This is a genomic window from Streptomyces sp. NPDC055013 (genome assembly GCF_053608645.1).
The window spans coordinates 1-44,186 of the sequence record NZ_JBSGVW010000046.1; the positions used below are offsets into that span (position 1 = coordinate 1).

44 protein-coding genes are annotated in these 44,186 nt (G+C 69.9%); 29 read left to right on the plus strand and 15 right to left on the minus strand.

Annotated features, from left to right (window positions below):
- Window positions 1–115 precede the first annotated feature (115 nt).
- The 7 genes from ACWGDB_RS37055 to ACWGDB_RS37085 all read left to right on the plus strand — a co-directional run bounded on the left by ACWGDB_RS37055 (window position 116) and on the right by ACWGDB_RS37085 (window position 7,211).
- Complete coding sequence (locus tag ACWGDB_RS37055; RefSeq protein ID WP_453826488.1) at window positions 116–1,327, plus strand: phosphoglycerate kinase; 1,212 nt, start codon at window positions 116–118, stop codon at window positions 1,325–1,327.
- Window positions 1,328–1,333: 6 nt separating this feature from the next.
- Window positions 1,334–2,110 carry a triose-phosphate isomerase gene (gene tpiA / locus ACWGDB_RS37060; RefSeq protein ID WP_453826489.1) on the plus strand — a complete coding sequence of 259 codons (777 nt, stop codon included), beginning with the start codon at window positions 1,334–1,336 and terminating at the stop codon, window positions 2,108–2,110.
- A 102-nt stretch (window positions 2,111–2,212) separates the two neighbouring features.
- Window positions 2,213–2,443 carry a preprotein translocase subunit SecG gene (gene secG, locus ACWGDB_RS37065; protein WP_328430621.1) on the plus strand — a complete coding sequence of 77 codons (231 nt, stop codon included), beginning with the start codon at window positions 2,213–2,215 and terminating at the stop codon, window positions 2,441–2,443.
- A gap of 201 nt (window positions 2,444–2,644) precedes the next feature.
- Entirely contained in the window at window positions 2,645–2,980 is a 336-nt protein-coding gene (locus ACWGDB_RS37070) for an RNA polymerase-binding protein RbpA (RefSeq protein WP_003957010.1), read from the plus strand.
- Between the two features lie 144 nt (window positions 2,981–3,124).
- Window positions 3,125–4,393 (plus strand): MFS transporter, encoded by a 1,269-nt coding sequence (locus tag ACWGDB_RS37075; protein WP_453826490.1) that lies wholly within the window; start codon window positions 3,125–3,127, stop codon window positions 4,391–4,393.
- A gap of 52 nt (window positions 4,394–4,445) precedes the next feature.
- Window positions 4,446–6,101 carry a glucose-6-phosphate isomerase gene (pgi, locus tag ACWGDB_RS37080; protein ID WP_453826491.1) on the plus strand — a complete coding sequence of 552 codons (1,656 nt, stop codon included), beginning with the start codon at window positions 4,446–4,448 and terminating at the stop codon, window positions 6,099–6,101.
- 108 nt (window positions 6,102–6,209) lie between these two features.
- Window positions 6,210–7,211: a hypothetical protein gene (locus ACWGDB_RS37085; protein ID WP_453826492.1), complete on the plus strand. Its 1,002-nt coding sequence runs from the start codon at window positions 6,210–6,212 to the stop codon at window positions 7,209–7,211.
- Between the two features lie 32 nt (window positions 7,212–7,243).
- On the opposite strand, the gene ACWGDB_RS37090 is transcribed toward ACWGDB_RS37085, so the two are convergent.
- From ACWGDB_RS37090 to ACWGDB_RS37100, 3 genes are all read right to left on the minus strand, one after another.
- Entirely contained in the window at window positions 7,244–9,532 is a 2,289-nt protein-coding gene (locus ACWGDB_RS37090) for an ABC transporter permease (protein ID WP_453826493.1), read from the minus strand.
- 69 nt (window positions 9,533–9,601) lie between these two features.
- Window positions 9,602–10,336, minus strand: a complete 735-nt coding sequence (locus ACWGDB_RS37095) for an ABC transporter ATP-binding protein (RefSeq protein WP_453826532.1) — start codon at window positions 10,334–10,336, stop codon at window positions 9,602–9,604.
- A gap of 104 nt (window positions 10,337–10,440) precedes the next feature.
- Entirely contained in the window at window positions 10,441–10,956 is a 516-nt protein-coding gene (locus ACWGDB_RS37100; protein ID WP_369270303.1) for a PadR family transcriptional regulator, read from the minus strand.
- A gap of 125 nt (window positions 10,957–11,081) precedes the next feature.
- On the opposite strand from ACWGDB_RS37100, the gene ACWGDB_RS37105 reads away from it, so the two are divergent.
- The 5 genes from ACWGDB_RS37105 to ACWGDB_RS37125 all read left to right on the plus strand — a co-directional run bounded on the left by ACWGDB_RS37105 (window position 11,082) and on the right by ACWGDB_RS37125 (window position 17,742).
- A complete protein-coding gene (locus ACWGDB_RS37105) occupies window positions 11,082–12,353 on the plus strand; it encodes an ABC transporter substrate-binding protein (RefSeq protein WP_453826494.1) in 1,272 nt (423 codons plus the stop codon).
- A gap of 135 nt (window positions 12,354–12,488) precedes the next feature.
- A complete protein-coding gene (locus tag ACWGDB_RS37110) occupies window positions 12,489–14,132 on the plus strand; it encodes a glycoside hydrolase family 13 protein (RefSeq protein ID WP_453826495.1) in 1,644 nt (547 codons plus the stop codon).
- Window positions 14,133–14,171: 39 nt separating this feature from the next.
- Window positions 14,172–15,503, plus strand: a complete 1,332-nt coding sequence (locus ACWGDB_RS37115) for an ABC transporter substrate-binding protein (protein ID WP_453826496.1) — start codon at window positions 14,172–14,174, stop codon at window positions 15,501–15,503.
- A 38-nt stretch (window positions 15,504–15,541) separates the two neighbouring features.
- Window positions 15,542–16,906, plus strand: a complete 1,365-nt coding sequence (locus tag ACWGDB_RS37120) for an ABC transporter permease subunit (RefSeq protein WP_453826497.1) — start codon at window positions 15,542–15,544, stop codon at window positions 16,904–16,906.
- Complete coding sequence (locus tag ACWGDB_RS37125) at window positions 16,903–17,742, plus strand: carbohydrate ABC transporter permease (RefSeq protein WP_453826498.1); 840 nt, start codon at window positions 16,903–16,905, stop codon at window positions 17,740–17,742. Before ACWGDB_RS37120 ends, ACWGDB_RS37125 begins: the two co-directional genes overlap by 4 nt.
- A 65-nt stretch (window positions 17,743–17,807) precedes the next feature.
- On the opposite strand, the gene pgl is transcribed toward ACWGDB_RS37125, so the two are convergent.
- Genes pgl through tkt form a run of 5 tightly spaced genes read right to left on the minus strand, consistent with a single transcriptional unit; the run spans window position 17,808 to window position 24,587 of the window.
- Window positions 17,808–18,590, minus strand: a complete 783-nt coding sequence (pgl, locus tag ACWGDB_RS37130) for a 6-phosphogluconolactonase (RefSeq protein WP_383597096.1) — start codon at window positions 18,588–18,590, stop codon at window positions 17,808–17,810.
- Window positions 18,587–19,807: a glucose-6-phosphate dehydrogenase assembly protein OpcA gene (opcA, locus tag ACWGDB_RS37135; RefSeq protein ID WP_453826499.1), complete on the minus strand. Its 1,221-nt coding sequence runs from the start codon at window positions 19,805–19,807 to the stop codon at window positions 18,587–18,589. The genes pgl and opcA overlap by 4 nt, the downstream gene beginning before the upstream one ends.
- The gene (gene zwf, locus ACWGDB_RS37140; protein WP_453826500.1) at window positions 19,804–21,342 is read right to left on the minus strand and encodes a glucose-6-phosphate dehydrogenase; all 1,539 of its coding nucleotides are present in this window, start codon (window positions 21,340–21,342) and stop codon (window positions 19,804–19,806) included. The genes opcA and zwf overlap by 4 nt, the downstream gene beginning before the upstream one ends.
- 4 nt (window positions 21,343–21,346) lie before the next feature.
- Window positions 21,347–22,465 (minus strand): transaldolase, encoded by a 1,119-nt coding sequence (gene tal, locus ACWGDB_RS37145; RefSeq protein ID WP_453826501.1) that lies wholly within the window; start codon window positions 22,463–22,465, stop codon window positions 21,347–21,349.
- A 34-nt stretch (window positions 22,466–22,499) separates the two neighbouring features.
- The gene (gene tkt, locus ACWGDB_RS37150; protein WP_453826502.1) at window positions 22,500–24,587 is read right to left on the minus strand and encodes a transketolase; all 2,088 of its coding nucleotides are present in this window, start codon (window positions 24,585–24,587) and stop codon (window positions 22,500–22,502) included.
- Between the two features lie 377 nt (window positions 24,588–24,964).
- Between tkt and ACWGDB_RS37155 the strand changes: the two genes are divergently transcribed.
- The 4 genes from ACWGDB_RS37155 (at window position 24,965) to ACWGDB_RS37170 (ending at window position 28,271) form a co-directional block, all read left to right on the plus strand.
- A complete protein-coding gene (locus tag ACWGDB_RS37155) occupies window positions 24,965–25,918 on the plus strand; it encodes a heme o synthase (protein WP_453826533.1) in 954 nt (317 codons plus the stop codon).
- Between the two features lie 58 nt (window positions 25,919–25,976).
- On the plus strand, window positions 25,977–26,297 hold the full coding sequence (locus ACWGDB_RS37160; RefSeq protein WP_369270292.1) for a hypothetical protein: 321 nt from the start codon (window positions 25,977–25,979) through the stop codon (window positions 26,295–26,297).
- Between the two features lie 93 nt (window positions 26,298–26,390).
- Window positions 26,391–27,497 carry an amidohydrolase family protein gene (locus ACWGDB_RS37165; protein WP_427841614.1) on the plus strand — a complete coding sequence of 369 codons (1,107 nt, stop codon included), beginning with the start codon at window positions 26,391–26,393 and terminating at the stop codon, window positions 27,495–27,497.
- An 18-nt stretch (window positions 27,498–27,515) separates the two neighbouring features.
- The gene (locus ACWGDB_RS37170; RefSeq protein ID WP_453826503.1) at window positions 27,516–28,271 is read left to right on the plus strand and encodes a nucleotidyltransferase; all 756 of its coding nucleotides are present in this window, start codon (window positions 27,516–27,518) and stop codon (window positions 28,269–28,271) included.
- A gap of 1 nt (window position 28,272) precedes the next feature.
- Here ACWGDB_RS37170 and ACWGDB_RS37175 read toward each other — a convergent pair whose 3' ends face one another.
- The 4 genes from ACWGDB_RS37175 to ACWGDB_RS37190 all read right to left on the minus strand — a co-directional run bounded on the left by ACWGDB_RS37175 (window position 28,273) and on the right by ACWGDB_RS37190 (window position 31,880).
- Window positions 28,273–29,265: a COX15/CtaA family protein gene (locus ACWGDB_RS37175; protein WP_453826534.1), complete on the minus strand. Its 993-nt coding sequence runs from the start codon at window positions 29,263–29,265 to the stop codon at window positions 28,273–28,275.
- Between the two features lie 75 nt (window positions 29,266–29,340).
- Window positions 29,341–30,057: an ABC transporter permease gene (locus ACWGDB_RS37180; protein ID WP_453826535.1), complete on the minus strand. Its 717-nt coding sequence runs from the start codon at window positions 30,055–30,057 to the stop codon at window positions 29,341–29,343.
- Between the two features lie 56 nt (window positions 30,058–30,113).
- Window positions 30,114–31,037, minus strand: a complete 924-nt coding sequence (locus tag ACWGDB_RS37185) for an ABC transporter ATP-binding protein (protein ID WP_453826504.1) — start codon at window positions 31,035–31,037, stop codon at window positions 30,114–30,116.
- 45 nt (window positions 31,038–31,082) lie between these two features.
- A complete protein-coding gene (locus ACWGDB_RS37190) occupies window positions 31,083–31,880 on the minus strand; it encodes an aminoglycoside N(3)-acetyltransferase (RefSeq protein ID WP_453826505.1) in 798 nt (265 codons plus the stop codon).
- 161 nt (window positions 31,881–32,041) lie between these two features.
- Between ACWGDB_RS37190 and ACWGDB_RS37195 the strand changes: the two genes are divergently transcribed.
- The 8 genes from ACWGDB_RS37195 to ACWGDB_RS37230 all read left to right on the plus strand — a co-directional run bounded on the left by ACWGDB_RS37195 (window position 32,042) and on the right by ACWGDB_RS37230 (window position 38,614).
- Complete coding sequence (locus ACWGDB_RS37195) at window positions 32,042–32,794, plus strand: helix-turn-helix transcriptional regulator (RefSeq protein WP_453826506.1); 753 nt, start codon at window positions 32,042–32,044, stop codon at window positions 32,792–32,794.
- Window positions 32,791–34,215, plus strand: a complete 1,425-nt coding sequence (gene sufB / locus ACWGDB_RS37200) for a Fe-S cluster assembly protein SufB (protein WP_062719203.1) — start codon at window positions 32,791–32,793, stop codon at window positions 34,213–34,215. Before ACWGDB_RS37195 ends, sufB begins: the two co-directional genes overlap by 4 nt.
- Window positions 34,216–34,277: 62 nt before the next feature.
- Window positions 34,278–35,459, plus strand: coding sequence for a Fe-S cluster assembly protein SufD (gene sufD, locus ACWGDB_RS37205; protein WP_453826507.1), 1,182 nt, complete (start codon window positions 34,278–34,280; stop codon window positions 35,457–35,459).
- Window positions 35,459–35,776: a non-heme iron oxygenase ferredoxin subunit gene (locus ACWGDB_RS37210; RefSeq protein ID WP_383823764.1), complete on the plus strand. Its 318-nt coding sequence runs from the start codon at window positions 35,459–35,461 to the stop codon at window positions 35,774–35,776. Before sufD ends, ACWGDB_RS37210 begins: the two co-directional genes overlap by 1 nt.
- A 7-nt stretch (window positions 35,777–35,783) precedes the next feature.
- Window positions 35,784–36,548, plus strand: coding sequence for a Fe-S cluster assembly ATPase SufC (gene sufC / locus ACWGDB_RS37215; protein WP_453826508.1), 765 nt, complete (start codon window positions 35,784–35,786; stop codon window positions 36,546–36,548).
- Window positions 36,545–37,801, plus strand: a complete 1,257-nt coding sequence (locus tag ACWGDB_RS37220) for a cysteine desulfurase (protein ID WP_383597139.1) — start codon at window positions 36,545–36,547, stop codon at window positions 37,799–37,801. The genes sufC and ACWGDB_RS37220 overlap by 4 nt, the downstream gene beginning before the upstream one ends.
- Before the next feature lie 16 nt (window positions 37,802–37,817).
- Window positions 37,818–38,285, plus strand: coding sequence for a Fe-S cluster assembly sulfur transfer protein SufU (gene sufU / locus ACWGDB_RS37225; protein ID WP_328882426.1), 468 nt, complete (start codon window positions 37,818–37,820; stop codon window positions 38,283–38,285).
- The gene (locus ACWGDB_RS37230) at window positions 38,282–38,614 is read left to right on the plus strand and encodes a metal-sulfur cluster assembly factor (protein WP_328428541.1); all 333 of its coding nucleotides are present in this window, start codon (window positions 38,282–38,284) and stop codon (window positions 38,612–38,614) included. The genes sufU and ACWGDB_RS37230 overlap by 4 nt, the downstream gene beginning before the upstream one ends.
- Window positions 38,615–38,702: 88 nt before the next feature.
- On the opposite strand, the gene ACWGDB_RS37235 is transcribed toward ACWGDB_RS37230, so the two are convergent.
- Entirely contained in the window at window positions 38,703–39,524 is an 822-nt protein-coding gene (locus ACWGDB_RS37235; protein WP_453826509.1) for an AbfB domain-containing protein, read from the minus strand.
- Window positions 39,525–39,845: 321 nt separating this feature from the next.
- Between ACWGDB_RS37235 and ACWGDB_RS37240 the strand changes: the two genes are divergently transcribed.
- Window positions 39,846–40,730 carry an endo alpha-1,4 polygalactosaminidase gene (locus ACWGDB_RS37240; protein WP_453826510.1) on the plus strand — a complete coding sequence of 295 codons (885 nt, stop codon included), beginning with the start codon at window positions 39,846–39,848 and terminating at the stop codon, window positions 40,728–40,730.
- Window positions 40,731–40,781: 51 nt separating this feature from the next.
- Here ACWGDB_RS37240 and ACWGDB_RS37245 read toward each other — a convergent pair whose 3' ends face one another.
- The gene (locus ACWGDB_RS37245; protein ID WP_383597149.1) at window positions 40,782–41,186 is read right to left on the minus strand and encodes a RidA family protein; all 405 of its coding nucleotides are present in this window, start codon (window positions 41,184–41,186) and stop codon (window positions 40,782–40,784) included.
- A gap of 104 nt (window positions 41,187–41,290) precedes the next feature.
- On the opposite strand from ACWGDB_RS37245, the gene ACWGDB_RS37250 reads away from it, so the two are divergent.
- The 4 genes from ACWGDB_RS37250 to dapD all read left to right on the plus strand — a co-directional run bounded on the left by ACWGDB_RS37250 (window position 41,291) and on the right by dapD (window position 43,840).
- Window positions 41,291–41,680 (plus strand): winged helix-turn-helix transcriptional regulator, encoded by a 390-nt coding sequence (locus tag ACWGDB_RS37250; protein ID WP_453826511.1) that lies wholly within the window; start codon window positions 41,291–41,293, stop codon window positions 41,678–41,680.
- Window positions 41,681–41,744: 64 nt separating this feature from the next.
- Entirely contained in the window at window positions 41,745–42,065 is a 321-nt protein-coding gene (locus ACWGDB_RS37255; protein WP_453826512.1) for a DMT family transporter, read from the plus strand.
- Window positions 42,065–42,613: a TetR/AcrR family transcriptional regulator gene (locus ACWGDB_RS37260; RefSeq protein ID WP_453826513.1), complete on the plus strand. Its 549-nt coding sequence runs from the start codon at window positions 42,065–42,067 to the stop codon at window positions 42,611–42,613. Before ACWGDB_RS37255 ends, ACWGDB_RS37260 begins: the two co-directional genes overlap by 1 nt.
- Window positions 42,614–42,850: 237 nt before the next feature.
- Complete coding sequence (dapD, locus tag ACWGDB_RS37265) at window positions 42,851–43,840, plus strand: 2,3,4,5-tetrahydropyridine-2,6-dicarboxylate N-succinyltransferase (protein ID WP_383597157.1); 990 nt, start codon at window positions 42,851–42,853, stop codon at window positions 43,838–43,840.
- A gap of 109 nt (window positions 43,841–43,949) precedes the next feature.
- On the opposite strand, the gene ACWGDB_RS37270 is transcribed toward dapD, so the two are convergent.
- On the minus strand, window positions 43,950–44,186 hold a 237-nt coding region (locus tag ACWGDB_RS37270), incomplete at its 5' end, for a hypothetical protein (RefSeq protein WP_453826514.1).

Genomic DNA, 44,186 nt, shown 5'->3' on the forward strand with positions numbered 1-44,186 from the left:
CAGGCGCAGGGACGCGCCGCCCGAGCCCTGACTCACGTGCAGATCAGACCTGTTGGATCACGAGTGCTTCCGAGCACTTACGAGCGATCACGAGCCCTTCTCAGGAGTCCCCTTCATGAAGACGATCGACGAACTTCTCTCCGAAGGCGTCGCCGGTAAGCGGGTCTTCGTCCGCGCCGACCTGAACGTGCCGCTGGACGGCACCACGATCACCGACGACGGCCGTATCCGCGCCGTCCTGCCCACCGTCAAGGCGCTGGCCGAGGCGGGCGCCCGCGTGGTCGTCGCCTCGCACCTGGGTCGCCCCAAGGGTGCCCCGGACCCCGCGTTCTCCCTGGCCTCCGCCGCCGCGCGCCTCGGTGAACTGCTCGGCGCGGACGTCGCGTTCGCGACCGACACGGTCGGCGAGTCCGCCCAGGCCGTGGTCGCCGGCCTCGCCGACGGTCAGGTCGCGGTCGTCGAGAACCTCCGCTTCAACGCCGGTGAGACGAGCAAGGACGACGCCGAGCGCGGCGCCTTCGCCGACCGGCTGGCCGCCCTCGCGGACGTCTACGTCGGCGACGGCTTCGGTGCGGTGCACCGCAAGCACGCCTCCGTGTACGACCTCCCGGCCAAACTGCCGCACTACGCCGGCTACCTCATCGCGAACGAGGTCGGCGTCCTGAAGAAGCTCACCGAGGACGTCAAGCGGCCGTACGTCGTCGCGCTCGGCGGCGCCAAGGTGTCCGACAAGCTCGCCGTCATCGACCAGCTGCTCGCCAAGGCCGACCGGCTGCTCATCGGCGGCGGCATGGCGTACACCTTCCTCAAGGCCAAGGGCTACGAGGTCGGCATCTCCCTCCTCCAGGCGGACCAGATCCCGGCCGTCACCGAGTACATGGAGCGCGCCGAGAAGAACGGCGTCGAGATCGTCCTGCCGGTCGACGTCCTGGTCTCCACCGAGTTCCCGGACCTGAAGACCAAGGCCCCGAGCAACCCCACGACCGTCGCCGCGGACGCCATCCCGGCCGACCAGGAGGGCCTGGACATCGGTCCGGAGACCCGCAAGCTGTACGCCTCGAAGCTCGCCGACGCCGCCACCGTCTTCTGGAACGGCCCCATGGGCGTCTTCGAGCACCCCGACTACGCCGAGGGCACCAAGGCGGTCGCCCAGGCCCTCGTCGAATCCAAGGGCTTCACCGTGGTCGGCGGTGGCGACTCCGCCGCGGCCGTCCGCACCCTGGGCTTCGACGAGACTGCATTCGGCCACATCTCGACCGGTGGCGGCGCCTCCCTCGAATACCTCGAGGGCAAGACGCTCCCCGGCCTCGCCGCACTGGAGGACTGACCCCTTATGAGCACGCGCACGCCGCTGATGGCGGGCAACTGGAAGATGAACCTCAACCACCTCGAGGCCATCGCGCACGTCCAGAAGCTCGCCTTCGCCCTGGCCGACAAGGACTACGAGGCCGTCGAGGTCGCCGTCCTGCCGCCCTTCACCGACCTGCGCTCCGTGCAGACCCTGGTCGACGGCGACAAGCTGAAGATCAAGTACGGCGCACAGGACATCTCGGCCCAGGACTCCGGCGCCTACACCGGCGAGATCTCCGGCCCGATGCTGGCCAAGCTGAAGTGCACGTACGTGGCGATCGGCCACTCCGAGCGCCGCCAGTACCACGCCGAGACCGACGAGATCGTCAACGCCAAGGTCAAGGCCGCCTACAAGCACGGCCTGACCCCGATCCTGTGCGTCGGCGAGGAGCTGGACGTCCGCGAGGCGGGCAACCACGTCACCCACACCCTCACCCAGGTCGAGGGCGGTCTGAAGGACCTCCCGGCCGAGCAGGCCGAGACCGTCGTGATCGCCTACGAGCCCGTCTGGGCCATCGGCACCGGCAAGGTCTGCGGCGCCGAGGACGCCCAGGAGGTCTGCGCCGCGATCCGCGCCAAGATCGCCGAGCTGTACTCGCAGGAGCTGGCCGACCAGGTCCGCATCCAGTACGGCGGCTCCGTGAAGTCGGGCAACGTCGCGGAGATCATGGCTCAGGCCGACATCGACGGCGCCCTGGTCGGCGGTGCCTCACTGGACGCCGACGAGTTCGTCAAGATCGTGCGGTTCCGCGACCAGTGAGTTCCTGGTAAGCGGGATCCGTCGTACCCTTGCGGGGGCACAGCTCAGTGGCTGTGCCCCTGTCGTCCATCCAGATCCGAGGAAGTTGGTCCAGCCGTGGTTATGGGGTTCTCGATCGCCCTGATCGTCTTCAGCGGGCTGCTGATGCTGCTGGTGCTGATGCACAAGGGCAAGGGCGGCGGCCTCTCCGACATGTTCGGTGGCGGCATGCAGTCGTCCGTCGGTGGCTCCTCGGTCGCCGAGCGCAACCTCGACCGGATCACCGTTGTGGTCGGTTTGCTGTGGTTCGCGTGCATCGTCGTGCTCGGTGTCCTGATGAAGGTGAACAACTGACCGGCACGCACAATCCACACGTAAGGCCCCATGTTCGGTACGCGCAGCTGAGCGCGGCCTATCATGGGGCTTGCGTCTAGGTGTGAGGGCTGTGTAACTCCAATCACTGGACGCGCGTTGGGCCTTACGTAGACTGAGGCGCTCGCAGCGAAGCGAAACGCCGACTCGCTTCGCGGCACCATCACGCAGGGAGTTACGACCGTGGCAAGTGGCAACGCGATCCGAGGAAGCCGGGTCGGGGCGGGGCCGATGGGCGAGGCCGAGCGGGGCGAGTCCGCGCCCCGGCTGCGCATCTCCTTCTGGTGCTCCAACGGGCATGAGACCCAGCCCAGCTTCGCCAGCGACGCGCAGGTTCCCGACACCTGGGACTGCCCGCGCTGCGGCTTTCCCGCCGGACAGGACCGGGACAACCCGCCGGACCCGCCGCGCACCGAGCCCTACAAGACGCACCTCGCGTATGTACGGGAACGGCGCAGTGACGCGGACGGCGAGGCGATCCTCGCCGAGGCGCTCGCCAAACTGCGGGGCGAGATCTAGGAATTGAGGCCGGCCGGACACCCTCGGGTGCCCGGCCGGACCTGTACGACGCACCGGCGCCCAGCCGCTCGCGGACCGATTGTCAGTGGCGCCCTCTACGGTTTGTGCATCGATCTTCTGTATCGATGGACCGGGGGGTGAGTGGTGGCGACGGCTGAGACGGTGGGCGTTGGTGCGCCCGCGTGGCGCGGAGGATTCGGGCGGCTGTGGAGCGCCGCCGTGCTCTCCAGCTTCGGCGACTCCCTGCGTACGGCGGCCCTGCCGCTCCTCGCCGTGACCCTCACCGACCGGCCGCTGCTGATCGCCGCGGTCACCGCCTGCGGCTATCTGCCGTGGATCATGTTCGGGCTGCTCGGCGGCGCCGTCGCCGACCGGGTGGACCAGCGGCGCGCGATGTGGACGGTCGATGCGTTACGAGGCCTCCTGGTCGGCGCTTTCGCGGTGGCCGTGGCGTTCGGCCACGCTTCGATCGGCCTGCTCATCGCACTGGCTTTCACTCTGACCGCGCTCCAGACACTGTTCGACAACGCCGCCACGGCCCTGCTCCCCGCCCTGGTCGACCGTGACGCGCTGAGCAGTGCGAATGCCCGCCTCATGACCGGGCAGCGCATCGCCGGCGGACTGGTGGGCGGGCCGGTCGTGCCGGTGCTGCTGGCGGCGGGAGCGGCCGTGCCCTTCGCGGCCGACGCCGGCACCTATCTGGTGGCGGCCGTGCTGGTGGCCTCACTGCGGGTCGAGGCGCCCGAGCAGGGGCCGGCACCGGCGGGCAGCACCCTGCGCCGGGAGATCGCGGAGGGACTGCGCACCCTGTGGCGCGACCGGGCCCTGCGAGGACTGTGCGCGGCCACGGCGCTGTGCAACATCGGCATGGGAGCCCAGCTCGCCACCCTCGTCCTCCTGGTGACCGGGTGGCTGGACGCCGGCCCCGTGGGGTACGCCGCGGCGGGCGCCGCCTTCACCGTCGGCGGCCTGGCCGGGGGAGTGCTGAACGGCCGGATCGTGAAGCGCCTGGGCGGAATCCGGGCCGTGCTGCTCGCCGGCACGGTGCAGAGTGCGGCCCTCGTCGTCATGGGCACCGTGCGCAGCCTCGCGGTGCTGGTGGCCGCCCTGGCCGTCTTCGGGCTCATGGGCATGGTGTGGAACGTCAACACGACGACCCTCATGCAGCAGCGCAGCCCCGTGGCGCTGCTGGGCAGGGTGGCCTCGGCGTTCCGGACCCTGGCCTTCGCCGGGGTGCCGCTCGGCGCCCTGCTGGGCGGTGCCGTCGCGACCGCCTGGGGCCTCAACACCCCGCCCCTGCTCACGGCCGCCTTCTTCGTACTGACCGTCGCCTCGCTGATACCTGTGCGCAAGCCGGACGTACCTGTTGTTGCGCCGGACGACGACGCCACGACGGCTCACGCCGGGCGCTGATCAATTAGGTTGGAACAGCTGGGACAGGCACGAAAGAAGGCTGAAGTCGGACATGAACGCAGACGGCCGTACCAGGCTCAACCAGACCCCCGAGTGGACCGAGTTGGCCAAGCACCGAGAGGAACTCGGCGAAGTGGGGCTGCGGGAGCTGTTCGCCGCTGACCCGGGCCGTGGTGCGGGGTACACGCTGCAGGTCGGTGACCTGCACGTCGACTACTCCAAGCACCTGGTCACCGACGAGACGCTGCGGCTGCTGCGCGAGCTGGCCGCCGCGACGGACGTGTTCGGGCTGCGGGACGCCATGTTCCGCGGCGAGAAGATCAACACAACCGAGAATCGCGCCGTGCTGCACACCGCGCTGCGCGCACCCCGTGACGCGGTGATCGAGGTCGACGGGGAGAACGTCGTCCCGGGGGTGCACGCCGTCCTCGACAAGATGGCCGACTTCGCCGGGCGGGTCCGCTCCGGGGCCTGGACCGGGCACACCGGCCGGCGCATCAAGAACGTCGTGAACGTCGGCATCGGCGGCTCCGACCTCGGCCCGGCGATGGCGTACGAGGTGCTGCGCAGCTTCACCGACCGAGACCTGACCGTCCGCTTCGTGTCGAACGTCGACGGCGCCGACCTGCACGAGGCCACCCGCGACCTGGACGCGGCCGAGACGCTGTTCGTCATCGCCTCCAAGACCTTCACGACGATCGAGACGATCAGCAACGCGACCTCGGCGCGCGACTGGCTGCTGGGTGAGCTGAAGGCGGGTCCGGAAGCCGTCGCCAAGCACTTCGTCGCCCTGTCGACGAATGCCGAGAAGGTGGCGGACTTCGGCATCGACACGGCCAACATGTTCGAGTTCTGGGACTGGGTCGGCGGGCGCTATTCCTATGACTCGGCGATCGGCCTGTCCCTGATGATCGCCATCGGCCCGGACCGCTTCCGGGAGATGCTCGACGGCTTCCACACCGTCGACGAGCACTTCCGCACCGCGCCCGCCGAGTCCAACGTGCCGCTGCTGCTGGGTCTGTTGGGCATCTGGTACGGCAATTTCCACGACGCCCAGTCGCACGCGGTGCTGCCGTACAGCCACTACCTGTCGAAGTTCACGGCGTATCTGCAGCAGCTGGACATGGAGTCCAACGGCAAGTACGTCGGCCGGGACGGGCGGGAGGTCGACTGGCAGACCGGGCCGGTCGTGTGGGGCACGCCGGGCACCAACGGGCAGCACGCCTACTACCAGCTGATCCACCAGGGAACCAAGCTGATCCCGGCGGACTTCATCGGCTTCGCCGAACCCGTCGCCGAGATGAGCGACGGACTCAAGGCACAGCACGACCTGCTGATGGCGAACTTCTTCGCGCAGACGCAGGCGCTGGCGTTCGGCAAGACGCCGGAGGAGGTGCGTGCCGAGGGGGTGCCGGAGGAGCTGGTGACCCACAAGACGTTCAAGGGCAACCACCCGACGACGACGGTCCTCGCGCGCGAGCTGACTCCGTCGGTGCTCGGGCAGATGATCGCGCTGTACGAGCACAAGGTGTTCGTGCAGGGCGCGGTGTGGAACATCGACTCCTTCGACCAGTGGGGCGTCGAGCTCGGCAAGGTCCTCGCCAAGCGTGTGGAGCCCGCGCTGACCGAGGGCGCCGAGGTGCCGGGCCTGGACGCGTCGACGCAGGCGCTCGTCGCCAAGTACCGGGAGCTGCGCGGCCGGCGGTGACGCGGATCCGGCGGTGACCGCGGATGCGGAAGGCGGGCGGCGCGTGGTCGTCCGCTTCCCGTAGACTCCCTCGTTGATCATGGGCACGATCACTCGGGGGAGTGTGAATTGGCTAATCCACAAGGGAGTTGGACCGGCGGCGTCCTGACCGCCCAGTCGTTCCTGAAGCCTCATCAGGTCGCGAAGGCGGTGTTCCACCCGACCTGGATCCCGAACTCGCTGGATCCGTCGGTGGACGCGCTCAAGAAGGCGCGGGTCATCGTGGGGGCGGTCGCGGCGTTCGGTGTCTACACCTTCGTCGAGGGCGGGTTCGCCTTCGACGAGATGCTGGACAACGCGGCGACCGCCTGCGCGGTCCTGCTGTTCATCACGCCGCTCACGGTCGGCGTGATGCTCTGGCTGTGGCGGCGTTCCGGCGCCGGTACGGTGGGGCAGCTGCGGGAACCGCTCGTCAGGTCGCTGAAGTTGCTGCTGCTGTTCATCGGCTCGGCGCTCGGGACTCTGTTGATCTTCCGCTTGGGCGGCTCGCTCGGGGTCCTCGGGAACATGCTGCTCAGCCTGACCGGGCTCTGGATGGGCTTCTTCGTGATCGCCGGCGCCTACCGGATCTCGGGGAACTTCTTCGGCACCGCTGTCGTGCACCGCAGCCTGCCGCCGTTGCTCGCGACCGTGACGACCTGGCTGATGGCCATTCCCGACCTCGTGACCGGTGACCTGCACGGTCTCGGCCTCGCCCTGGGCTTCGTCTTCATCCTGGGCGCTCCACTGACGGTCACGGGCATCGCCCTGCTGGAGATGGGCCGACTCAAGAACCGGTACGGCATCCGGCTTGCGGCCCACCCGGCCACCCTGCCGCCGATCCCGACGCCCACTCCGATGCCGACCCCGACGCCACCGTCTTACGCCCCGAACGGCTTCGTACCGCCGCAGGGCAACCCGTACACGCCATCCGGGAACCCCTACGGCCGGCCCCCGCAAGGGAATCCGTACGGCCCCGGTGCGCAGCACCCCTACGGGCCGCAGTATCCGCAGGACCCGCCGCCTCCCTACAGTCCGCCGCCTCCGTACAACCCGCAGCAGCCGTACGGCCCCGGCCCCTACGGCAGCTGACCTCGTGCAATCCGTGCCGGCGCCGTCGTCGGTCAGGCGACCGCGCTCAGTGTGTCGGCGAGTCGGCGGCGGGCGGCGCGGGAGGCCGGGAAGGCGGCGAGTGCGGCCGCTCCGGCGACTGCCGCCGTGCCGAACAGCACGAGGAGGGCGGCGGACGGGCCCTGCGCGATGCCCGCGCCGATGCCGCTCGATCTGCCCTGGGCGTCGATCAGCCAGTGCGCGAGGGGTGTGCCCAGTGCGGTACCGATGACGACCGCGGCCAGGGCGGTGCAGGCCGTGGAGGTGACGGTGATCGCGGTGATCTGCCGTGGGGACAGTCCGATGGCCTTGAGGGCCAGCAGGTCCCGTTCACCCTCGCGGACGGCACCGCCGATCGCGGTGAGCAGTTCGATGAGCCCGATGAGGGCCAGCACGGCGATCAGGCCGACGACGACACCGCGCAGGGCCGACAGGCCGTCGGCGGGGTTCGGCACGGCGTGCACGTCGAGGCGTCCGTGCCCGGTGGCGGCCAGCCGGTCGGCGACTTCGGCGGGATCCGCGCCCGGGCGGAGCCGCAGCTCGTACAGGGTGGGGCCGAGGCCGGGATCGTTCTCGCGGAGGGTGTCGAGGGAGGTGGAGATGACCCGGCCGGCGTTCTCCGGCTCGACGCTGCGGCCCACGATGTGCAGGATCTGCGGCTGGTCGCCGACGGTCATCCGAACCCAGTCGCCGACCTGCACGTCCAGCAGATCCAGCAGCCCCTGCCCGGCCACCGCCTCGTCGCGGCCCTGCGCGGGGCGGCCCTCGGCCAGGGCGTACGGGTAGGGGTCCTCGCGGGTACCGAGGCCGCGCAGGGCGATCGTGGCTGTCTGGCCCGGGACCAGGGCGGCCACCTCGACGCCGGGGTAGGCGGCGGTGACCTGCGGGTCGCGTTCCAGCAGCGTGCGGGTCTCCCGGTCGGCCAGGCCGGAGTCGGCGTGGACGGCCAGGGCGGTGGGCAGGCCGATCTGCTCGGGGCTGCTGTCGAAGCGTTCGATCGTGGTCCACGCGCTCATCGCCACCACGATCAGCAGCAGCGGCAGCGCGAGCCGGGCGACCGTCGCCAGTGATCTCAGCCGGCGGGTGAACGCCCGATGCCAGCCCAGCACCAGCGCGGGCGGCAGCCGCAGCCCCAGCGCCTGCCGGGCGACACCCGACAGCCGTCCGCCGAGCGGTGCCGCGGGCCGTGGCACCGGTACCGGGGGCACGCGGCCCGCCCGCCAGGCCGCGAGCCCGGTGGTCGCGCCGATGAGCAGCACTGCCGCGACGGGAACCGTGAACAGCGCAACGGTGTGCCCGGGCAGCCCCTGCCACACCCCGACCGCGTCCCCGAGCCGGCCCGGGATGTGACTGCCCAGGGCCTGGATGAGGGTCGCGGCGGCGACGGCACCCAGCAGCGCGTAGGCGAGATGCTGCAGCAGGAAGACTCGGACCACCTGGCCCGGCGTGAAGCCGATCGCCTTCAGCACGGAGATGTCCCGCAGATGCCCGCGGATGCGGGTGCCGATCGCCCCGTGGACGGCGAGCCCGGCGGCGACCAGCGCGCCCAGCCCGAACAGGCCCAGCACCTGCCCGAGCAGCCGGTTGTCGCCCTGCGCCTCGGCGCGCCCCTGTTTCCAGGTGGAGACCTCGCTGACCGCGCCGGCGCCCAGCACGGTCACGGCGCGCTGGACGGCGTAGTCCGTGTCGTCGGGGTCCGTCAGACGCAGCCCGATCACCTGACCGCCCGGGTCGGGCACGGCGGACGGCGGTGCCCAGACCAGGCCCGGCTGCTCGCCAGGCCGGTAGCGCGGCTCGGCGCTGTCGGCGATGCCGAGGACGGTCAGGGTCCGGGCAGTGCCGGTGCCGGGCAGGGTGAGGGTGTCGCCGGGGGCGGCGAGAAGGGCGCGGGCGAGGCGGGTCTCCAGGACGACGCCGTCGGGGTTCGAGGGGTCCAGCCAGTGGCCGGAGGTGATCAGGGGGCGGCCGACGGTGGGGCGCTCGGGGGTGCCGCGCAGTTCGACGGTGGCACGGGTGCCCTGGGAGGACAGGGTGGTGGAGGCGGTCGGGTAGGGCCCCGCGACGGACTCCACGCCGTCGAGCTCGGCCAGTTTCCCGGTGTCGGCCGACGACCCGGTGTGCAGCCACACGTGCGCGCCGTGCGCCTGGGTGAAGACGCGCTGCCAGGGGTTGGTGGCGTAGCCGAAGAGTGCCGTGGCCAGCAGCAGCGACACGACGATCCCGGCCGTGGCCAGCACCAGGAACAGTGCCTCGCCGCGGTGCGTCCGCAGATCGGAGTGCGCCCAGCGCAGGGTGGCTCGCATGGGCGTCAGCCTCGCCGCTCGGGACCGGCAGGCCCGCGCGGGGGGCGGGGATCGTCGTAGCGCCGCATGTCAGTCCCTGAGCTCCAGCACACTCGACGTCCCGGCCCGGCGTGGCGGTGTGCCCGCGTCCAGTTCGGCGTCGTCGGCTATGCGGCCGTCGAAGAAGCTGATCACGCGGTCCGCGGCGCTGGCGAGTCGGGCGTCATGCGTGACCAGCACGATCGCCTGGCCGCGCTGGTGGAAGCGGGACAGCAGCCGCATCACCTCGCGGGTGCCCTTGCTGTCCAGGCTGCCGGCCGGCTCGTCGGCCAGCAGCAGCGGCGGACGGTTGACCAGGGCGCGGGCCAGTGCGACCCGCTGCTGCTCGCCGCCGGACAGCTCGCCCGGCAGGCTCCGCTCCTTGCCCGCGAGGCCCAGCTCGCCCAGCAGCTCCGCCCGCTCGGTGCGCGCCCGCTTCGGCGCGACGCCGGCCAGCAGTGCGGGCAGCTCCACGTTGTCGGCGACGGACAGGTCGGAGACCAGGTTGAAGAACTGGAAGACGATCCCGATCCGCTTCCTGCGCTCCACCGCCCAGCGGGCCTCGCTCCACCGGTCCGCGCACTCGCCGTCCAGCCAGATGCTCCCGCTGTCCGGGCGCTGCAGCCCGCCCAGCAGATGCAGCAAGGTCGACTTACCGGCACCGGACGGACCGGTGACGGCCACGAACTCGCCCTGTCGGACGGAAAGATCAACGCCCCGCACGGCATGCGCCGGAGCGCCCTCGCCGCCTTGATGCGTCTTGACCAGGCCCTCGGCCCGCAGCACCGGGCGGCTCGCGGCGCTCGGCGCGGAGCTCTCGGCCTGCGGCGCGGGGTCATCGGCCCGCGCACCGCGACCGTCGGCGCCCAGCTCAGGAGCGGAATCGTCGCTCACTCCAGCTCCTCCAGCTCTTCCTGGCACCGCTCAAGCCAGTCGAGGTCGGCCTGCAGATGCAGCATCGCGCCCTCGATCAGCAGGTGGGCGATGCGGTTGTCCCGGTCTTCGGCGGCGGCCAGTTTCGACAGTTGACGCATGGTGTTCAAGTACTGGCGCCGCTGTTGGTTGATGAGGGCGATCTGGTCGGCGAGCCCCGTCTGCGGGGCGACGGCCAGCTTCATGAAGAACTCGTCCCGCACCCGCGGCTCGTCCTCGGGCTCCTCGAACCAGGCGCGCAGCGCCTCACGCCCGGCGTCGGTGAGGTGGTAGACCTTCTTGTTGGGCCGGCTCGACTGCTCGACGTCCTCGCCCTCTATCAGCCCCGATTTCTCGAGACGGCCGAGGGTCACATAGATCTGGCCGACGTTCGGCTGAGGGTACGCGGAGCCCAGCAGTTGCTCAAGGTCCTGCTTCAGCTCATAGCCGTGGGCCGGGCCGCGCGCCAGCAGGGCCAGGAGGGGCAGCCGCACTCGTGCTCTCCTCCTCGCATCATGGGTAATGTGCCGCGAGGCCTAGTATCGCGCATACCTAACAGGTATACATGGCCTCTGACTCCGGGCGAAGGTGCCTGGGGCCGGTGTGCAAGGAGGAACCTATGCGGTGGATCCACGCCGCCGGTAGGGGCCTTCTCGTCCTCGTTGTGATCCTGACCGGCTACGTTGCCTCCGGCGCCCGCGCCGACGAGGGTCCCGCGAGTGGCAGGGGACCCCTGACGCTCGCCACCGCCGGCGACCTCACCGGCTATCTCGGTTCCGTCCTGGAGGGCTGGAACCGCACCCACCCCGACGAGAAGGTCACCCTCGTCGAGCTGCCCGACTCCGCCGACGAGACCCACGCGCAGATGACCACCGACCTGCGCGGTGGTGATCGCAGCCGCTTCGACGTCCTCAACATCGACGTCAGCTGGACCTCGGAGTTCGCGGCGCAGGGCTGGATCCGCCCCCTGGCGCGCGACCGCTTCCCGCTGGGGAGCTTCCTGCCGCCGGTCGTGGACACGGCAACCTACGACGGACAGCTGTACGCGGTCCCGTACGTCACCAACGCCGGTCTGCTCCTGTACCGCAAGGACATCCTCGCCAAGGAGGGCGTCGACCCACCGCGCACCTGGGCCGAGCTGGAACGGGCGGCCAAGACCATCGCGCCCAAGTACGGCCTGGACGGCTACGCGGGGCAGTTCCTGCCGTACGAAGGGCTCACGGTCAACGCCGCCGAGGCCGTCTACTCGGCGGGCGGCTCGATCCTCGGTGACGAGGGCGAGCGCGTCACCGTGAACTCGACGGCGGCCCGCGACGGCATCGACTTCCTCGCCCGGGGCGTTCGCGAGGGCTGGATCCCCGAGCGGGCGCTCACCTACAAGGAGGAGGAGTCCAAGCAGGCCTTCCAGGACGGACGCCTGCTCTTCCTCCGTAACTGGCCGTACGCCTACGTCGGCGCGTCCGCCAAGGGCTCGCCGGTCTCCGGGCGGATCGGTGCCGTACCGCTGCCGGGTCCGGACGGGCCGGGGACGAGTGTGCTCGGCGGCTCCAACCTGGCCGTCAGCTCCCATGCCCGGCACCCCGACTCGGCCGCCCGTCTGATCGCGTACCTGACCAGCGAGCGCGTCCAGCGCCAGGTCCTCACGCGAGGCGCCCTGCCGCCGGTACGGGCCGACCTGTACGAGGATCCCGGGCTGGTGCGGGAGTTCCCGTATCTGCCGACCCTGCGCGAGAGCGTGCTGACGGCCGCGCCGCGCCCCAAGAGCCCGCGCTACGACCAGGTGAGCCTGGTGGTGCAGGCGGTCGTGCACGACGCGATGACCGGCCGCGAGACGCCCGAGGCCGCGGTGCGGCGGCTGGCGCGAGAGCTCGACGCCATCGCCGCTGAGTAGTTACCTGTTAGGTAACGGCGGCATCTCATCCTTCCTCGCCCTGACCTGGTATGCCCTATTTTATTAGGTCAACTGCTCGGTAGCTTGCGTCCAGTTCATTGACACCCTCCTGAAACGGATACTTAACATGCATGCATGCTGAGTAAGTACCACTGGTGGCGTGACGCGGTGATCTACCAGGTCTATGTCCGCAGCTTCCTCGACAGCACCGGCGACGGTGTCGGCGATCTCGCCGGGGTCCGGGCCGGGCTGCCGTATCTGAAGAAGCTCGGGGTCGACGGGATCTGGCTGAGCCCCTTCTATCCCTCGCCGCAGCACGACCACGGGTACGACGTGGCCGACTACTGCGACGTCGACCCGCTCTTCGGCGACCTCGCCGAGTTCGACCAGCTGGTCGCCGCGGCCCGGCGGCTGGGGATCAAGGTGCTGCTCGACATCGTCCCCAACCACTGCTCCAGCGAGCACCTGTGGTTCGAGGAGGCCCTGTCCGCCGAGCCCGGCAGCGCGGCCCGCGCCCGCTTCCACTTCGCCGACGGCCGTGGCGCCGACGGCTCCGTGCCGCCCAACAACTGGCACGCGATGTTCGGCGGCCCGGCGTGGAGCCGGGTGACCGAGGCGGACGGCCAGTCCGGCCAGTGGTACCTGCACATGTTCACGCCCGAGCAGCCCGACTGGAACTGGCGCAACCCGGAGGTCGGCGCCGAGTTCGACCGGGTCCTGCGGTTCTGGCTGGACCGGGGTGTCGACGGCTTCCGCATCGACGTCGCCGCCGGCCTCTACAAGCACCCCGAGCTGCCCGACTCCGACGACCCGGAGGCCGACGCCCGCACCCGCGACTCGGTCAACCCGCTCGCCTGGAACCAGCCCGAGGTGCACGACGTGTGGCGCCAGTGGCGTTCCATATGCGAGGAGTACACCGCCCGCGACGGCCGTGAGCGTCTGCTCGTCGGCGAGGTGTCCGTCCCGACCGCTCGCGAGCACGCCCAGTACGTCCGCTCCGACGAGCTCCACCAGGCCTTCTTCTTCGACCTGCTCAGCGCCCCCTGGGAGGCCGACGCCTTCCGCAAGGTCATCTCCGAGGCCATGCAGGACATAGCCGGTACGGGCTCGACGGTCACCTGGGTCCTCAACAACCACGACCAGGTCCGCACCGTCACCCGCTACGGCGAACCCGCCACCGAGGGCAGCGGCCTCGGCGCCGCCCGCGCCCGCGCCGCCGCGCTGCTGATGCTGGCGCTGCCCGGTGCCGCGTACATCTACCAGGGCGAGGAGCTGGGCCTGCCCGAGGTCGTCGATCTGCCCGACGACGTGCTCACCGACCCGATCTTCCACCGCACCGGCAGCCGGGCCCGCATCCGCGACGGCTGCCGGGTGCCGCTGCCCTGGTCGGGACAGGCGTCCCCGTTCGGCTTCACCTCCGGCGCGGAGAGCGCCAAGCCCTGGCTGCCGCAGCCCGAGTACTTCGCCGAGTACGCCACCGACCGCGCCCTCGCCGACACCCGCTCCTTCTGGCACCTGTACCGCGACGGCCTCCAACTGCGCGAGGCACTGCCCCAGTTTGGTGAAGGCACGCTGAGCTGGCTGGACAGCGCGCCCGGCGTCCTGGCCTTCGTCCGCGGCGACGGTCTCGTCTGCGCCGTCAACTTCGGTACCGCACCCACCCCGGCGCCGGTCTCCGGCACCCCGCTCCTGTCGAGCGGCCCCTGCCCGGCCGGGGTCCTGCCCGGCTCCACCGCCGCCTGGTGGATGAGCGACGGGACCGAGTCCCGCGCCTTCTGATTTTCCGTCAACTCCCCATCCTCCGAAGGGACATCAACGATGATGCGACGACGTACGACCCTGCTCACCGGCTGCACCGCTCTCGTCCTCGCGCTCGGCGCGACCGCCTGTGGCGGCGGCCCGGTCGCCGCGGGCGGCGGTGACAAGGCGCTCAGCGGCCAGACGATCACCGTGGCCGGTGTCTGGACCGGCACCGAGCAGAAGAACTTCCAGAAGGTGCTGGACGCGTTCACCGAGAAGACCGGCGCCAAGACCGAGTTCGTGTCCACCGGGGACAACGTCTCCACCGTCGTCGGCAGCAAGATCGAGGGCGGCAACGCCCCCGACGTGGTGATGGTCCCGCAGGTCGGCGTGCTCCAGCAGTTCGCGAAGAAGGGCTGGCTGGAGCCGCTGTCCAAGACCACGCAGAAGTCCGTGAACGCCAACTTCGCCCCCGTGTGGAAGAACTACGGCAGCGTCGAGGACACCCTCTACGGCCTCTACTTCAAGGCCGCGCACAAGTCGACCGTCTGGTACAGCCCCGACGCCCTCGCCCAGGCCGGCGTCGAGCCGCCGAAGAGCTACGACGACATGCTGAAGGCCGGGAAGACCGTCTCCGACTCCGGCCTCGCCGCCTTCTCGGTCGCCGGGGAGGACGGCTGGACCCTCACCGACTGGTTCGAGAACGTCTACCTCTCCCAGGCCGGACCCGAGAAGTACGACGCCCTCGCCTCGCACGAGCTGAAGTGGACCGACGCGTCCGTGGTCGACGCGCTCACCACCCTCGGCAAGCTGTTCAAGGACAAGCAGCTGATCGCGGGCGGCCAGAAGGAGGCCCTGAACACCGACTTCCCGGGCTCGGTGGAGAAGGTGTTCGGGCCGAAGCCCGAGGCGGGCATGGTCTACGAGGGCGACTTCGTCGCGGGTGTCGCAAAGGACCAGTTCGGCAAGTCGATCGGCGAGGACGCGAACTTCTTCCCGTTCCCGGCGGTCGGTTCCGGCAAGGCGCCGGTGGTCAGCGGCGGTGACGCGGCCGTCGTCCTGAAGGACGGCAAGAACCAGAAGGCCGGCATGGCGCTGCTGGAGTACCTCGCCACCCCGGAGGCCGCGGCCGTGTGGGCGGAGGCGGGCGGCTTCCTGTCCCCGAACAAGAACGTCGACCTCGCCTCGTACGGCGACGACGTCACCCGTGCGACCGCCAAGTCCCTCGTCTCCGCGGGCGATTCGGTTCGCTTCGACATGTCCGACCAGGCCCCGGCGGCCTTCGGCGGCACCAAGGGGGCGGGCGAGTGGAAGCTCCTGCAGGACTTCCTGCGCGACCCGTCGGACCCGAAGGGCACCGCGGCGAAGCTGGAGGCCGCGGCCGCCAAGGCGTACGAGGGCCAGGGCTGATCATCCATGACCGCCACACGTATGAAAGCTGACCGGACATGACCGCCACCCTCGTCAAAGAGGCAAGCCCGTCGCCCGTCCCGGGCGACGGCAAGGCGCGCGCCCGACGCTCACGGCGGCGCGGGCGGATCATCGCCCTCCTCTTCGTCTTCCCCGCGCTGCTCCTGCTGGGCGCGCTCGTCGTCTACCCCGTGCTGTTCTCCATCGGGCGCAGCTTCTTCGACGCCTCCGGCACCGAGTTCGTGGGCGGCGAGAACTACTCCGAGATGTTCCGCGACCCGGCGACACTCAACGCGATCCGCAACACGACCATCTGGGTCGTCGTGGCCCCGGCCCTGCTGACGGGCCTCGGTCTGATCCTGGCCGTGCTGGTGGAGAAGGTCCGCTGGGCGACCGCCTTCAAGCTGCTGCTGTTCATGCCGATGGCGGTGTCCTTCCTCGCCGCCGGCATCATCTTCCGGCTCGCCTACGACGAGGACCCGGACAAGGGCGTGCTGAACGCCGCCGTCGTCTCCGTGCACGACGCCTTCCAGGGCACGTCGACCTATCCGACGGCACGGGCACGCGACGGGCAAGGGCTGGCCAAGGGGGCGGACGGCTCGTACGGCACGACCGCGACCGCGTCCCCCGGCCAGGCCGTGACCCTCGGACTCGTCGGTGTGCTCCCGGCGGACCTGCCCGGGGACGCCCGGCCGGCGGACGCGGCCGCGGGGCAGAAGGCGAGCCCCGGTGAGCTCAGCGGCGTCGTGTACCTCGACTTCACGCCCGGCGGGGGAGGGGAGCAGGGCAAGGTCGACCAGCGGGAGAGCGGGCTGCCGGAGATGACGGTCGAGGCGGTGCGCGGCGGGGAGGCGGTCGCCTCGACGACCACGGCGGCCGACGGCTCGTTCCGTTTCGAGGGGCTGGACGACGGGTCGTACACGGTGAAGCTGCCGGCCTCGAACTTCGCCGCTCCTTACGAGGGCGTCTCCTGGCTCGGACCCACGCTCGTCACGCCGGCGATCATCGGGGCGTACCTGTGGATCTGGACCGGATTCGCGATGGTCCTGATCGGCGCGGGTCTGGCGACCCTGCCCCGGGACGCGCTGGAGGCCGCGCGGATGGACGGCGCGAACGAGTGGCAGATCTTCCGGCGGATCACGGTGCCGCTGCTGGCGCCGGTGCTGACGGTCGTGTTCGTCACCCTCGTCATCAACGTGATGAAGGTCTTCGACCTCGTCTACATCATCGCGCCAGGGCCGGTGCAGGAGGACGCGACCGTACTCGCGACGCAGATGTGGCTGGTGTCGTTCGGCGGTGGCAACAACCAGGGACTGGGCAGCGCGCTCGGTGTACTGCTCCTGCTGCTCGTCATCCCCGCCATGGTCTTCAACGTCCGCCGTTTCCGAGGGAGTCAGCGATGAACGCGGTCAGGCGCGGACTGGGCAACGGGCTGGTCCAGGCGTTTCTCGTGGTGATCGGGCTGGTGTGGCTGACGCCGCTGGCCGGGCTGTTCGTGTCGTCCATGCGGTCCGCCGAGGACACGGCGAACGGCGGCTGGTGGACCGTGTTCACCAGCCCCGGCCAGCTGTCCTTCGACAACTACTCGGCACTGCTGGGCAACGCCGGGATCACCCAGGCCTTCTGGAACACCGTGCTGATCTCGGTGCCGGCGACTTTGCTGGTGGTCGTCCTCGCGGCACTCGCCGGGTACGCCTTCGCGTGGCTGGACTTCCCCGGACGCGAGGCGATCTTCCTGGTCGTGGTGGCACTGCTCGTGGTGCCCGTGCAGATCGGGCTGCTCCCGGTCGCCAAACTCTTCGGCCAGCTGGGGCTGTTCGGCACTATTCCCGGTGTCGTCCTCTTCCACGTGGCCTACGGGCTGCCGTTCGCGGTGTTCCTGCTGCGGAACTACTTCGCCGAGCTGCCCAAGGAGATGCTGGAGGCGGCGCGGATGGACGGGGGCAGCGAGTGGCGGATCTTCACGCGGCTGGTGCTCCCGGTGGGGCGCCCGGCGATCGCCTCGCTCGCCATCTTCCAGTTCCTGTGGGTGTGGAACGACATGCTGGTGGCGCTGCTCTTCGCGGACAGCGCGTCGCAGCCGCTCACGGTTGAACTGCAGTCCCAGATCCGGCAGTTCGGCAGCAACATCGATGTGCTGGCGCCGGGGGCGTTCGTGTCGCTGGTGGTGCCGGTCGTGGTGTTCTTCGCGTTCCAGCGGCACTTCGTACAGGGCGTGATGGCCGGGTCGGTGAAGTAGCCCGGGCAAGCGGTGCATGTACTTCGGGCCCTCGCTTCACCGGGAAGCGAGGGCCCGAAGTGCGTTCACGCGGACGCCGGTGGATACAGCGACCGCGGCAACTGCGAAGCGGCCGCCGCATCCAGCAGCCACAGCGTCCTGGCACGGCCGTACGCTCCGGCCGCCGGTGCCTGGATCTCACCCGCGCCCGACAGCGCGATCGCCGCCGCCTGCGCCTTGTCCTCGCCCGCCGCCAGCAGCCACACCTCACGCGCCGCCCTGATCGCGGGCAGCGTGAGGGTGACACGGGTCGGTGGGGGCTTGGGGGCGCCGTGCACGCCGACGACCGTGCGGTCCGTCTCCCGTACCGCGGGGAGTTCCGGGAACAGGGAGGCCACGTGCGTGTCCGGACCCACGCCCAGCATCAGGACGTCGAACGTGGGAACCGCGCCGTGGTTCTCCGGGCCCGCCGCCCTCGCCAGTTCCTCCGCGTAGGCGGCGGCGGCCGCCTCCACGTCCGTGCCGAACGGGCCGTCCGAGGCGGGCATGGCGTGCACCCGCTTCGGATCCAGCGGCACCGCGTCCAGCAGGGCTGCACGCGCCTGAGTGACGTTGCGCTCCGGATCGCCCTCGGGAAGGAAGCGCTCGTCGCCCCACCAGAGGTCCAGCCGGCCCCAGTCGACGGCGTCCCGGGCGGGAGCCGCCGCGAGCGCGGCCAGCAGGCCGTTGCCGTTGCGGCCACCCGTGAGGACGACGGACGCCGAGCCCCGGGAGGCCTGCGCGTCCACGATCTTCGTGATCAGCCGGGCCGCCGCGGCCTGCGCCATCAGCTCCTTGTCGTGGTGCACGACCAGCTGCGGAGTACTCACTTGGCCGCCGCCCTCTTCACCGGTTCCGGTGCCGCCGCTTCCTTCGCGGGTGCTTTCGCAGCGGTTTCGACGGGAGCCGGGAGAGCGGCTCGTCCGGCCGGTTCTCCTTTGGCCGGCGCTCCCTCCCCGCCCTGCGACTCCTTGGCCTGCGACTCCTTGGCCTGCGACTCCCCGGCCTGTGACTCCTCGGCCGGCGACTCCTCGGCCCTGGCCACGGCGGCCTCGGCCAGGGCGACGGCCTGCGCAGCCTTGGCGATCGCGGCCTCGACGCCCCGAACCGCCGGAGCCGGCCCGGCGCTCAGCCGCTCCACCCCGAACCGCAGCGCCGAGGCGTACGTGTCGTCCGGGTCGAGCCGCCGCAGCTCCTCCGCGATCAGCTCGGCCGTCTCCCGCCGCTTCAGCGCCACCGCACGGTCCGGCTGGCCCTGGATGGAGAGGGTCGCCAGGGAGCCGTCCGCCCGGTCGAGCGCTATCGGGCCGCAGTCGGTGTCCATACGGACCGCCGTCAGGCCCGGGCCCGACGACAGCGACCGCTTGACGGGGACGTCCAGCCGGTCCGCGAGCCACATCGCCAGCAGCTCACAGCTCGGGTTGAACTCCTCGCCCTCCACCTCGACGGCCTGCACCTCGCAGACCACCTGGTCCAGAGCCGCCGCCAGCATCGAGCGCCACGGCGTGATCCGGGTCCAGGACAGGTCGGTGTCGCCGGGAGTGTAGGCGTCGGCGCGGGCCGACAGCTCCCGCACCGGCTGCTCCGAGGCGTACGTGTCGGTCACCCGGCGCTGGGCCAGCGCGCCCAGCGGGTCGTTCGCCGGGTCGAGCGGGGCGTTGACCGGCCACCAGACCACCACCGGGGCGTCCGGCAGCAGCAGCGGCAGCACGACCGACTGGGCGTGGTCGGACACCTCGCCATACAGCCGCAGGACGACCGTCTCGCCGGTGCCCGCGTCCGCACCCACCCGCACCTCGGCGTCCAGCCGGGACTGCGTGCGGTCGCGGGGTGAGCGCGAGACGCGCTTGATGACCACGAGCGTGCGCGAGGGGTGCTCGCGCGAGGCGTCGTTGGCGGCCCTCAGAGCGTCGTAGGCGTTCTCCTCGTCCGTGACGATGACCAGCGTGAGCACCATGCCCACGGCCGGCGTGCCGATGGCCCGGCGGCCCTGCACCAGCGCCTTGTTGATCTTGCTGGCCGTGGTGTCCGTGAGGTCTATCTTCATGGCCGGCGCCAGCTCCGTCCGTCTCGCTCGAGCATTTCGTCCGCCTCGACGGGGCCCCAGGTACCGGACGGGTACTGGGCCGGCTTGCCGTTCTTGTCCCAGTACTCCTCGATCGGGTCGAGGATCTTCCAGGACAGCTCGACCTCCTCGGTGCGCGGGAAGAGGTTCGAGTCACCCAGGAGAACGTCCAGGATCAGACGCTCGTACGCCTCCGGGCTCGACTCCGTGAAGGACTCGCCGTACGCGAAGTCCATCGACACGTCGCGGATCTCCATCGACGTGCCCGGCACCTTCGAGCCGAAGCGGACCGTGACGCCCTCGTCCGGCTGGACGCGGATCACGATCGCGTTCTGGCCGAGCTCCTCGGTGGCCGTCGTGTCGAAGGGGGAGTGCGGCGCACGCTGGAAGACGACCGCGATCTCGGTGACGCGGCGGCCCAGGCGCTTGCCGGTGCGCAGGTAGAAGGGGACACCCGCCCAACGGCGGTTGTCGATCCCCACCTTGATCGCGGCGTAGGTGTCCGTCTTGGACTTGGCGTCGATGCCCTCCTCCTGGAGGTACCCGACCGCCTTCTCGCCGCCCTGCCAGCCGGCCGCGTACTGCCCGAACACCGTGTCCCGGCCCAGGTCCTTCGGCAGCCGTACGGCGCCGAGCACCTTGGTCTTCTCGGCCGCCAGCGCGTCCGCGTCGAAGGAGGCGGGCTCCTCCATCGCGGTCAGTGCCAGGAGCTGGAGCAGGTGGTTCTGGATGACGTCACGGGCGGCGCCGATGCCGTCGTAGTAGCCGGCGCGACCGCCGATGCCGATGTCCTCGGCCATGGTGATCTGCACGTGGTCCACGAAGGACCGGTTCCAGATCGGCTCGAACATCGTGTTGGCGAACCGCAGCGCCAGGATGTTCTGGACGGTCTCCTTGCCCAGGTAGTGGTCGATGCGGAAGACCTGGTCCGGGGCGAAGACCTCGTGGACGACCTTGTTGAGCTCCTCGGCCGACGCCAGGTCGTGTCCGAAGGGCTTCTCGATGACCGCTCGCCGCCAGGAGCTGCTCGTCTGGTCGGCGAGGCCGTGCTTCTTCAGCTGCTGGATGACCACCGGGAAGGAGCGCGGCGGCACCGAGAGGTAGAAGGCGAAGTTGCCGCCCGTGCCCTGGGCCTTGTCCAGCTCCTCGATGGTGCCGCGCAGCCGCTCGAAGGCGGCGTCGTCGTCGAAGGTGCCCTGCACGAAGCGCATGCCCTGGATGAGCTGCTGCCAGACCTCCTCACGGAAGGGGGTGCGGGCGTGCTCCTTGACGGCGTCGTGGACCTCCTGCGCGAAGTCCTCGTTGGCCCACTCGCGGCGGGCGAAGCCCACCAGCGAGAAACCCGGCGGCAGCAGACCCCGGTTGGCGAGGTCGTAAACGGCCGGCATCAGCTTCTTACGTGACAAATCGCCCGTAACGCCGAAGATCACCAGGCCCGACGGCCCCGCGATACGCGGGAGCCGTCGGTCGGCGGCGTCACGAAGCGGGTTCGCTTCAGTGACGTTGAAGGGTGGCAAGGGATCAGCCCTCCGAGGGGGCGAGGCGCTCGAGCTCTGCCTCGGTCGACTTGAGCAGGTCGTTCCAGGACGCCTCGAACTTCTCGACGCCCTCGTCCTCCAGCAGCTGCACGACGTCGTCGTACGAGATGCCGAGGCGCTCGACGGCGTCCAGCTCGGCGCGGGCCTGCTGGTAGGTGCCTGCGATGGTGTTGCCGGTGATCGAGCCGCTCTCCTCGGTCGCCTGCAGGGTGGCCTCCGGCATGGTGTTGACCGTGTTCGGCGCGACCAGGTCGTCGACGTACAGGGTGGCCTTGTAGGCCTTGTCCTTCACACCGGTGGAGGCCCACAGCGGACGCTGCTTGTTGGCGCCCGCGTTCTCCAGCGTGCTCCAGCGGTCGGAGGAGAAGACCTCCTCGTACGCCTCGTAGGCGAGGCGCGCGTTGGCCACGCCCGCCTTGCCGCGCGCGGCCTTGGCCTCGTCGGTGCCGAGCGCGTCGATCCGCTTGTCGATCTCGGTGTCCACGCGGGACACGAAGAACGACGCCACCGACCGGATCTTGGACAGGTCCAGGCCCTTGGCCTTGGCCTTCTCCAGACCGGCGAGGTAGGCGTCCATGACCTCGCGGTAGCGCTCCAGCGAGAAGATCAGCGTGACATTGACGCTGATACCGCGGCCGATGACCTCGGTGATCGCCGGGAGGCCCGCCTTGGTGGCCGGGATCTTGATGAGCGTGTTGGGCCGGTCGACCAGCCAGGCCAACTGCTTGGCCTCGGCGACGGTCGCGCGGGTGTTGTGGGCCAGGCGCGGGTCGACCTCGATGGAGACCCGGCCGTCCTGGCCGTCGGTGGCGTCGAAGACCGGGCGCAGGATGTCGGCGGCGTCGCGGACGTCCGCCGTCGTGATCATGCGTACGGCCTCTTCGACGGTGACCTTGCGGGCGGCGAGGTCGGTGAGCTGCTGCTCGTAACCGTCACCGCTGCTGATCGCCTTCTGGAAGATCGTCGGGTTGGTGGTGACACCCACGACGTGCTGCTGGTCGATCAGCTCGGCCAGGTTGCCGGACGTGATGCGCTGGCGCGACAGGTCGTCCAGCCAGATCGCGACGCCTTCCTCGGAGAGGCGCTTGAGTGCGTCTGTCATGGAAAATCAAACTCCTACGTCTCGTATATGAGCGTCAGCGCTGGGCCGCGGCGAGGGATTCCCGCGCGACGGCTGCCACGTTCTCGGCAGTGAAGCCGTACTCCCGGAAAAGGACCTTGCCGTCGGCCGAAGCACCGAAGTGCTCCAGGGAAACGATGCGACCCGCGTCCCCGACGTACTTGTGCCAGGTGAGACCGATGCCGGCCTCCACCGCGACCCGCGCCCTGACGGCCGGCGGAAGAACGCTGTCCCGGTACCCCCGGTCCTGCTCCTCGAACCACTCCACGGACGGCATGGACACGACTCGCGTCGGGACCCCGTCCGCCTGCAGCTGCTCGCGCGCCTCGACGGCGACGTGCACCTCGGAGCCGGTGGCGATGAGGACGACCTGCGGCTCGCCGCCTTCGGCCTCGAACAGCACGTAACCGCCGCGCGCGGCGTCCTCGTTGGCCTCGTAGGTCGGCACGCCCTGACGGGTCAGCGCCAGCCCGTGCGGGGCACCCTTGCCGAACTCCTTGGTGTAGCGCTTGAGGATCTCGCGCCAGGCGATCGCGGTCTCGTTGGCGTCGGCGGGCCGCACGACATTGAGACCGGGGATGGCGCGCAGGGACGCCAGGTGCTCGATCGGCTGGTGGGTGGGGCCGTCCTCGCCGAGACCGATGGAGTCGTGCGTCCACACGTACGTCACCGGCAGGTGCATCAGGGCCGACAGCCGTACGGCGTTGCGCATGTAGTCGGAGAACACGAGGAACGTGCCGCCGTAGATACGGGTGTTGCCGTGCAGCGCGATGCCGTTCATCTCCGCGGCCATGGAGTGCTCACGGATGCCGAAGTGGATCGTGCGGCCGTACGGGTTCGCCTCCGGGAGCGGGTTGTCCGCCGGGAGGAACGACGACGTCTTGTCGATCGTCGTGTTGTTGGAGCCGGCCAGGTCGGCCGAGCCGCCCCACAGTTCCGGGATGACCGCGCCGAGGGCCTGGAGCACCTTGCCGGACGCGGCACGCGTGGCGACGCCCTTGCCGGGCTCGAAGACCGGGAGCTTCTCCTCCCAGCCGGTGGGCAGCTCGCCCGCGGCGACGCGGTCGAACTCGGCGGCGCGCTCGGCGTTGTTGTCCCGCCACTGCTGGAAGGACTTCTCCCACACGGCACGTGCCGCCTGGCCGCGCTCCAGGGCACCCCGGGTGTGGGCGATGACCTCGTCGGAGACCTCGAAGGACTGCTCCGGGTCGAAGCCGAGGACGCGCTTGGTGGCCGCGACCTCGTCGTCGCCGAGCGCCGAGCCGTGGGCGGCCTCGGTGTTCTGCGCGTTCGGGGCCGGCCAGGCGATGATCGAGCGCATCGCGATGAAGGACGGCTTGTCCGTCACCTTCTTCGCTTCCTCGATCGCGTCGTAGATGGCGTGCGGGTCGAGGTCGCCGTCCGGCTGCGGGGCGACGCGCTGGACGTGCCAGCCGTACGCCTCGTACCGCTTGACGGTGTCCTCGGAGACGGCCGTCTCGGTGTCGCCCTCGATCGAGATGTGGTTGTCGTCCCACAGCAGGATCAGGTTGCCGAGCTTCTGGTGGCCGGCCATCGAGGAGGCCTCGGCGGAGATGCCCTCCTGGAGGCAGCCGTCACCGGCGATGGCGTAGACGAAGTGGTCGAACGGAGAGGTGCCCTCGGGGGCCTCCGGGTCGAACAGACCGCGCTCGTAGCGGGCCGCCATCGCCATGCCGACGGCGTTGGCGACACCCTGGCCCAGCGGGCCGGTCGTCGTCTCGACGCCCGTGGTGTGGCCGTACTCCGGGTGACCGGGGGTCTTCGAACCCCAGGTCCGGAACGCCTTCAGGTCGTCCAGCTCCAGGCCGAAGCCGGCCAGGTACAGCTGGGTGTAGAGGGTCAGGGACGAGTGGCCCGCGGACAGCACGAAGCGGTCGCGCCCGACCCAGTCGGCGTCCGCCGGGTCGTGCCGCATCACCTTCTGGAAGAGGGTGTAGGCGGCAGGTGCCAGGCTCATCGCCGTACCCGGATGGCCGTTTCCGACCTTCTGTACGGCATCGGCGGCCAGGACGCGGGCGGTGTCGACGGCCCGCTGGTCCAGCTCGGTCCACTCGAGGTCTGTGGTGGTCGGCTTGGTGCTCACCCTGGGTCAGGGCTCCTCTCCACATGTCGGATGCCGGTGTTTCGGGCATGCGCCCACCGGCTGCCGGCGTTCTCGGCGTCGGCCGGCCATTGTCGAGCCTACCCCTGGAAGTACGTGCGTTTTTTCGAGTCATTCCAGACTGCCGGGAGTCGCCGGGATGTGCCTCCCGACTGGCTCGTTCCGCGTTCGGCAAGTGAATACGCAGGCGCTCATCCGGGTGCTCAATCGAGCTTCCGTGCGCCCGTCGGACCACCCCCTCCAACACGACCCCACCCCCGCGAATGTCCGGGTCTGGGCAACGTCTACAGTGGCGTGGTACGCGCGAGCCTTTACCGGGACTTCACACGGGGAGGCTTGCTGGGATGTCTCTGTCAGGGGTGTGCGTGACGGCCGTTGAATCCCGTCCAGCGGGGATTATCGGGACGAGCCAGAGCCCGAGCCGGCGGCCGATCGGGGCCCGGGTCAAGGCGTTCGTGGCGCTTACCAAGCCGCGGATCATCGAGCTGCTGCTGATCACCACCGTTCCGGTGATGTTCCTGGCCGAGCAGGGTGTGCCCGACCTCGGTCTGGTGCTGCTCACCTGCATCGGCGGCTACCTCTCCGCCGGTGGCGCCAATGCGCTGAACATGTACATCGACCGTGACATCGACGCGCTCATGGACCGCACCTCGCAGCGCCCGCTGGTCACCGGGATGGTCAGCCCGCGCGAGTGCCTCGCCTTCGGCATCACGCTGGCGGTCGTCTCCACGCTGCTGTTCGGCCTCACCGTCAACTGGCTGTCCGCCTGGCTCTCCCTCGGCGCACTCCTCTTCTACGTCGTCGTCTACACGATGATCCTCAAGCGCCGTACCTCGCAGAACATCGTGTGGGGCGGCATCGCGGGCTGCATGCCGGTGCTGATCGGCTGGACGGCCGTCACGAACTCCCTCACCTGGGCGCCGCTCATCCTCTTCCTGGTGATCTTCTTCTGGACGCCGCCGCACTACTGGCCGCTGTCCATGAAGGTGAAGGACGACTACGCGCGCGTGGGCGTGCCCATGCTGCCCGTCATCGCCTCGAACAAGGTCGTCGCCAAGCAGATCGTCATCTACAGCTGGGTGATGGTCGCGGTGTCCCTCCTGTTGACGCCGCTCGGTTACACCGGCTGGTTCTACACCGCGGTCGCGCTGGCCGCCGGCGGCTGGTGGCTGTGGGAGGCGCACGCGCTGCAGAACCGCGCGAAGGCCGAGGCGACGGGCGGCAAGCTGAAGGAAATGCGCCTGTTCCACTGGTCGATCACCTATGTCTCGCTGCTGTTCGTGGCAGTGGCAGTGGACCCGTTCCTGCGCTGACGCACGTCACAGTGCCCTGCCCTCGCCAGCTGATCTACTCGTGAGTAGCATCCTGGCCATGGCAGACACGCAGCAGGTTGATCAGAAGGCCGAGCGCAGGGTGGCCAAGCTGGCCAAGCAGATCAGCGCCTTCGCGAAGTCCCACGGCGGCACCGAGGCCCAGGTCGCGTACATCGGCGAGCGGGGCGCCCGCATCGTGCTCGTCGGCGAGGACGGCGGCTGGGGAGACCTGGTGGCACCGTCGTACGAGATCGCCGAGAAGGCTGTGGAGAAGGCCGGCGTCACCCGCCACGAGGCCTTCGACGGCGAGTTCGCGGCGAAGGTGAAGACGGGCGAGTACGAGTGGAAGAGGATGGCCGGCATCCAAGTCGGCGGCTGAGCCACGCCCCTTTCTTCTTACGCAACACCAAGTCACCGGTTCACCCGTTAGGACCTGTAGAGCCAGCGCAGCGTCCACCCGCGGGGAGTCCGGATGATCGAAACGCCATCCCTCGTGGACCAGTACTGCCACGGCGTACTGCGAACGGAGCTGGGCCTCGGCACCTTCGAGGCCCAGTTGGCCCGCACCGAGGGCCCACCGGCGCCCGGCACCACGCTCTTCGACACTCAGACCGGTTTCGCCGTACGCCGCTGGTGCCCGCCCCTCCTCGGCCTGGAACCGCACTGCTTACCCGCCCGCTATCTCGCGCGGCGCCGTGAACTCGGCGTACTGGAGGCGGGCCGGCGTCTGCTGCGGGGCAGCGGCATCACGACGTATCTGATCGACACCGGCCTGCCCGGCGACCTCACCGGCCCGCCGGAGATGGCGTCCGCCGGATCCGCCGAGGCCCGGGAGATCGTGCGCCTCGAACTCCTCGCCGAACAGGTCGCCGACACCTCCGGCACGGTCGAGTCCTTCCTCGCCAACCTCGCCGAGTCGGTGCACGGCGCGGCGGCGAACGCGGTGGCCTTCACCTCCGTGGCGGGCGTCCGGCACGGCCTAGCGCTCGCGCCCGAACCGCCGGGACCGGGGGAGGTGCGGGGCGCCGCCGGGCGCTGGCTGGCGGCGCGCAGGGTCGGCGGCGAGCTGAGCGACCCGGTGCTGCTGCGGCACCTGCTGTGGATCGCGGTGGCGTCGGGGCTGCCGCTGCAACTGCACGCGGGGCTGGGGGAGCCGGGACTGCGCATCGACCGCACGGACCCGGTGCTGCTGACGGACTTCGTCCGCGCGACGGCCGGCCTCGGCACGGACCTGGTCCTGCTGCACGGCTACCCGTACCATCGCCACGCCGCCCATCTGGCCGGTGTCTTCCCGCACGTCTACGCCGACTCGGGCGCCGCACTCATCCGCACCGGCGCCCGCGCGGCCACGATCCTCGCCGAGATCCTGGAACTGGCCCCCTTCGGCAAGATCCTCTTCTCCAGCGGTGCCCAGGGCCTGCCCGAGCTCCATGTCGTCGGAGCCCGTCTGTTCCGCGAGGCCCTCGCCAGGGTGCTCGGCGGCTGGGTCGCCGAGGGGGCGTGGTCCCTGGGGGACGCGCAACGGGTGGCGGGGATGGTGGCCGCGGGGAACGCCCGGCGGGTGTACGCACTGGAGTGAGCCGTACAGACTGGGCGGATGCCGACCGATGCCTTACTCGACCGCTTTCTCGCCGAGCTGGCGACGACTCTCGCTCCCGCCGCTCCCGTCGCCGTCTGGGCGCACGGCTCACTCGCCGGCGGTGACTACCAGGAGGGCCGCAGCGATCTGGACCTGATCGCCGTCGTGGACGGCCCGCTCACGCCCCGCACCATCTGGCAGGTGGCGAAGGTCCACGCCCGGCTGCGGTCCGAGCCGCTTGCCCGGCTGCTGCACTGCACGTACCTGACTCCGGACACGGCGGACGACGCCGACCGGCGCCACCTCACCTGGGCGCACGAGCAGTTGTTCAAACGGACGGTGACCCCGGTGACCCGGCGCGAGCTGCAGACCTTCGGCCGAGTGCTGCACGGGAAGGCGCCCGCCGGGCTGCTGCCGCCGGTGCCGGACCGGGAGCTCGGCGAGTTCGTCGTACGGGACCAGAGGGACTTCTGGCGGTCGGCGGTCGACAACGCCTCGCTGTGGACGAAGGACGTGTGGGTCGACCTGGGGGTGATCACCTACGCCCGTGCGAGCGTCACCCTGCGCGACGGCCGACTGATCTCCAAACGCGAGGCCCTGGACCTGCTGCCCGGCCTCGGAGCGCCCGCCGAACTCGTCGAGGACATCCGCAGACGCCGCTACGACGGTTCCGCGCCCCCGACGCCGACCGGGGAGTGGGCGACGCGCAGGGCCGGCCTGACCCGGAGCTACCTGGGCCCCGCGATCGACCAGTTGGTGACGACGTACAGCTGACTCACGCGCGCGTGCCGACCGTCGGCTCGGCCACCGGAGACGGGAGCCCGATCTCGTCGTACGGCCGTTCCCGCAGGGCCAGCGCCACCCGCAGGACCGCGATCCAGGTCACGGCCGAGCCGAGCATGTGCAGGCCCACCAGGATCTCCGGGAGGTCCGTGAAGTACTGGACGTAGCCGATGACACCCTGGGCCAGGAGGACCAGAAAGAGGTCGCGGGTGCGGTTCAGGGGGCCCTTCGGGGCGTCGACCGCCTTGAGGACGAACCACAGGGCGAAGGTCAGCGTCACCACGATCCAGGCCAGCACGGCGTGCAGCTTGGTGACGTTCTCCCAGTCGAGCGGCATCCGCTCGACCTCGCTGGAGTCGCCCGCGTGCGGACCGGCACCGGTGACCACCGTGCCGACCAGGATCAGCAGCACCGAGGCTCCGATCAGGACCCACACCAGCTGCTGCACCGCCTTGCCGACCAGCGGACGCGGTGCCGCGTCGCCCTCCCGGGTGCGCTGCCACATCACCGTGGCGACCGCGATCAGGGCGGACGTCGCCACGAAGTGGGCCGCGACCGTGTACGGGTTGAGGCCGACCAGAACGACGATGCCGCCGAGCACCGCGTTGCTCATCACGATCCAGAACTGCGCCCATCCCAGCCGGGTCAGGCCACGCCGGTGCGGCTTCTCGGAGCGCGCGGCGATGATCGCCCAGCCGACCGCGGCGCACAGCACGTACGTCAGCATGCGGTTGCCGAACTCGATGGCGCCGTGCAGGCCCATCTCGCTCGTGGCGGTGAGCGAGTCGTCGGTGCACTTGGGCCAGGTCGGGCAGCCGAGCCCGGAGCCGGTGAGGCGTACCGCACCGCCGGTGACCACGATGAGCACCGACATCACGAGCGCGGCGAGTGCCGCCCGTTGGACCGTCCTCGGGGTCGGGGTCCAGCGTGCGGCGATGAAGGCGAGGGGGTTGCGCACGGCCGCTACGGCGTCGGCGCGGGTCAGCTTTGGCACGCGCCCTATCGTAGGCGGCCGCTTGTGCACGGTTTCACGAGGGTCCCGGTAGCCCCGCGGACCGGGCTACTCCCAGCGGAAGAACTTCCCCGCCGCCGCCAGCCCGACGACCGCCCACGCGGCCAGGATCCCCAGGTCACCCCACGGCATCCCGGCCCCGTGCTGGAGCACGTCCCGCAGCCCGTCCGACAGTGCCGAGATCGGCAGCAGCCCCAGCACGTCCTGCGCGCCCGCCGGGAACTTGTCCAGCGGCACGATCACCCCGCCGCCGACGAGCAGCAGCAGGAAGACCAGGTTGGCGGCGGCCAGGGTGGCCTCGGCCTTGAGCGTGCCGGCCATCAGCAGTCCGAGCCCAGAGAAGGCGGCCGTCCCCAGAACCAGCAGGAGGACGACGGCTGCCGGGTTGCCCTGCGGCGACCAGCCCAGCGCGAAGGCGATCACCGTCAGCAGGGCGATCTGCAGGACCTCGGTGACCAGCACCGATGCCGTCTTCGCCGTCATCAGGGCCCAGCGGGGCAGCGGCGAGGAGGCCAGCCGCTTCAGCACGCCGTACCGGCGTTCGAAGCCCGTGGCGATGGCCTGGCCCGTGAACGCGGTCGACATCACGGCGAGCGCGAGGATGCCGGGGGTGAGGAAGTCGACGGCCTCGCCGGCGCCCGTGTCGACGATGTCCACCGAGCTGAAGAGGACCAGCAGCAGTGTGGGGATCACGACGGTCAGCAGCAGCTGCTCGCCGTTGCGCAGCAGCATCTTCGTCTCGAGCGCCGCCTGGGCCGCGATCATGCGGGGGAGCGGGGCGGCGCCCGGCTCCGGGGTGTACGTACCCGTACCGACCGTGGTCACGAACGCAGCTCCTTGCCGGTCAGTTCCAAGAACACGTCTTCGAGGGTGTGCCGTTCCACCGAGATCTTCTCCGGCATCACCCCGTGCTGCGCACACCACGACGTCACCGTCGCGAGCAGCTGAGGGTCGACCTTGCCGACGACCCGGTACGAGCCCGGCGTCAGCTCAGCGGCCGAGCAGTCGGCGGGCAGGGCCTTGAGGAGGGAGCCCACGTCCAGGCCCGGGCGGCCGATGAAGCGGAGCGTGTTCTCGGCGCCGCCGCGGCACAGCTCCTCCGGGGAGCCCTGGGCGATGACCCGGCCCCCGTCGATGATCGCGACGTCGTCGGCGAGCTGTTCGGCCTCGTCCATGTGGTGCGTCGTGAGGATGACGGAGACGCCGTCCGCGCGCAGGTCCCGGATCAGGTCCCAGGTGGCGCGGCGGGCCTGCGGGTCGAGCCCGGCGGTGGGCTCGTCCAGGAACACCAGCTCCGGACGGCCGACGACGGCCATGGCGAGCGCGAGCCGCTGCTGCTGGCCTCCGGAGAGACGGCGGTACGTGGTCCGGCCGCAGCTGCCGAGGCCGAGCCGCTCGATGAGGGCGTCCACGTCCAGGGGGTGGGCGTGCAGCTTGGCGACATGGCGCAGCATCTCGTCCGCCCGCGCCCCGGAGTAGACGCCGCCGGACTGGAGCATCACGCCGATCCGGGGCCGCAGCGCGCCGGACTGTCTCACCGGGTCGAGGCCCAGGACCCGCACGGAGCCGGAGTCCGGCTTCCGGTATCCCTCGCAGGCCTCGACGGTCGTCGTCTTGCCCGCGCCGTTGGGTCCGAGCACGGCGGTCACGCCCGCCCGGGCCACCAGGTCGAGGCCGTTCACCGCGGTCTTCGTGCCGTACCGCTTCACCAGGGCCTGGACTTGGACCACGGGCTCAGTTCGCATGGCTCCAGAGTCTAGGTACGCGGCCGGTAACCCGAACGGCCGGGTTCACATCTCCTGCGCGCGAGGCCGGTGCATCTCCAGCCACCGGCCCGCGTACGCCACCGCGTCCGCCACGGGGAACAGCCGTGCCTCGGCCGCGCCCACCTTTCCCCGGACTACGGGACGGTCCCGGTCGAAGTCGCGCCCCAGTTCGTCGAACCGGTCCGAGGTGATCGACACCTCGGTCACCACCTCCCAGCCCGCAGGCCCTGGCCGGCCGACCTTCACCAGCGGCGAAGGTATCCGGTACTCGGCGAGATGGAAGCTGGTGCACGTCGCGTAACCGGCGCCGAGCAGCAGCACACGCGCGTGGAGCTCTTCCAGCCGGGCCAGCGGGCTGCGCTCGCCGAGCCGGCAGTCGAGGGCGTGGCCCTCGGTGATCCGCGCCGCGCGCGGGCCGACGGCGGCGAAGGACGTCTGCGGATGCGCGCTGCGCAGGGCGCCCGGCCAGGTCCGTACGGTCTCCGGGATCACGCCCACCCCGAGCGCGGGCGTGACCAGGGGGTCGTAGGCGGGCATGGTCGCCCGGATCGTGTCCCACCACTCCTCGGGCACCGGCGGGTTGCTCCACACCGCCGGGTCCGAGAGATCACCGGACTGGGTGGGGACCACCAGGGTGCCGTCCGGACCGAGTGCGTCGAGCAGTCCCTGGACGACCGCGACGGCGCCTCCGCAGACCCAGCCGAGGGAGCTGAGCGAGGAGTGCACGAGGAGAGTTTCACCGGTTTGGACGCCCAGCTCGCGCAGTTGTGCCGCGAGGGTGTCCCGAGTGACAAGAGGGCCGGTCGGAGGGGGTGTCGACATGTTTCGGGAGTGTCCCGCAGTGAGCCTCGCGACGCCAGCGATTTGATCGATCAATGATCGTTTCCGCAGGTCAGATTAGGTATGCCTAAGTGACGCAGGGCACCCGCGAGGTGTCCGGGCGCGGCTTGCCTGCCTCTGAGGAATTACGCAACAATGGCGTTGTGAAAAACGTCGGCGAGGCTCGGGAGGCCCCCATGGGAACTCCTCAGGAGGAGCTCGCGACCGGGGAGCGCTCCACGCGCAACCGGGTCGCGCGATCCATCCTGGACCACGGGCCGTCGACCGTCGCCGAGCTGGCCGGCCGGCTGGGACTCACCCAGGCCGCCGTACGCAGGCATCTGGACGCGCTGGTCGCGGACGATGTCGTGGAGGCCCGGGAACAGCGGGTGTACGGCACGCGCACGCGTGGCCGTCCCGCCAAGGTCTTCGTGCTCACCGACTGCGGCCGCGACGCCTTCGACCAGTCGTACGACAAGCTCGCCGTGGACGCCCTGAAGTGGATCGCCGAGCGCGAGGGCGGGAGCGAGGCGGTCGCCGCCTTCGCCCGCGCCCGGATCGCCGCCCAGGCGAGCGCGTACCGCAAGGCGGTCGAGGCGGCCACCCCGGACAAGCGCACCGAAGCCCTGGCCAAGGCCCTGAGCGCAGACGGGTACGCTGCAACGGCGCGCAGCGCACCCCTCCCTCAAAAAGGCGAGCAGCTCTGCCAGCACCACTGCCCGGTGGCCCATGTCGCGGAGCAGTTCCCCCAGCTGTGCGAGGCGGAGACGGAGATCTTCGCCGAGCTGCTCGGAACGCACGTCCAGCGACTGGCGACCATCGCGCACGGCGACGGCGTCTGCACGACGTTCATCCCAAAGATTTCCCACACCACCGATAACGCATCTGCAAGCAAGGCCGGGAGGAACCCCGCATGACTCTCCCCATCGAGGAGACTGCCCACCCTGAGCTCGAGGGTCTGGGCAAGTACGAATACGGCTGGGCCGACTCCGACGAAGCCGGCGCCTCTGCGAAGCGTGGTCTGAGCGAGGACGTCGTCCGTGACATCTCCGCGAAGAAGAACGAGCCGGACTGGATGACCAAGCTCCGTCTCAAGGGTCTGCGGCTGTTCGACAAGAAGCCCATGCCGAACTGGGGCTCGGACCTCTCCGGCATCGACTTCGACAACATCAAGTACTTCGTGCGTTCCACGGAGAAGCAGGCGGAGTCCTGGGAGGACCTGCCCGAGGACATCAAGAACACGTACGACAAGCTCGGCATCCCCGAGGCGGAGAAGCAGCGCCTCGTCGCCGGTGTCGCGGCCCAGTACGAGTCCGAGGTCGTCTACCACCAGATCCGCGAGGACCTGGAGGAGCAGGGCGTCATCTTCCTGGACACCGACACGGCCCTGAAGGAGCACCCGGAGCTCTTCAAGGAGTACTTCGGCACCGTCATCCCGGTCGGCGACAACAAGTTCGCGTCGCTGAACACCGCCGTGTGGTCGGGCGGCTCCTTCATCTACGTGCCGCCGGGCGTCCACGTGGAGATCCCGCTCCAGGCCTACTTCCGTATCAACACGGAGAACATGGGCCAGTTCGAGCGGACCCTGATCATCGTCGACGAGGGTGCCTACGTGCACTACGTCGAGGGCTGCACGGCCCCGATCTACAAGTCGGACTCGCTGCACTCCGCGGTCGTCGAGATCATCGTCAAGAAGAACGCCCGCTGCCGCTACACGACCATCCAGAACTGGTCGAACAACGTCTACAACCTGGTCACCAAGCGCGCTGTCGCCTACGAGGGCGCGACCATGGAGTGGATCGACGGCAACATCGGCTCCAAGGTGACGATGAAGTACCCGGCCGTCTACCTGATGGGCGAGCACGCCAAGGGCGAGACCCTGTCCATCGCCTTCGCGGGCGAGGGGCAGCACCAGGACGCCGGGTCCAAGATGGTCCACATGGCGCCGAACACCTCCTCCAACATCGTGTCGAAGTCCGTGGCGCGTGGTGGCGGCCGTACCTCGTACCGCGGTCTGGTCGAGATCGGTGAGGGCGCCCACGGCTCGAAGTCCAACGTGCTGTGCGACGCGCTGCTCGTCGACACGATCTCCCGCTCGGACACGTACCCCTACGTGGACGTCCGCGAGGACGACGTGTCCATGGGCCACGAGGCGACCGTCTCCAAGGTCTCCGAGGACCAGCTCTTCTACCTGATGAGCCGCGGTCTGAGCGAGTTCGAGGCGATGGCGATGATCGTGCGCGGCTTCGTCGAGCCGATCGCCAAGGAACTGCCCATGGAGTACGCCCTCGAGCTCAACCGGCTGATCGAGCTGCAGATGGAAGGCGCGGTCGGTTAAGACCGGTCTCCGGACAAGCAGCTAGCGAAATCTGACGTAGGAAAGAGAGCAGACCGACAGCCATGGCTGAGGCTCAGAACATCCCCGTGGGCTCCACCACCGCGGGCCAGATCGCGGTGGCCGCCGAGTCGACCGTCGCCACGCGCATGAGCGCGCCCCCGTCCTTCGACGTGGCGGACTTCCCGGTCCCGCACGGCCGCGAGGAGGAGTGGCGGTTCACCCCGCTGGAGCGCCTGCGCGGGCTGCACGACGGCACCGCCGTGGCGACCGGCGACGGCCTCCAGGTCTCCGTCGAGGCCCCCGAGGGCGTCACCGTCGAGACCGTCGGCCGCGACGACGCGCGCCTCGGCAAGGCGGGCATGCCCGTGGACCGGGTCGCCGCCCAGGCGTACTCGGCGTTCGAGAAGGCCGGTGTGATCACCGTCCCCAAGGAGACGGTCCTCACCGAGCCGATCCGCATCGCCGTGCACGGCGAGGGCGGGGTCGCCTACGGCCACCAGGTCGTGGAGCTCGGAGCCTTCGCCGAGGCCGTCGTCGTCATCGACCACACCGGTGACGCGGTGCTCGCCGCCAACGTCGACTACATCCTGGGCGACGGCGCCAAGCTCACCGTCGTCTCCGTCCAGGACTGGGACGACAAGGCCGTGCACGTGGGCCAGCACAACGCGCTGATCGGCCGGGACGCCACCTTCAAGTCGTTCGTGGTCACCTTCGGCGGCGACCTCGTACGCCTTCACCCGCGCGTCGCCTACGCCGGCACCGGCGGCGAGGCCGAGCTCTTCGGCCTCTACTTCACGGACGCCGGCCAGCACCAGGAGCACCGCCTCCTGGTCGACCACAACACCCCGCACTGCAAGTCGAACGTCGCCTACAAGGGCGCGCTCCAGGGCGAGGAAGCGCACGCGGTGTGGATCGGCGACGTGCTGATCGAGGCCAAGGCCGAGGGCACGGACACCTACGAGATGAACCGCAACCTGGTTCTGACCGACGGCGCCCGCGTCGACTCCGTGCCGAACCTGGAGATCGAGACCGGCGAGATCGTCGGCGCAGGCCACGCCTCGGCGACCGGCCGCTTCGACGACGAGCAGCTCTTCTACCTGATGGCCCGCGGCATCCCGGCCGACGAGGCCCGTCGCCTGGTCGTGCGCGGCTTCTTCGCCGAGCTCGTCCAGCAGATCGGCGTCGACGACATCGAAGAGCGCCTCCTCGTGAAGATCGACGAGGAGCTGGAGGCCACGGTCTGATGGCTTTCGTACGCGCCTGTGGGCTGAGCGAGCTGGAGGAGGACACCCCGAAGCGGGTGGAACTCGACGGCACGCCGGTCTCGGTCGTGCAGACCGAGGGGGAGGTGTTCGCGATCCACGACATCTGCTCGCACGCGAACGTCTCGCTCTCCGAGGGCGAGGTGGAGGACTGCCAGATCGAGTGCTGGCTGCACGGCTCCGCGTTCGACCTCAGAACCGGCAAGCCGTCCGGCCTTCCCGCGACGCGCCCCGTCCCCGTATACCCCGTAAAGATCGAAGGGGACGACGTGCTCGTCTCCCTCAACCAGGAGTCCTGAGGCACCCATGGCAACGCTTGAAATCCGCGACCTGCACGTCACCGTCGAGGCCGACAACGCCACGAAGGAGATCCTCAAGGGCGTCGACCTCACCGTGAAGCAGGGCGAGACGCACGCCATCATGGGCCCCAACGGCTCGGGCAAGTCGACCCTCGCCTACTCCCTCGCGGGTCACCCGAAGTACACGATCACTTCCGGCACCGTCACCCTCGACGGCGAGGACGTCCTGGAGATGTCCGTCGACGAGCGCGCCCGCGCGGGCCTGTTCCTGGCGATGCAGTACCCGGTCGAGGTCCCGGGTGTGTCCGTGTCGAACTTCCTTCGCACCTCCGCCACCGCCATCCGCGGCGAGGCCCCCAAGCTGCGCACCTGGGTGAAGGAGGTCAAGGAGGCCATGGAGCGCCTCAACATGGACCCCTCCTTCGCCGAGCGCAACGTCAACGAGGGCTTCTCCGGCGGTGAGAAGAAGCGCCACGAGATCCTTCAGCTGGAGCTGCTCAAGCCGAAGGTCGCCATCCTCGACGAGACCGACTCCGGCCTGGACGTCGACGCCCTGCGCGTCGTCTCCGAGGGCGTGAACCGGGTCCGCGAGACCGGTGAGGTCGGCACGCTGCTGATCACCCACTACACGCGCATCCTGCGCTACATCAAGCCCGACCACGTGCACGTGTTCGCGAACGGCCGTATCGCCGAGTCCGGCGGAGCGGAGCTCGCCGACCAGCTCGAGGCCGAGGGCTACGACAAGTACGTGAAGGGTGGCGCATCCGCGTGACACAGCTGCCGGGCCTCCTCGACACCGAGGCGCTCCGCAAGGACTTCCCGATCCTGGACCGTGTCGTCCACGACGGCAAGAAGCTCGTGTACCTGGACAACGCGGCGACCTCGCAGACGCCGCGCCAGGTGCTCGACGTGCTCTCCGAGTACTACGAGCAGCACAACGCCAACGTCCACCGTGGCGTGCACGTCCTCGCCGAGGAGGCCACGGCGCTGTACGAGGGCGCGCGCGACAAGGTCGCGGAGTTCATCAACGCGCCCAGCCGCGACGAGGTGATCTTCACCAAGAACGCCTCCGAGTCGCTGAACCTCGTGGCCAACATGCTCGGCTGGGCCGACGAGCCCTACCGGGTGGACCACGAGACCGAGATCGTCATCACGGAGATGGAGCACCACTCCAACATCGTGCCGTGGCAGCTGCTCGCGCAGCGCACGGGCGCGAAGCTGAAGTGGTTCGGCCTCACCGACGACGGCCGTCTCGACCTGTCCAACATCGACGAGATCATCACGGAGAAGACGAAGATCGTCTCCTTCGTGCTGGTGTCGAACATCCTGGGCACGCTCAACCCGGTCGAGGCGATAGTGCGCCGCGCGCAGGAGGTCGGCGCGCTGGTGTGCATCGACGCCTCGCAGGCCGCTCCCCACATGCCGCTGGACGTGCAGTCGCTCCAGGCCGACTTCGTGGCCTTCACCGGCCACAAGATGTGCGGCCCGACCGGCATCGGCGTCCTGTGGGGCCGCCAGGAGCTGCTGGAGGACCTGCCCCCGTTCCTCGGCGGCGGCGAGATGATCGAGACCGTGTCGATGCACTCGTCGACGTACGCTCCCGCTCCGCACAAGTTCGAGGCGGGCACGCCCCCGATCTCCCAGGCGATCGGTCTGGGCGCGGCGATCGACTACCTCAACTCGATCGGCATGGACAAGATCCTCGCCCACGAGCACGCGCTCACCGAGTACGCGGTGAAGCGGTTCGCGGAGGTTCCCGACCTCCGGATCATCGGCCCCACCACGGCCGAGGACCGGGGCGCCGCGATCTCCTTCACGCTCGGCGACATCCACCCGCACGACGTGGGCCAGGTCCTCGACGAGCAGGGCATCGCGGTCCGGGTCGGCCACCACTGCGCCCGCCCGGTGTGCCTGCGGTACGGAATTCCTGCGACCACGCGAGCGTCGTTCTATCTGTACTCCACGCCGGCCGAGATCGATGCTCTGGTGGACGGCCTGGAGCACGTCCGGAACTTCTTCGGCTGACGGGACGAGCGATCGCATGAAGCTGGATTCGATGTACCAGGAAGTCATCCTGGACCACTACAAGAACCCGCACGGGCGGGGCTTGCGGGATGGCGACGCCGAGGTGCACCACGTCAACCCGACGTGCGGCGATGAGATCACCCTGCGCGTGAAGTACGACGGCACGAAGATCGAGGACGTCTCGTACGAGGGCCAGGGCTGTTCCATCAGCCAGGCGAGCGCGTCCGTACTGAACGAACTCCTCGTCGGCAAGGACCTCTCCGACGCGCAGAAGATCCAGGAGACCTTCCTGGAGCTGATGCAGTCCAAGGGGAAGCTCGAGCCCGACGACGCGATGGAGGAGGTTCTGGAGGACGCGGTCGCGTTCTCCGGAGTCTCCAAGTACCCCGCCCGGGTCAAGTGCGCCCTCCTGAGCTGGATGGCGTGGAAGGACGCGACGGCCCAGGCGCTGGGCGACGCCGACGCCGAAAGGAAGACGGCATGAGTGACACCGTGGAGATGAAGCCGGCCTCGGAGGAAGAGGTCCGTGAGGCGCTGTACGACGTCGTCGACCCCGAGCTGGGTATCGACGTCGTCAATCTCGGCCTCATCTACGGCATCCACATCGACGACGCGAACATCGCGACGCTCGACATGACCCTGACCTCGGCGGCGTGCCCGCTGACGGACGTCATCGAGGACCAGGCCAAGTCCGCCACGGACGGCCTCGTCAACGAGCTGCGCATCAACTGGGTCTGGATGCCGCCGTGGGGGCCGGACAAGATCACGGATGATGGGCGGGAGCAGCTTCGGGCGCTCGGGTTCAACGTCTGATCCAGGGTTCGAGGCTCCCCACACACGGACAAAGCGGCGGCACCTTCCGGGGTGCCGCCGCTTTCCCGTGCTCGTGATCGGGGGCTGCTCAGGCCAGTCCGCTGACCATCCGGAACGACGAGTCCGCCAGGTACAGGGAGCTGTACTCGAAGCGTTCGAGGCGGACGACGAAGTTCTTGTGGCGGAGGAAGTATCCCGGGTAGTTGACCGACTCCAGCATGGTCGCGCCGGAGTGGGACGAGTCGCGGGGGCAGAAGGTGGCGTCCTGCTTGAACTGGGCGGAGCCGTCGTGGCGTTCGGCGCGCAGCACGAAGTTGCGGTGGCGGAGGTAGGCGCCGTCGTGCGTGGCGAAGGAGTGGCAGGAGCTGTCGGCCAGGCCCCTCACCTGCTTGAAGGTGGAGTCCTCGCGGGATTCGGAACCGCGGACCGGGTCCAGGGCCACGTGCCCGCCGCTCACGTGCCAGTAGCGGTCGGGGTAGTTGACCGAGCGGAAGGATCGCCAGGTCGTGGCTGCGGGGGGCTTCGGGGCTGCTGAGGAACCGGCGCCGGGGGAGGGTGACTTGGAAGGTTTCGGCGCGGGCTTGGGTGTGCCGACGTCCTGTTGGCGGGGTGCCCTGGTCGTCGCCTCGGCTGTCGACAGGCCGCCCTTGCCCTTCGGGGGAGTCTCCGAGGGTGTGGCGAAGGAGATCAGGCCGGGGGCCGTCATGGTGTCGTCGGCCGGTGCCGAGCGTGTCTGCTCGTCAGGTGCCCTCTCCATCACGACGATTGCCGTGGCGCACGCGACGATCGTCGCCACCGCCATCCCGCCCGCCAGCCACAGGCGGCGCGTCCCCGGCGCCCGGGTGGTGTCCGGAGCCCAGCCGTTCTCCCAAGGTTGGTCCTGGGACGGCCGGGACCTGTTTTCTGGCATGCGCTGTTCCCCCCCAGCGGTGTCATGGGGCGACGACCGCGGCTGCGAAGGCCCGGTATGTGAACGGTAAAACACTAGTGGACCCGGTGGCCCTCGAGCAGCTGTTTGGAACGAGCCGTATCCAGATTGATTTCTGAGCCGGTTTCAGGAGGGAGCGGGCGGGGTTCCTCGCGTCAACATTCGAGTACGTGATCACTGACGGTCAGTCAATTACCCCAAGGTGATGACCTGTTGACGTCCTGGCCGGTGGCACAGCTCCGCAGCAGGGCATCATGGCCGGGCAGGACCGCACGAGCACACACCGACAGGAGCCCCCGGATCATGGCCCACCGCGTCCCCCGTGCCCTCCGCCGCGCGCTCGCGGCCGCTGCTCTGTGCGGTGCGCTCGCCGTGGCATCGGGCGGGTGCACGTCGTCCGACGGCGGGGACCCCGGCGAACCGGGCCGCTCCACCGCCCCGACGGCGCCCGGTGCCGGCGGTACGGGGAAGGTGGTCCTGCCCGAGCCGGGGGTCGCCTTCGACTACCAGATCGGCGGGGCCTACCGGCCGCCCACCGGCGTACGCGCGGTCTCCCGCGACCGTGCGGCGAAACCGGCGCCGGGGGTCTACAACATCTGTTACGTCAACGCCTTCCAGGCCCAGCCGGACACCGAGGACTGGTGGGAGGACCGCCATCCCGACCTCCTCCTGCGTGACGCCGACGACTCACTGGTCGTCGACCGGGACTGGGACGAGGCCGTCCTGGACATCTCGACACCCGCCAAGCGCCAACGGCTCGCCGATGTCGTGGGGGAGTGGATCGACGGCTGCGCCGCCGCCGGGTTCCAGGCGGTCGAGGCCGACAACCTCGACTCGCACGAGCGGTCCGACGGTCTGCTGACCGCCGACGACAACGTGGCCTTCGGCAAGTTGATCGCCGCCCGGGCCCACGCCGCGGGCCTGGCGATCGGTCAGAAGAACGCCGCCGAACTGGCCGGCCAGGGCCGCGGTATCGGCTTCGACTTCGCGGTGGCCGAGGAGTGCGGACAGTACGACGAGTGCGACGTCTACGCGGACGCGTATGACGGCCGCGTCTTCGACATCGAATACCGGCAGGACGGCCTCGCCGCCGCGTGTGCGGAGTGGGGCGACGAGCTGTCGGTGGTCCTGCGCGACCTGGACGTCGTACCGGTGGGGGCGGACGCCTACCGCCGCCGCACCTGCTGACCTGGCCCACTCGCCCCGGACGGCGCCTGCCCGGTCGTGGGCTTCAGTGGCTCAGTCGAGGACCGCGGTGGCCTCGATCTCGACCAGATGCTCGGGCACGTCCAGTGCCGCGACGCCCAGCAGCGTGGCCGGCGGTGCGGCGGTGACTCCCAGCTTGGTGGCCGCCCGGGTGATCCCCTCCATGAGCTGGGGCATCTTGTCGGGGGTCCAGTCGACGACGTGGACGTTCAGCTTCGCGACGTCGTCGAAGGAGGCGCCGGCCGCGGCCAGGGCTGTGCCGACGTTGAGGTAACACTGCTCGACCTGCGCGGCGAGGTCGCTCCCCACCGCAACGCCGTCCGCGTCCCACGCGACCTGCCCGGCGACGAAGACCAGCTTCGAGCCGCTCGCGATCGACACCTGGTGGTAGGCGCCGACCTCCACCAGTCCGCTCGGGTTCACCAGAGTGATGGCCATGTCGTCCGTCCGTTCCGTCTCGTGCTCACTTGTGGTTACTCAGGAACCGTAGGAGAGTGGCCGCTGACATGGAAGAACGCACTTTTCGGTGACTGGGGAACCTCATGGGAACCAAGCAGTTCAGCGGCTCGGTGGACCAGGCGGACGTGACACGCGCGGACTCCCTGGCCCGGGAGATCTTCTCGGACATAGCGAATAAATGGGCTCTGCTGATCATCGAGGCCCTGGGGGAGGAGACCCTGCGCTTCAGCGAGCTGCGTGGCGAGGTCGACGGGATCAGCCACAAGATGCTCACCCAGAACCTGCGCATGCTGGAGCGCAACGGCCTGGTCGAGCGCACCGTGCACCCCACGGTGCCGCCACGCGTCGAGTACACCCTCACCGAGCCGGGCCAGGCCCTGCGGGTGACCATCGACGGCATGTGCGACTGGACCCACCGGTACCTCGGGGACATCGAGACGTCGCGGCAGCACTTCGAGGCGCGGAAGGCATAGGTGTGCGGAGGTCGTTATGTACGGCCGTACGCAAGTGGCGCTCTCGTTGTGTACGCTCGTACACATGGGATACCTGCTGCTCGCCGGAGCCATAGCGGCCGAGGTGGCCGCCACGACATCCATGAAGTACAGCGACGGCTTCAGCAGGCTCTGGCCGTCGCTGCTGACCGCCCTCGGATACCTCGTCTCCTTCGCGCTGCTCGCCCAGACCCTGAGGACCGTCTCCGTGGGCACGGCCTACGCGATCTGGGCGGGCGTCGGCACCGCGGCCATCGCCACCATCGGGATCCTGTTCATGGGGGAGGGGATGACGGTCGCCAAGGCCGCGGGCATCGCGCTGATCATCGTCGGCGTGGTGGTGCTGAACCTGGGAGGAGCGCACTGATGCCCCGTCGCTATGACCCCGAGCGGCGCCAGCGGATCATCGACGCGGCGATCCGGGTCGTCGGGGAGAAGGGCATCGCGGGGCTGAGCCACCGCACCGCCGCGGCCGAGGCGGATGTGCCGCTCGGCTCCACGACGTACCACTTCAAGACGCTCGACGATCTGCTGGTCGCAGCCCTTCGCCAGGCCAACGAGGGCTTCGCCAAGGTGATCGCCTCGCGCGGCGGCCTGGCGGACCCGGACACCGACCTGGCCGCCGAACTCGCCGGCTGGATGGGCGAGTGGCTCGCGGGAGACCGCACGGGCGTGGAGCTGGAGTACGAGCTCTACCTCGCCGCCCTGCGCCGCCCCGCCCTGCGCCCGGTCGCCGCCGAGTGGGCACAGGACCTCGCCGACCGGCTCTCCCGGCGCACGGACGCGGTCACCGCGCGGGCGCTGGTGGCGTTGATGGACGGGATCTGTCTGCAGGTGCTGCTGACTGAGGTGCCGTATGACGAGGGGTATGCGTGTGAGGTGCTGCGGCGGGTGATTCCTGGAGGGGCCGGGTGAGTCCCGACGGGGTGTGATCTGTGGCAGGGCGCGATGGCCCGGCCGGCGGTGCGATGCCCTGGCCGGGGCCGCTCCGGCCGGACCAGGACGGCCGGCCCCGGCCGACCGCACCCGGCCGGGGACGGCGGCCCGGTACCGCTGCCACGGACAGCGCCGGACGTCCACGAGCGGCCCGTACCCTGAGACGCCCCTCCCGTCGGTTGGCCCGGGCGGCCCCCCGCCGGTTAGGTTGCCCTCATGACCGACACGACTGCTCCTCGTACCACCGGCGCCGTGGCAGCCGGCCTTGCCACGATCGCTGCTGACGGCACTGTTCTCGACACCTGGTTCCCCGCGCCCGAGCTCGTCGCCGAGCCCGGTCCCTCCGGCAGCGAGCGGCTGTCCGCCGAGCGCGCCGTCGAGCTGATCGGCGAGGGCGCCGCGAAGGCGATCGGGCCGGATGCGCGCCGGGGCGTCGAGGTCGTCGCGGTCCGCACGGTCATCGCCTCGCTCGACGAGAAGCCGATCGACGCGCACGACGTGTACCTGCGCCTGCACCTGCTCTCCCACCGCCTGGTCAAGCCGCACGGCCTGAGCCTGGAGGGCCAGTTCGGCTTCCTCGCCAACGTCGCCTGGACCTCCCTCGGCCCCGTCGCCGTCGACGACGTCGAGAAGGTCCGCTTGAACGCCCGCGCCGAGGGCCTGCACCTCCAGGTCACCTCGATCGACAAGTTCCCGCGGATGACGGACTACGTCGCCCCCAAGGGCGTGCGCATCGCCGACGCCGACCGGGTCCGCCTGGGCGCCCACCTCTCCGAGGGCACCACCGTCATGCACGAGGGCTTCGTCAACTTCAACGCCGGCACCCTCGGCACCTCCATGGTCGAGGGCCGGATCTCCGCGGGCGTCGTGGTCGGCGACGGCTCGGACATCGGCGGCGGCGCGTCGACGATGGGCACGCTCTCCGGCGGCGGCAACGTGATCATCACCATCGGCGAGCGCTGCCTGATCGGCGCCGAGGCGGGCGTCGGCATCGCGCTGGGCGACGAGTGCGTCGTCGAGGCCGGCCTGTACGTCACCGCCGGCACCCGCATCACGATGCCCGACGGCCAGATCGTCAAGGCCCGCGAACTCTCCGGCGCCTCCAACATCCTCTTCCGCCGCAACTCGGTCACCGGCACGGTCGAGGCCCGCCCGAACAACGCGGTGTGGGGCGGTCTGAACGAGATCCTGCACAGCCACAACTGATCATCGGCGGCCGTGATGTGCGGCCGCCTGCTTTGAGCGCCCTTCCACGGCCCGAGGACGGCCTGGGAGGGCGCTCTCGCACGCTGGGGCCGTCAGTGGCCGAGAGGCGCTATCCCGTCACGGGGACTACGTTGGTCCAGTTTGTTGAGAGTCCTCCGCCGGTGGTGAGGCCGGTGAAGTTTCCGTCGGTGCTGAGTCTTCCGGCGGCGACTGTTCCGGTGGAGGCGTTGTAGAAGAACAGTTCGCGATCGACGGGGACTACGTTGGTCCAGTTTGTTGAGAGTCCTCCGCCGGTGGTGAGGCCGGTGAAGTTTCCGTCGGTGCTGAGTCTTCCGGCGGCGACTGT

Coding starts and splice junctions, on each gene's coding strand:
- ACWGDB_RS37055 (WP_453826488.1), top strand. CDS start 116: ATGAAGACGATCGACGAACTTCTCTCCGAAGGCGTCGCCGGTAAGCGG.
- tpiA (WP_453826489.1), top strand. CDS start 1,334: ATGAGCACGCGCACGCCGCTGATGGCGGGCAACTGGAAGATGAACCTC.
- secG (WP_328430621.1), top strand. CDS start 2,213: ATGGGGTTCTCGATCGCCCTGATCGTCTTCAGCGGGCTGCTGATGCTG.
- pgi (WP_453826491.1), top strand. CDS start 4,446: ATGAACGCAGACGGCCGTACCAGGCTCAACCAGACCCCCGAGTGGACC.
- ACWGDB_RS37090 (WP_453826493.1), bottom strand. CDS start 9,532: ATGCGAGCCACCCTGCGCTGGGCGCACTCCGATCTGCGGACGCACCGC.
- ACWGDB_RS37105 (WP_453826494.1), top strand. CDS start 11,082: ATGCGGTGGATCCACGCCGCCGGTAGGGGCCTTCTCGTCCTCGTTGTG.
- ACWGDB_RS37110 (WP_453826495.1), top strand. CDS start 12,489: ATGCTGAGTAAGTACCACTGGTGGCGTGACGCGGTGATCTACCAGGTC.
- ACWGDB_RS37115 (WP_453826496.1), top strand. CDS start 14,172: ATGATGCGACGACGTACGACCCTGCTCACCGGCTGCACCGCTCTCGTC.
- ACWGDB_RS37120 (WP_453826497.1), top strand. CDS start 15,542: ATGACCGCCACCCTCGTCAAAGAGGCAAGCCCGTCGCCCGTCCCGGGC.
- ACWGDB_RS37125 (WP_453826498.1), top strand. CDS start 16,903: ATGAACGCGGTCAGGCGCGGACTGGGCAACGGGCTGGTCCAGGCGTTT.
- opcA (WP_453826499.1), bottom strand. CDS start 19,807: ATGAAGATAGACCTCACGGACACCACGGCCAGCAAGATCAACAAGGCG.
- tal (WP_453826501.1), bottom strand. CDS start 22,465: ATGACAGACGCACTCAAGCGCCTCTCCGAGGAAGGCGTCGCGATCTGG.
- ACWGDB_RS37160 (WP_369270292.1), top strand. CDS start 25,977: ATGGCAGACACGCAGCAGGTTGATCAGAAGGCCGAGCGCAGGGTGGCC.
- ACWGDB_RS37165 (WP_427841614.1), top strand. CDS start 26,391: ATGATCGAAACGCCATCCCTCGTGGACCAGTACTGCCACGGCGTACTG.
- ACWGDB_RS37170 (WP_453826503.1), top strand. CDS start 27,516: ATGCCGACCGATGCCTTACTCGACCGCTTTCTCGCCGAGCTGGCGACG.
- ACWGDB_RS37180 (WP_453826535.1), bottom strand. CDS start 30,057: ATGATCGCGGCCCAGGCGGCGCTCGAGACGAAGATGCTGCTGCGCAAC.
- ACWGDB_RS37185 (WP_453826504.1), bottom strand. CDS start 31,037: ATGCGAACTGAGCCCGTGGTCCAAGTCCAGGCCCTGGTGAAGCGGTAC.
- ACWGDB_RS37190 (WP_453826505.1), bottom strand. CDS start 31,880: ATGTCGACACCCCCTCCGACCGGCCCTCTTGTCACTCGGGACACCCTC.
- sufB (WP_062719203.1), top strand. CDS start 32,791: ATGACTCTCCCCATCGAGGAGACTGCCCACCCTGAGCTCGAGGGTCTG.
- sufD (WP_453826507.1), top strand. CDS start 34,278: ATGGCTGAGGCTCAGAACATCCCCGTGGGCTCCACCACCGCGGGCCAG.
- ACWGDB_RS37210 (WP_383823764.1), top strand. CDS start 35,459: ATGGCTTTCGTACGCGCCTGTGGGCTGAGCGAGCTGGAGGAGGACACC.
- sufC (WP_453826508.1), top strand. CDS start 35,784: ATGGCAACGCTTGAAATCCGCGACCTGCACGTCACCGTCGAGGCCGAC.
- sufU (WP_328882426.1), top strand. CDS start 37,818: ATGAAGCTGGATTCGATGTACCAGGAAGTCATCCTGGACCACTACAAG.
- ACWGDB_RS37230 (WP_328428541.1), top strand. CDS start 38,282: ATGAGTGACACCGTGGAGATGAAGCCGGCCTCGGAGGAAGAGGTCCGT.
- ACWGDB_RS37235 (WP_453826509.1), bottom strand. CDS start 39,524: ATGCCAGAAAACAGGTCCCGGCCGTCCCAGGACCAACCTTGGGAGAAC.
- ACWGDB_RS37240 (WP_453826510.1), top strand. CDS start 39,846: ATGGCCCACCGCGTCCCCCGTGCCCTCCGCCGCGCGCTCGCGGCCGCT.
- ACWGDB_RS37245 (WP_383597149.1), bottom strand. CDS start 41,186: ATGGCCATCACTCTGGTGAACCCGAGCGGACTGGTGGAGGTCGGCGCC.
- ACWGDB_RS37250 (WP_453826511.1), top strand. CDS start 41,291: ATGGGAACCAAGCAGTTCAGCGGCTCGGTGGACCAGGCGGACGTGACA.
- ACWGDB_RS37255 (WP_453826512.1), top strand. CDS start 41,745: ATGGGATACCTGCTGCTCGCCGGAGCCATAGCGGCCGAGGTGGCCGCC.
- ACWGDB_RS37260 (WP_453826513.1), top strand. CDS start 42,065: ATGCCCCGTCGCTATGACCCCGAGCGGCGCCAGCGGATCATCGACGCG.
- dapD (WP_383597157.1), top strand. CDS start 42,851: ATGACCGACACGACTGCTCCTCGTACCACCGGCGCCGTGGCAGCCGGC.